Below are 57129 nucleotides of genomic sequence, written 5' to 3' on the forward strand. Positions count from 1 at the left end.
TGTGGTTGCTCATTCGTTGGGCGGTGTGTTAACACGGGCAGCACTCAGCCTGAAAACTGTGGCAGAGCCTCAGCACATTATTATGCTGGGCACCCCCAATCAGCCGCCCCGACTGGCATCCTATGCGTGGCATGTGCCGCCATTTCGTTGGTTTACAGGGCAATGTGGCTGGAATTTAACCTGCGCAGAGTTTTATCGCACTCTACCTGGATTTCAGTCTCCTTATACCATTATTGCCGGAACGGGCGGATTTACAGGGGCATTCAGTCCGTTTGGGGATGACCTGAATGATGGCATTGTGGCACTCAATGAAACACGCCTATCACCCCACGATCGCATTGTCGAATTACCCGTCTGGCATACCTTCATGATGAATTATCCAGAGGTACAACAGTGGGTACTGCGATCGCTACAGCCTTTATAAATCAGGGTTGATGTTTGTGTGGAAAAGCATGTAGCCCATGCTTTTTCACACAGACTCTATTCTTTAACCCGCATTTCTTGGACTAATTCATCCAATGATTGCTGCATGATTTGACATACTTTTTGGTAGCATTCATCAACATAGTCTTGATCTCGAATTGCCGCAGATCCATAGCGGTCAAACGTGATCATCGGACAGACACGAGTATGCATTTGAATCGGGAAAGGAATATTGGGCAATGGTCCGATCGCCAATCCCCAAGGCAATCCCAGATAGATCGGAAAGGTACTCGGGTCAATCCCCAACAACCAGGGCAAACCCTGCTCATGAAGCTGCTTGACCTGGGGATAGAGATCTGCCAGAACAATCAGGGTGTCATGGGCACCATAGGAAATGACGGGAACAATTGGGGCTTCCTGCTTTAATGCCAGCTTGATAAATCCCTTTTGCTCAAAGAAACAAATTTTGTTGCGCAATGCATGGGGTCGAAATACATCCCGCGCCCCCCCTGGATAGATCAACACAGCCACATCTCGACGCAACGCCGCGATCGCCATTCGAGATTGCGCCCGCACCGCCCCTACTTGCGTCGCTAAACGGGCTAACCCCGGAAATGCTTGCCAAATTCTAGGGTCCATCAAGCCATAGGCAACGCGATCGCAACCAAAGTGACGAAACCAGTCATAGGTCATCATCATCGTATCGGGAGCTGCCAATCCGCCATTATGAGAGCCGACCAGCAACACTTTGCCATCGCTGGGGATATGCTCCCAGCCATCGGTTTTTACCCGAAAATAGTAGCGATAAAACCAATCAAAAAAGGGCAATAGTTGCTCAATAACGTCGGGATTGCGATCGTCTAACGACCAACCCGTGAGCGTGTCGGCAGGCGCAGAATTGGCTTTAAGGAATTGCTCGGTAACAACTTTAGATGCCTGAGCTAAATGGTTGAGGGTTTGCAAGGGTTGAATAATACTCATCTTGATCAAGGATACGCTGGGTAGTGGTATTCATGGAATGATTTTTTGTTGCGCAGGCGTCGCTGATTTGAGTTACGCAATTTGATATGGCGATCCTATTTGATTTGTGAACCTGATCAGTTGTGAAAGCGCCCGCCCGAAGGGCGGGCGCTTTCACAACTGATTTAGGATTGCTATAGGAGTCGTTCATGAGTGATAAACACAAGCAATACAGCCCTCAATTCAACGCCAAAATCGTTCTGGAAGTAGTTCATCTGTTAGTATCAAGTGAATTGACTGCTTAGGAAATTGCATGGAAAAGCTGACAACATTACCTAAAGATTTGCCTATTCCAACAGATGATGGTGCTTGCGACCACTTGACAGGGAAGTTTTTACCGTCAATCGCTTTATCTTCAACTCAAGGCGGATATGTAGATTTGTCAGCGATCGCAGGTTATAGTGTTGTCTATTGCTACCCGATGACCAAGCAACCCGATGTTCCTGTACCGGATGGATGGGATGCTATCCCTGGTGCCAGAGGATGTACCCCACAATCGTGCGCGTTCCGAGATCAATATCAAGAACTCAATGATTTGGGAGCGCAAGTCTTTGGACTTAGCACCCAAAAGACTGAATATCAGATAGAAGCTAAGCACCGACTGCATTTGCCATTTGATCTGTTAAGTGATTGTGATTTGCATTTTGCTAATACCTTGAATTTGCCGACCTTTGAAATAGAGGGTAAGCACCTGATTAAACGAGTTACATTGATCGTAGAAAGTGGGAAGATCATCAAGGTCTTTTATCCAATTTTCCCACCTGACAGAAATGCCAACGATGTTCTTGAGTGGCTGAAAGAACACGCCATATAGAGCAGTCGAGGGGTTGATTAATTAAAACCCGGACGTTTTTTTGGAAGCGCGGCTCCGCCGCGCTTCCAAAAAAATCTTCGGTTGTATTCAATCCATGATCCTTAGTCATTGCTTCTTTTCAATAAAGGATTGCGATCGCCCATGATAAAGTCTGTTGCTCTGAGTCTGTTGCTAGGGGGCATGATGGTGCTGGGTAGACAACCCGCCCCAGCCAATGCAGAAGAGAATTACACAACATTTCTAGAGTGGTGTGAGCATCAGTCAGAGATCAGCCCAGAGGCACGCCACACAGTGCAGGCGGTCATGCAGTGGGTCGAGGTCGAAACTTGTCAGGAGGCTCAAGCCGACCTGTTATCGCACACGTCCCTGGAAATCAGCTATGCCGATGTGCACGATCTGAGACCCATTGCGACCTTAACCCACCTGAACATGTTGACCCTGACGGGCAATGCCATTGATGACCTCAGTCCCCTTGCCCATCTGCAACAGTTAGTCACCCTCAGCATTGGAGAGAATGCTATTTCGGATCTGTCTCCGCTGCAAGGCATGACCCACCTGAAATCCCTCAGACTGAGCGGAAACCAGATTCAGGATCTAACGCCGTTGGCTACTTTGACAGGGCTAGAAAGCCTGTTTCTGAGCGAAAACCAGATTCAAACTCTGCAACCTCTAACCGGCTTAACCCAGCTAACCGGGCTCACGATTGATCACAACGCGATCGCCGATTTAACCCCATTAAGGGGCATGACACAGCTTTATACGCTACATGCCGAGGGCAATCAGATTCAAGATTTAACCCCACTGGCTCAACTACCCATATTGGCAGAGCTATCCCTGCGGAACAATCAGATCCAAGATTTGTCGCCCTTGCAAGCCCTTCCACTCACCTATGTGCTGCTGGATGGCAACCAGATTACAGACTTAAGCCCCCTCACAGCGATCGCCAGTTTGTCGTCTATTTCAGCCGATGATAATGCGATCGCCACCTTACCCGACCTATCCGGCTTACCCCAGTTGATCACCTTAAGCCTCCAAGCCAATAGCATTGAAGATCTAACGCCCCTGAAAACCCGACCCGGACTGCGATTTCTCAAGTTAGATGCCAACGCCATTCAAGATATTGCCCCCCTTGCTTTCTTGCCAGAGCTGCATACGCTTTCCCTCAACAACCTGGTGCAGATCGGCTATGGCAATGGCACCGAAACGCGTTCATTTCAAGGCAATAATGCCGTCATAGATCTCAGCCCGCTGCAACAAATCCCCTACTTGGCAGAGCTATCGGTGCAGGGTAATGGCGTGAGTGACCTCACCCCCTTAGCTCAGATGAACACCTTGCAACTCCTCGATCTCTCCCAGAATGAGATAACGGATATTCAGCCGCTCTCCTCTCTCTCAAGCCTGAACACGCTAAACCTGGCAGGTAATCCGATCGACGAATTCAGCCCCCTGGCTGATCTCACCCAACTGTTTAGCCTCGACCTCAGTTTCACCCACTTTTCTGACATCCGTCAGTTGCCAACCTCTGCTCGATTGTACATGTTGAAACTCCGAGGCAATGGCATCACAGATTTAGCCCCCCTCACCCAGTTTCCTGAGTTGGAGGTGCTTGATCTAAACGCGAATCAGATTACCGATCTGACCCCCCTGACGACTCTCCTCAACCTGAATGATTTAGACCTGGGCAGTAACCAAATCCGTGATATTCAGCCGCTGGTCGCTTTAACCAATCTGCAAGCCCTCAGTCTCTTTGACAACCAACTAGAGGACATCAGTCCCCTTGAGACACTGCAAACCCTCAATGAGCTATCTCTGGCATTCAATCAAATCCAGGATCTTCGTCCCCTGAACGGGTTGACCCAGCTCTATCATCTCTCTCTGGTTAAAAATAATGTGCGCGATGCCAGCCCTTTAGCCACATTGGTGAATTTGCAGTCTCTATATCTGGACGAAAACCAGATTACAGACATTCAGGCACTCAGTACCCTCACCCGCCTATTTGAGCTGACGGTAAGAGAAAATCCGGTAGCAGCGACTGACCCGGTGTGTCCCCTCGCCCCCGCCACCATTTGCCAGTTTTGACGCCAGATATAGCAGTCTAGGGGACAAGGGTTGTGTGAGAACCTGCGCGGAGCGCGGGTTCTCACACAACCTGCTGATTTAACCGTCTCGATGGTTGCTATATCAGGAGTGTTAACATCGTCGATTTGCATTTAGCCTTAATAGACGACTGTGATCTGATACGTACAGCCATTTTCAATTGATTAAGCCACAGATTTCTTGTTGTGTGCCGCGCTCTGCGCGGCACACAACAAAAAATCTAAACATATTCAAGCGCGAAGCGCTGTAAACGAATTGTTAGGTATAGCAATTGAGTAGATGGTTAGGACAGTGAGGGGGTGGGGGCTGCGCCCCCAGCCAGGGGTTCCACCCCTGGCCTCACCAGCCCTTCGGTTGCCATGTTTCCTCGTCGGAGTTGTGCTTCATCCGAAAGAGATGTACGCAACACGTCTCCACCAATGTTTGAGAGGGTTGCTAATAAGGCTTCTACTTCAGGCGATCGCACCAAAACAAACAACGCTGAAGAGTTGGGTTGAAGTGATGCTTCAACATCGGTTAAGAAGTGAGGATCGAAGATTCCCTGGTCAATTTCTAATTGGCGATGAAACACCACTGCACTAATAATTCCGCCCCATAGTTCATTCCCTAATTCAGGAACAGGTTCGGTTAAGTCGTGGTAAGCCTTTACTCTAATATTACCTTCACTATTTTTGATGACGACAACAGCATCATTCAACATCAGTAGATGCTGTTGCTCTAGCTTCAACAGTTCTAACAGAGCATGTTCAGCTTGAAATTTGTCGTCAAAACCTACTACAACTAATTCACTCATTACGGTGTTGCCATTGGGGAATCGTACATTCTGCGTGAATGCAGCCTATCATTTCCCTATCTCACCTTTGGTAAAATCTAGGTTAAGGTTGTTGCCAGTGCCAGAGACTTGTGTGAGAAAATTGCGGCATCCTCTAGAAGCATCAAACAGATGCAAGCCAAAGGTTTGAGAAAGATCTTCGCAGACTCTGACACCGCGAACGCTATTACCTCGTTCATCTAATGGGGGTGAAAATACAGCAATGCCAATTTGGTCGGGCACAACGGCGATAATGCCACCACAGACGCCACTTTTGGCGGGTAAACCTACCCGATAGGTCCATTCGCCTGCGAAATTGTACATTCCGCAGGTATACATGACGCTAAGCATATCGCGCACATAACAGGCTTGCACGGCTCGTTCGCCAGTGATCGGATTGATGCCCAAATTTGCCAGGGTAGCTGCCATGATTGCCAGATCGCGACAGTTGACCATGATGGAGCATTGCTGGAAGTAGAGATCTAATGCTTCTTCAACTTCGCCTTGAATCATGCCGAAATGACGCATCAAGTATGCCATTGCCCGATTGCGATCGCCGGTCGTGCGTTCGGATAGAAACGTTGGCATGTCGATAAAAATATCGTGCCCAATGTAACCTTGAAACATTGCCAGCAATCGTTTCAATCGGTCGGTGGGACCGTTGCCTTTGATCAAGCTGGTCGTGGCGATCGCTCCGGCATTGACCATCGGGTTATAGGGACGTTTGGAATGCTCATCTAAAACAATGGAATTAAAAGCATCGCCTGTGGGTTCTACCCCAACCCGTTTGAGGAATGCTTCTCGTCCGTGATCTTCCAGAGCTAAACCCTGGACAAATACTTTAGAAATAGATTGGATGGTAAATAATTGCTCAAAATCACCCACTTCATACACCTGTCCATCTACCGTCACAATACAGATCCCCAACAAGTTGGGATCCATATTGGCTAACTCTGGAATGTAGCTGGCAACTTTTCCAGTTTGAATCGGATGATAGCGATCGTAAAGCTCTTGCAAACAGGCTTGAACCAGGGAACCGACCGTTTGAGACGATCCGGTTTTGGGCAGAGTCGAGTCTTGATTCATGGGGGGGTGCCTTAGTCAATCCGAGGATTGAAAGGAAGCCGAGTATAGATGCCTAGCGGATCATTTAGGGATTTGAGAACGGTTAGATCGTCGCGCAATCGTTGTAATTCTATCGTCACCGGATCGCGGGGAGACATGCTGTAACTAGCCTGACTGCTAAATAGGTTTTCTAGCACTTGCTCTTCTAAGCTACGGCTTTCAGGATATTCATCTAGCTGCCAATCATCCCCCAATTTGGCTTGCTCGGCAGCTGCTTGAATGGCATCGTCTAACCCACCCAGCTCATCTACCAATCCTAGTTTTTGAGCTTCGACACCCGACCAAACGCGCCCCTGAGCAATTTCATTCACTCGTTCTTTAGAGAGCGATCGCGACTCAGATACATTGGTAATAAATTGGTCATAAATGCGATCGACTACCCGTTGCACAATCGCCAGTTCCTGAGGTGTTTTAGGGCGAGTGATGGTGTTGGCATCGGCAAGCTGTCCAGTTTTGACCACATCCCAGGTAATGCCATTATCATTGGCAATTTTCTGGACATTGGGCAATAAACCAAACACCCCAATCGATCCGGTAATGGTCGTAGGCAGGGCAAAAATCGTATCTGCATGGGTCGAAATTTCATACCCACCGGATGCAGCATAGCTGCCCATCGACACGATTACGGGCTTTTCTTGGCTGGTAAGTAGCACTTCTCGAGCAATCCGGTCAGACGCCGTAGCACTCCCTCCCGGACTGTTGACCCGAATTACGACGGCTTTAACGTTTTCATCAAACCGCAGGTCTCGCAGTAAATCGGCAAAGCGATCGCCACCGACCTGCCCGCTATCGCCTTCACCGCTGACAATTTCACCTTCGGCATAGACCAGCGCAATCCGGTTTTTCTGACCCAAATTCGCCTGATTCTCGGCAACCACATCGGCATAAACGGGCAGGCTAATTTGCCGAAACGATTGTTCGTCTTGCTTTTGATCGGTGAGATTTTGCAACTCTGGCAAAATTTCATCAAAATAGGCAACTTTATCAATCAACCCTGCCGCTTTGGCTTCATCGGGTAACAACAACCCCTGGGTATCGGCGATCGCCTGAAGCTTTTGCGGCGTCAAGTCCCGATTTTCAGAGGTGGTGGTCAAGAAATCATTCCACAAATCTGCCAGCAGCTTTTGGGTTTGGGCTTCTTCTTCGGGGCTGCGGTCAGTGCGGGTAAACGGCTCAATCGCAGACTTATAGCGCCCCACGCGGATCGCTTGTATCCCCACCCCATACTTTTCTAAGGCACCGGCAAAAAAGATGCTTTCCGATCGATAGCCGTTGAGTTCGACCAATCCCGTGGGGTTGAGAACTACTGTATTGGCGACCGACGTGAGATAGTAATCTTGCTCTGAAATCCCCAATGCGTAAGCAAAAATGGGCTTGCCTGACTCACGGAACGTTTCTAAGGCTTGATGAATTTCAGAAAGGGCGGCGAACCCGCTGGCACTACTGGGGTTGACACTGCCATAGAGATATAACCCCACAATGCGATCGTCTTCAGCCGCCGCTTCAATGGCACTGACAATATAGCGGAGGGTGATGGGCTGTCCGGCATCGTTGCCCGAAATGGCATCGCCAATCACATCTCCGGGCGCGACCGAGGGTGGAGAATCGGTAATATCAACCGATAAATCAAACGTCAAAATTGATTTATTCTCCACCCGTGGTTCCGTTTCCTTAGAAGCATTAGCCAGCGTAATGATCAATAAAATCAGTCCGCCAAAGCTAACGGTGCAAAAGAGTACTATTCCAAGGAAACTGGCAAAGGTGTACTTAAAAAAGTCGCGCATTGAGGTTGGTTATCCAGCAAGAATCTGAGCGGCTGCGGTGATCCCGGCACCGGGAGTAACGCTATCGTAGCCTAATTGCTGGAACGCTGCCTCTAGTGCTGCGATCGCACTGAGGATATCGCGATCGCAGACAAAGCCCAAATGCCCGATCCGGAAGATCTGTCCTTTCAGGTGATCTTGACCGCCCGCCAGAGCAATGTCAAATTGCTTCTTCATAATCGACCGTACCTCCTCGGAATCTACGCCGATTGGGGCAACAGCGGTAATGGCAGGGCTAGCGGCATGATCCGGCGAAAACAGGGGCATCCCCATCGCTTTCATGGCAGCACGGGTAGCGTTCATGTGGCGCTGATGACGGGCAAAAATGTTTTCCAGCCCTTCTGCCTGCATCATCCGCAAGGCAGCTTGTAGGGCAAAAAAGAGGTTGATCGGCGGGGTGAATGGCGTTGTGTTTTTCGCCGCATCTTTGCGATATTTACCCAAATCGAGGTAAAAGCGGGGAAGTTTTGCTGTTTTATAAGCGTCCCAGGCTTTTTCACTGACCGAAACAAAGGCTAAACCGGGTGGGATCATGTATCCCTTCTGCGACCCCGATGCCACCACATCCAACCCCCACTCATCCACAGGCACATTGGCGGCACCCAGGCTGGTGACAGCATCGACGATGATCAGGGCACCATGCGCTTTGACATAGCGGTTGATCGTTTCCAAATCATTCATCACACCCGTTGAGGTTTCGCTGTGGGTGATGACGACGGCTTTGATCTCTTTGTTGGTGTCTGCATCCAGGATGCTGCGGAACTCTTCGGGATCAAGGGCTTTGCCCCATTCGGCGGTGACTTGCTGCACGTTTAAGCCATAGGTGGTAGCCACTTTTGCCCAGCGATCGCCAAACTTACCGTTATTTCCGACCAGGACGCGATCGCCTGGGCTTAGAAAGTTGATAATTCCGGCTTCCATAGCACCCGTTCCACTGGCAGCCAAAATCAAAATATCGTTTTTAGTCTGGTGAACCCACTTGAGTCCATCGGTCACGTCCGCCATGATTTTGCTAAATTCACCACTGCGGTGCCCCATGGGGTGTTTTGCCATCGCAAGCAAGACTTGCTCAGGGATGGGGGTGGGACCAGGGATCATGAGCATTAATTTATTTTCCATTACCTCTCCTGCCTTTGGCGATCGCTCCTGAAATTTTGCGTAAGATCCAGAATGACATACTTAAGCAAGTTCAGAGATTAGGAATTGGGGCGAAAGGATTATAAAAGTTTTAAGTTTTTCCTGATCCCGACTCTGATATGGGGATAGAGAAACGCAATCCCAAAACTATTCTTTAGATTGAGATTAAAGCCCTTCCTGCGGCAGAGTAGCTTCGACGAGCCAGCGGGTTAGTTTAGGGATGTCAGAACGCGAATCTGCATTGATTAAATTCAATCGATTACTTCTATACCATCAACTTTTTTCTAAAGTTACGGCGTTGATTGTCATCCAACTTCAATGTCACCAGATTACCAGGACGGCATCTCAACACTTCTCGATCTTTTATTTAGAGAAACGTGTTTCAAGCACTCTAATTCAAATCAGGGTGCAGCGTTATCAAGTCAATTATTAGCTGTTGGATTTCGGAGATAAACCCATGCAAAATTATCGTGATCGTGAAGTTTCTGAACTTGAAGTTCAACGTCAGCTCGAACGTGACCGAGAAATCGCCCGCAATACATCCACAACAACCAGTGCGTTGTTGATGGTAGTCTTCTTAGCCGCCGTTGCGGGTCTGGTTGCTGCTTTCTTCTTTATTTCTCAGCGTAGTGAAACCGAGACTCCGGTACTACAACCCGATATTAATGTGCAACCCCCCAGTGTGCAACCGCCCGACATCAATGTGCAACCCCCCAGTGTGCAGCCACCCAACGTCAATATTCAAATTCCTGAGGTTCAACCCCCTGAGGTGACAATACCGGAGACAAACTCCAACGCTAATCCGGCTCCTCAGACGCAAGATTCTCAGCAACCAGCGGCTACTCCTGCGCCTGATGCGACTAACAATCAGCCCCCGCAGTAGTCTTGACAGCACTTTTCAAGGGCACAACGCGGAAGCAGCGTTAGCAATACTGAGCAGACCTCCGAGGTTTTTAGAAACCTCGGAGGTCTTGCCTATGAAGTAGGAGCGATCGCTTACAATGAAATCAAAAAGATAAAAAGACAGGTGAGGAACACAAAAAATGGCTAGTGCAATCCTCTCAAATGAAGGACAAGTAACAATCCCGAAAGAAATTCGAGACTATTTAAAATTGGCAACTGGCAGTAAGGTTGACTTTGTTATTGATAGCACAGGGCAGGTCAAAATTATTCCCCTGCATACTCCAGTTGAAACCCTATCAGGGCTATTGTGTCGTCCTGGTAGAGTTGCTGCCACATTAGAAGAGATGGAATCAGCTATTCAACAGGGAGCATCTCAGTGATTGGGGTAGATACCAATGTGATTGTTCGCTACCTTACGAAAGACGACGAAGCTCAATGGCAACAATCAACTCAGATAATTCAAAGCGGAGAGCAAATTTTTATTTCTAATATTGTCTTGTGCGAAATAGTTTGGGTGCTCAGAGGGTCTCCCTATAAATATAGTAGAACCGAAGTTCTTAGTGCATTAGAAGCAATGCTTCAAACAGCAACGTTTGAGTTTGAAAATCGTTCAGTCGCTTATCAAGCCTTACAACAGACCAAAGAAGGTCGAGCTGATTTCTCTGACTATCTGATTGGGGCGATCGCCCATCAAGTAGGTTGTAGTGAAACCGTGACCTTTGACCGCAAGCTTGAAGGTGAATCAGGTTTCAATTGTTTATGAATTCGCAATCGCCTTTCAGTCCAATAATGCGATCGCGTCTGGGTCAGCAAAGGGCGATCGGAGGGGTTTCAGACCTCGGAGGTTTTAAAAACCTCGGAGGTCTTGGTGTGGCGGAGGGGCGATCGCAGTGAAAGACCAAAATGAGAGATGCTCTTTCCATTGTTTTGGATTGTAAGTGTGAGACCGCTGATTCATGCTTAAATTTAGCCAAAAAATCAGCAACGTCTTCTACGTCGTGAATGATGACAACGCCCTCAAGCTTAGGATCATGGATTAAATAAGATCAAATATTGAATCGTTTGGAGGGGCGAACGGCCGTTCGCCCGTACAACAAATCATCGGAGTTATTTAATTCCCATTCCTTAATATAAATTTGCCTGCGAAACCTTCGGTTTCGCAGGCAAATTTATGTCTGGTTATATAGCAGTGTGCAAGTTCGTTACGTACAGAAATGGTATTGTGGGGCACTCCGTGCTCCACAATACCGTAACAACACCGTATTGAATCAACCCGCACAGCGCCATATACCTTTTTCTACGGCTACGGTATACACGTAGTCGGGTTTAGGGTTGGGGCTGATGAGGGTCTGGTCAAATCTGAGGTGACAGGGGAACTCTTGATTTGTATAAAAACTCGCCGGGAACCCTCAAGGCGTTAAGGTTTTAAATATGTGAGACTGTTGCCTAACCGCACATCAGCTAGGCAGACAACGATTCTCTCAGAAAGAGACGAGCGATGATTTCTGAACACCCGTACACCGTTTTGCTGATTGACGACTCTCCTGAAGACCGGGCGACCTATCGTCGCTATTTGCAGCGAGATCCTCATCACGCCTACACCATTCTAGAAGCCGATGCAGCCACGATCGCCTTAGACCTCTGCCAGCGATCGCTGCCCGATGTAATTTTGTTGGATTATTCTCTGCCCGATATAGATGGGCTGGCTTTCCTGGAATTGCTAATTCAGCAGATTGGAAAATCAGCCGTTCCGATCTTAATGCTGACAGGACAGGGGAATGAGGCGATCGCCACCCAGTCGATGAAAGCAGGTGCCCAAGATTATCTGGTCAAAGGGACGCTGACCGCTGACAGTTTGCCTAAAACAGTTGCCTACGCGATCGAACAGTTTCGGCTTCAGCAACAACTGATGCAGCAACAACAACAACAGCAGATTTTGGCACAGATGACCTTGCGAATTCGGCGATCGCTGGATTTGCAAGAGATTTTACAAACCGCTGTCGATGAAGTGCGGCAATTCCTTCAGGTCGATCGGGTGATTATCTTTCAGTTTAACCAGGACTGGGTAGGCAGCGTCACGGTTGAATCGGTTGGGGATGAAGCACTTACCATCTTACCCTTGAACATCTATGACCCCTGTATTGGCAGCACCTACGTTGAACCGTTTCAACATGGTTTAGTGACCGCGAAAGCAGATATCTACACGGCTGACATTAACCCCTGTCATGTTGAGTTTTTAGAGCAATTCCACGTCAGAGCCAATCTGGTTGTGCCAATCCTTAAAGATGAGCAATTGTGGGGCTTACTGGCGGCGCATCACTGTGTGGCGGCTCGCCCGTGGCAAGAGTCAGAAATTAACCTGCTGCAACAAATTACCGCTCAGGTGAGTGTGGCACTGCAACAAGCCAGTTTGATCGAACAGATGCAGGCAGATCTGGCAGACCGTCAAAAAGCTGAAGCTGTTTTGCAAGAAAGAGAATCTCTACTGCGGTTATTTGTGCAATATGCCCCGGCTGGCATCGCCATGTTCGATCGAGACATGCGCTATGTGATGGCAAGCCAGCGATGGGTCGATGAGTATTGCCTGGAGTCGGTTGAATCATTGATTCAGCGATCGCACTACGACATTTTTCCTGAAATTCCAGACCGATGGCGACAGATTCATCAACGCTGTTTGGCTGGGGCAGTTGAGCAATGTGACGACGATTTATTTGTGCGCGCAGACGGCAAGCGGCAGTGGATATCGTGGGAAATTCGCCCCTGGTATACGGCTACCCATGACATCGGCGGCATTATTATTTTTACAGTCGATGTAACCCAGCGAAACCAGGCTGAAGAGGAGTTACGGCAAAGCGAAGCGCGGCTGCGACTGGCTCAAATTGCCAGCAACTCTGGGGTCTGGGATTGGGATCTGGTGACGAATACACTCACCTGGTCGCCAGAGTACTATCGGCTTTATCGCCTGGATCCGAGTATTGAAGCCACCTATGAAAATTGGATGCATTGTCTTCACCCGGATGATCGAGAACGGGTCAGCCAGACGACGATGCAAGCCCTCGAAGATGCCAATGTTGAGTTAAGAGCTGAGTTTCGCGTCATTCAAGGGGGCGAGATCCGATGGTTTGCAGGCATTGGGCAAGTCTTACGAGATCAGGCAGAACGCCCGATCCGCATGGTCGGCATTACCATCGATATTACCCAGCAAAAGCACGCAGAGATTGCCTTACACGAATTGAATGCGGAATTAGAGCAACGAGTGGCAGACCGCACCACAGAACTGACCTCCTTAAGTCAGCGGCTGTTGGCTGCTTATAAAGATCAGCAGCAGACTCAAAACCTCCTGGAAGAGCAAGCCCAGCTGCTTGACCTTGCCCATGACACCATCATGACGCGAGACTTAAACTCGCTCATTACTTTCTGGAACCAGGGAGCCGAGTTGACCTATGGATGGAGCCAAGCTGAAGTCTTAGGCAAGCAAACCCACAGCTTATTGAACACTCAATTTCCTCAACCCCTGGCAGAGATTGAAGCCACGCTGTTAGAGCAGGGATATTGGGAAGGAGAACTCAAACATCGACGACGAGACCAGCGCTCGATTATCGTCTCCAGCCGTTGGGTGCTGCAACGGGATGAGTCAGGCAATCCGCTTAAGATTTTAGAAATCAACAACGATATTACAGAACACAAACAAGCAGACTTAGCGCTTCAGCAATATGCGCGTGAGGTCGAAGATTTATATAATCATGCGCCCTGTGGATATCACTCCCTCGATGCAGAAGGCACTGTGATTCGGATTAATGATACAGAGCTAAATTGGCTGGGCTATCGACGTGATGAAGTTCTCTATCAGAAGAAATTTACAGATTTAATCACTCCTGCCAGTCGTCAGGTATTTGCCGAGACCTTTCCTCAATTTCTACAACAGGGTTGGGTCAATGACATAGAGTTTCAGATGGTTGCTAAAGACGGCTCCACGCGATGGGTCAGTTTAAATGCGACCGCCCTTAGAGATGAAGCAGGACAGTTTGTCATGAGTCGCTCTACGTTATTTGACATCACCGATCGCAAACAGGCAGAGACTATTCTTCAGCAATATGAACGCATTATTGCCAATACGACAGATGGTATCGCCTTAGTCAACCACAACTATATTTACCAGGTTGTAAATCAAGGCTATTTATCCTGGTGCAACAGGTTAAGGGAAGAGGTGACAGGCAATTCAGTCAGAAATATTTTAGGGGAAGAATTATTTGACAACTTCATTCAGCCTCGCTTAAACCGATGCTTGGCAGGCGAAACGGTTCAATATGAGAAGTGGTTTGATTACCCCAATTTAATTCCCCAGTTTTTGAGTGTGACCTATACTCCATATCGCAACGTCGATGGAGCAATTTTAGGCGTGATTGTCAGTCTTCGCGATTTGACCCGCTTAAAACAAGCAGAACAAATGCTAGAGCTTCAAGCTGTGATCACGCGTAATATGGCAGAGGGCGTCTGTCTGGTAAAAGCCGATGATGCCACGATTGTGTACGTGAATCCCAAATTTGAGCAGATGTTTGGCTATCAGTCGGGTGAACTCAAGGATCAGCATGTGGCAATTTTGAATTATGCCAGCGAGTCGGTAACAGCTGAAGATGTGAATCAGTCCATTCGATCGGCAGTGTTGCAGAACAGCGAAGCATCTTATGAAGTACACAATGTTAAAAAAGATGGCACGCCGTTTTGGTGTAGTGCAACCTGTTCTGTTTTTCTGCATCCGGAGTATGGTGATGTGTTGGTGGCTGTTCATCAAGATATTAGCGATCGCAAGTATGCCGAAACAGTTTTGCAACAGCAGACCCGACAAAAGCAATTACTCTGGATGATGACCCAGACAATTCGGCAGTCGTTAGATCTGAGCATCATCCTCAATTCGGCAGTGACGGAAGCTCGACACCTCCTGGAGGTCGATCGGTCGGCGATTTATCGCTTTCATGCCAACTGGGCAGGAGATTTTATTGCCGAGTCAGTGGCTAAGGGTTGGGTCAAACTCGTCGGCTCAGATGTGCCCAACGTTTGGGAAGATACCTATCTCCAGGACACTCAAGGCGGTCGGTTTCAACATCATGAAACGCTTGTCGTTAGCGATATTTATACAGCCGGGTTACAAGCCTGCCATATTGATTTACTCGAACAGTTTCAAGCTAAAGCCTACGTGATTGCTCCCATTTTCTTTGGAGATAGGTTATGGGGTCTGCTTGCGATTTATCAAAATTCGAATGGGCGTCACTGGCAAGCCTGGGAAGTAGAGTTATTACAGCAGGTTGCCAGTCAGTTGTCGATCGCCATTCAACAATCTGAACTCTATAGCCAGCTTCAAATCGAGCTGCATGAGCGGCAACAAACAGAAGCTGTGTTGCGAGAAGCCGAACGCCGCTGGCGATCGCTGCTCGACAATGTGCAATTGATTGTGGTGGGGTTAGATCTGGAGGGCAATGTAGAATACGTCAATCCGTTTTTCTTGAGCCTGACGGGCTATGAGAGAGACGAGGTGTTAGGGAAATACTGGTTTGACCATTTTCTTAGCTCCAGTCAAAAGTCTGCGACCCAGACCGTGTTTCAAGAAATTTTAGACGCTAACCGGCATTCACATCATCAAAACCCGATTGTGACCCGCACGGGCGAAGAGCGGATGATTGACTGGAGCAATACGGTGTTGCAAGATATTTCAGGCAACGCCATTGGCACGATTGGCATTGGTGAAGATATTACAGAACGTTTTAGAATCGAGCGGATGAAAGCCGAATTTATCTCGATGGTCAGCCATGAGTTGCGCACGCCTTTAACCTCGATGCAGGCTGCCCTCAGTTTGCTCAACGATAAAATCATTGATCCATTATCCAAAGAGGGTGAAGCCACAATTCAGATTGCCACCGAAGGAACCGATCGCCTGGTGCGTTTAGTCAATGACATTTTGGATTTAGAACGGTTGGAATCGGGCAAGGTCTGTTTAGAAAAGCATCTCCATAATATTGATGAATTGGTCACTACAGCCGTTGCCCAAATGCAAGAAATGGCAAATCAAGCCGGGGTTTTGTTAAAAGCCAAGTTTTGTCAGTGTCAAGCACAGGTGGATGGCGATCGCCTGCTGCAAATCCTGATCAATTTACTCAGCAACGCCATTAAATTTTCGCCCAACCCCTCGGTTGTGCAGCTCTCGGTCGAGCAATGCCAGCAGAACCCCCACACAGGCGACGATCAAGCCTGTCTCTTATTTGCCGTGCAAGACACAGGACGCGGGATTCCGGTGGCGAAGCTAGAGAGTATTTTTGAGCGGTTTCACCAGGTTGATGCTTCTGATTCACGGCAAAAAGGTGGCACGGGTCTGGGGCTGGCAATCTGTCGAAGTATTGTAGAACAGCATGGAGGAAAAATTTGGGTCGAAAGTATTTTGGGTCGGGGCAGCACCTTTTATTTCACCATCCCGACCATACAATTGCAGGCATAAATTGCCGGGTGCCGGGGTAGCATCCCTGGCTGGGGACTTCGCCCCCATCCCCCTTGAAAAAGTAATGATTTTTTGTGGCGCGGACGTCGCCCGCGCCACAAAAAATCATTACATGAATACCACTGCCACCATTCGATTGCTATAAAGACAAAATGCGCTGTAACAGGAAGTAGTATGTCAAAACGTGTTCTGATCATTGATGATGAAATGGGTATTCGCCAGATTATCCAAATTGCTCTGACGGCGATCGCAAAATGGCAGGTGTTGATGGCAGCATCCGGTGAAGAAGGGTTGGCGATCGCTGAGGCAGAACAACCGGATGTAATTTTGCTGGATGTGATGATGCCTGAAATGGATGGGGTAATGACGTTTCAGCAATTGCAAGCCAACCCAGAAACGCAAACGATTCCTGTCATTTTGCTAACGGCTAAAGCCCAAGGGTTTGAGCAACAGCGTCTGGCTGCACTGCCTGCACGGGGAATCATTACCAAGCCTTTTAAAGCCCCTGATTTAGTCAAGCAGATGCGTTCTCTATTGAATTGGGATGACGTTTAAGTATCCTGACAAAAATAACTTGCATGACTTTTTTGAGAGAGTGCGGCAGAGCCGCGCTTCCAAAAATAAACGTCCAGGTTTTAATTAATTTGTGATCCTAAGCAACGGGCGTCGCTGCATAGACGGATGAATCTGCCCCCCATACCCCATATTTAACCCAAGTGAGCACCGCTACAAATAACTTTGCAGTGGTGTTCGCGTCATGATTTTTTGTTGCGTAGGCGCTACCTATGCGACAAAAAATCTTTTTTTTGTTTTTGGAGTTATCTATGAATTCATAAATTATTCATATTCTTTTTTTATAGTCGGGCTATTGAACTCATTAAAACGCCTCAGGGTTAAAGCCTGAATTAAATCATGCATAAAATCTTGGTCATTGATGATGACCCAAACATTCGATTTACCACACAAGCTGTACTGGAAGCATTGACGGATTGGGACATTTGGCTGGCAGCATCGGGACACGAAGGATTAATGATTGCCCAACAAACACAACCCGATGTGGTTTTATTGGACGTCATTATGCCTGGGCTAGGGGGAATTACGGTTTTAGAGTATCTGCACGCCAATCCTGCAACCCAACTGATTCCGGTGATCCTATTTACGTCGGTGTCGCAAGACGCGTTTCAGCATCGGTTGGCTAGATTTTCACTGGCTGGAGTAATCTTGAAGCCCTTTGAGCCGGTGAAGTTAGTCCAGCAAATTCGTTCTTTGCTGAAGTGGAACGAATAAAGCCTACTGCGCCCATTTATAAATCACCCGTAGATTTTTCTTGATTTCAGATTCTCAGTTTCAGATAGGTAGACCCCATTTTTTCTTCGATGTCGTGTGAGCCTACATTATGCCGTTAATTACCATGATGTCTATTAATGAAAAAGAGCGATCGATCGCGATCGCCATCAGTTTGCTCAAGCACAAAAACCCTCAAACAGTGCAGATGCTCAAAGATCTGCTGACGTTCATACCCAACCCCAATCACATTAAAGAAGTATTAGCCGTAGCGGTAGCTCGCCTGGTGCATAGCTGCCCAAAATCGACCTTGTGGTTGTTTCGCCATCCAGATGTTTTAGCACCCGAAATTCAAGCCAGAGACATCATCGTTGCTGAAGTAACCTGCAAGATTCTTTCGTGGGGATATTCTTTAGAAGACTTTCATTTCACGGCAGACCATTGTTTAGAAGTAACGGAAAATGTGCAACAGTCTTTGCTGGCTTTTCAACCTCCCCTGACCGATGAGCCAATTTTTGCTTTAATTCGAACCTTCCTGATGCTGAGATCGATCACCGCTGTAGATGAACAAACCGAATGGTTAACGAATCCCGAAAATTCATGATGGGTTGAAAAGCAGCACTTTTCAACCCATCACCGATCCTAAGGATCATGGATTTAATAACCCGCAATTCTTGGGTAAGGGCGCACCGCTGTGCGCCTTTACAGAACACTTGTCCGATGATTTGTTGTACGGGCGAACGGCCGTTCGCCCCTCCAAACGATTCAATATTCGATCTTATTTAATCCACAATCCTAAGGAGGGATTCCACCCTGGCACCTCGTCCTGATTCACCATGCCATTGCTATCGATAACAGTTCTCAATGGCATACCTTAGCCCGCTATCAACCACCAAAGGCATAGGATGCCATGCTGAGAATGCCGTAGGTAAAGCTGGAGTGGAGCTGTTGTCCGGTCAATGGTTCGCCACCTGCACCCAATGCCACAAATAACGGTAGCAAATGTTCTTCGCTCGGATGATTTTGACTGGCGTAAGGCGCTTGCTGGCGATAGTTTAGCAAGGCGTCAATGTTGTGGCTGGCGATCGCATCTGTTAACCAATCATCAAACTGCTTGACCCAATCAGGGGGTGGTGAATCCAGATCATATCCGCCAAAGGCTCTGAGATTATGCGTGGCACCCCCACTACCCAAGATCAGCACACCTTCATCTCGCAACGGGGCGATCGCGCGTCCTAATTGCAGATGGTGGGCAGTACTGAGGTGGGGTTGAAGCGACAATTGCGTGACTGGAATATCGGCATCGGGATACATCATCAGCAACGGTTCCCAGGCACCATGATCTAAGCCTCGATCCGGATGAATGTCAGCGTCAAACCCCGAACGGGTCAAGAGTTCAGCTACTGTTTTGGCTAACTCGGGCGCACCCGGTGCCGGATAGTTCAACTGATAAACGGCGGGTGAAAAGCCCCAAAAGTCGTGAATGGTTTTTGCTTCGACAGCCGTGCTGAGGGTTGGGCGGTGGGTTAACCAATGCGCAGAAACAACCAGAATTGCTTCAGGTTTCCCTAACGTTGTCCCCAATCCCTTAATAAAATCGAGAACAGGGCTGGGGGTCAACGGTAAATCGGGAGAACCGTGGGACACGAAGATGGCAGGAAAAGAAGACATAGGTCAAACCGTGACTATCACGATCAAATCAATTATTTAGAGCGGATGGCAATCGTGCCGACTCCATATTGAATCACCATCAACAAACCGCCCATAATCGCTAAATTTTTCATTGCCATGATCTGCTGTATCGGATCGGCTAAGTCGGTATGAAAAATCAGCGTAGCGATCGCAGTAAACCCTAATAAACTAGCTGCACCAAGCCTGGCGTAATACCCCAACGCGAGAGACAGCCCACCCACTAACTCAATGGCGATCGCCGCTATTAAAAACAGTCCCGTCAGGGGCATTCCATACGCAGCCATATAAGCTTGGGTGCCAGCGGGATCAAGGAGTTTGCTAATACCAGACCAGAGAAACAGAGCCGACAACAAAATCCGAGCAATCAACGGGATGTGGTTCCGGGTCGCGTATAACCCCTTTTGTCCCAAGCTACTAGGCGGAGGAGTCAGGGGAGTCGATTCAAGAATTCGTACTTTCATGCACACTACTCCATATTAAGAATTCAGACTATTTGCCACCAAACCCATGCACAATTCGGCAACTATTTTTTTTGATGCGATCGCAGCCTGCGCCAATCTATCGAGCTTTAGCAAAACCAGAAACTTCAACCCTGGCAGGAGTGGGCAACTCTAACGCAAGTGGCTGAAAATCTGATCCTCGGTGACTGCCATCGCAATAGGGCACATTTTTAGACTGTCCGCAGGTACAAAGCCAGTGGGTTCCGGCATCGAGTTGCAACGTAAACGTTTGCTGAGTCATAGAACATTCCTGGGGAATAACATAAGGAATTACATTTCAAGCAACGACTGTACTAGTTAGAACAATTTGACCAAAAAATGCAATGCTCCAACCAGTACAGTTCTTAGTGCTGATTGCTTACCGAGAGCTTGCGCCACCCGACCCTGTGCAATAGCTACTCGTGTCAGGGCAGGTCGTCGTCCCGGCACCACCAGCCGTAGCCGCAGGGGCGATCGCCGCAGACAACAATACAACCGTCAAACCAGCAAGCATTAGGCGTTTCATGACAAAATCTCCTGAATTATGCAATCGTAAAATGTGGAATCTGGAATCTGGAACGTAACCCTTGGAACAGATTTAGCGAGAACTTGCGCCACCCGACCCTGTGCAATAGCTACCTGTATCAGGACAGGTCGTCGTGTTAGCACCACCAGCCGTAGCCGCAGGGGCGATCGCCGCAGACAACAATACAACCGTCAAACCAGCAAGCATTAGGCGTTTCATGACAAAATCTCCTGAATTATGCAATCGTAAAATGTGGAATCTGGAATCTGGAACGTAACCCTTGGAACGGATTTAGCGAGAACTTGCGCCACCCGACCCTGTGCAATAGCTACCTGTATCAGGACAGGTCGTCGTGCCAGCACCACCAGCCGTAGCCGCAGGGGCGATCGCCGCAGACAATAGCACAACCGTTAAACCAGCAAGCATTAAGCGTTTCATGACAAAGCTCCGTGAGAGTAGACTGCGAAAACTAAATTGTTTGTCTCTGAAAAGTACTTACTCGTACATTTCGTTATTAATAGTTATAGCACAAGATAGTTTGTACACAAACAGTTTTCTCAAAAAATTTTTGCCGGGTTTTATAGCGCTTCCCTTAGGCGTCTGAGCAATACCTTCAACAGCTCTAATTCAGCCGGTTCGAGGCGCTCAAAGCGCTGCTTGAGAAAGGCAATGTGGGCAGGAAAGACCTGACTGAACACCGCTTCGCCTTCTGTAGTCAGGCGCACTATAAAACTTCGCCGATTTCCTTCGGGCACTTCCCGCCGCACCAGGTTCTTGGCTTCCAGGCGATCGATAATGCCCGTCATCGTGCCTTTGGTAGACAGCGTTTTTTCTGCCAGTTCGCTCATATTCATGCCGGGTGTGTTACCCAGGGTGGCGATCACATCAAACTGAGGCACCGTCAGCCCCAAATCGCGCAGGTGGGCAGAATCACACGATATAAATGCCTGATAAGCTCGGACTAACTCTCTCATAGTGGGTAAAAAAGGTTCTCGTGCCGCCGCGATCGCCGCCGTCAAATCAACGGGTGTAGAGACGTCTACATTGTCAGATGCCATATCTCAATCTTTAGGAATTGAATGGTATTGTACCGAACAGTTTCACTATAGACGATTGGCGATGATTTGACTTTGCCTTCTCGATAGGAAAACACTGGTTCGATGCTGCACTAAAAAATTCCCAGTTGAAACTTTTTTATGACCGTACGACCTGAGTCGTAGATGATGCCTCTGTATGCAAACCTCTCTCCGTCGCATTTTAATTGGCTCGGCATTTTTCTTGTTCACCATGATTCTTGCGGTGACAGGTTACACCCTCGCAGGTTGGACGCTGTTAGAAGCAATTTACATGGTGGTCATCACCATTTTTGGGGTGGGCTATGGCGAGGTTCGACCTATCCAGTCGGCTGAACTCAGAGTGTTTACCATTCTGGTCATCATCGCAGGGACATCGTCAGCCGTTTACACGGTGGGCGGGTTTGTCCAGATGATCACGGAAGGCGAAATTAATCGGGCATTAGGCGCAAGGCGAAAGATGAAAGAAATCGAATCCCTCTCCGGTCATGTGATTATTTGCGGCTATGGCAGAATTGGGCGAATTCTGGCTACTAAAATGCTGGAGGCAAAGCAAGCCTTTGTGATTGTGGACAATAGTAGCGATCGCCTGGAAAAAGCTGAAGCGTTGGGGTGTCTTACCATCAATGGCAATGCCACCGATGAAACGATTTTAGAATCCGCCGGTATCGATCGCGCTAGATTTCTGGCAACAGCATTGCCCGACGACGCCTCCAACGTGTTTATTACTCTGACCGCACGCGGACTAAACCCGAACCTGATCATCCTGGCGCGGGGCGAATATCCGACTACCGAAAAAAAGTTGCGTCAAGCCGGTGCCGATCATGTTGTGTTGCCCGCCACCATTGGGGCACTGCGCATGGCACATATGATTACCCATCCTGCCACCCTTGATTTTTTAGATCTCAATGACGGTAGCAGCAACCTCAACGAACTCCTTGCCCACATTGATGTGCAAATTGAAGAGTTGGCGATTCCAGCTGCCTCTCATCTGATTGGCAAAACTATTGGTGACCTGGAAATCCGAGGTCGGGGAACGTTTATCGTGGTAGCCCTGAGACGGGTTGACAACACCACTCTGATCCACCCCGACCACGCTACACCGATTCTGGCAAACGATACGGTTATCGTTATGGGGCATCGGGGAGATATGCCCCAATTTGGTGAACACTACACACTCAAACGGCAAATGCGCTATCGCGGCGCTAAACATCGCTAATTCAATGGTTTGGAACGGCGGATGGTGTCTGCCCTGTGGGCAGACACCATCCGCCGATTTTATTCCAGTTCTCTCATCTCGCTGAGAATTTGCCGATAGCCCTCGCCATTACTGAATTGTAAATACAACTCCCCGGCTCTGTTGAGATCTTGCATGGCACCCGCGCGATCGCCCATTTGGGCACGAATCTGACCCCGATGATGAAACGCTTTAGCATCGTCTGGGTTCAGCCGAATCGCCTGACTGTAGTCTTCGGCAGCGTCTTGCATCGCGCCTTGAGCATAAAACAGGTCGGCACGACGGCTAAGGGCTTCAGCATCTTCAGGATTGAGGTAGATTGCCTGGGTATAATCTTGCATCGCACCCTGACTGTTGCCCACCGACAAATTGGCATTGCCGCGAGCCGTATACGCTTCGGCGTAGTTAGATTGGATGTTGATAGCCTGAGAGTAATCGTCGATCGCCGTTTGCGTCTCGCCCAGTTGAATGTAAATGTCACCTCGCCGTTTATACGCTTCTGCCGAATTTGGGTCAATTGCGATCGCCTGATTCAAGTCAGCGATCGCCCCCTGCCCATCGCCAAACGAAACGCGGACAATCCCTCGACTAAAATATGCCTGAGCATAATCGGGTTTGAGATTAATGGCTTCGTCTAAATCCGCCAACGCCCCATCACTATTACCCGTAGCAAACCGAACATAACCGCGATTGAAATAGGCAGACGCCAGATCACGATTTAACCGAATCGCTTGATCAAAATCAGCTAACGCGGCATCGGTATTCCCTAACGCATAATAGCTGGTACCCCGATTGAGATAGGCTTCGGCATAATCAGAATTGAGTTCGATCGCCCGATTAAAATCAGCCAGAGCTTGACTTTGATTGTCTAACGCCGCATAGGTTGCACCCCGATGAACGTATGCCGTTGCATTATCGGGTTGTAGCTGAATCGCCTGATCAAAATTTTGCAAGGCTCCGGCGCGATCGCCCAAGGCCGTTTGACTCAACCCCCGATACAGATAGGCAGGCGCATAGTCTCGTTGCAGTGCGATCGTCCGATTAAAGTCTGTCAGCGCATCCTGCACATTGCCCATGGTGTAATACACCACCCCCCGATTAAAGTAAGCTTCGGCATAATCGGGTTGCAGTTGAATCGCCTGGTTAAAATCGGCGATCGCGGCTTCATTGTCACCCAATGCGGCACGGGCATAGCCACGATACACATAGGCAGGGGCATAACTAGGATCATTCAGAATCGCTTGATCAAATTCTGCGATCGCTTGCTCATAATCTTCATCCTCGACATCTTCAACACCCCGATTGTAAAAATCTGTTGCAGGGGTTGTTTCAGTAGTATCTGGCTCTGGAGACTGTGCCCAAGCCCCATGGGGTACTCCAGTCAAAATAAAGACATTCAGTAATGCAGCAGCGACTCCGGCAAATTTATTCATATGTTTTAGACCCTAAATTCTACTCAGCGTAGACGCAATGTCTGGTTGACAGGCATTGCTAATGTTGCAGCTATGGTTCAACGAGAAATCGCCGATTTCTGGTTCAACCCTATCCCGTCATTCAACCATGCCCGTTGAGAACTTACCCCAATGTCAGCTAGATTTTAGCTCAGCACGGTAAATTCGCCTCTATATCCCAGGGCAGATGCGATTTCAGGCTGGAACCGGGTCTAGATTACCACCCCCCCGCAGATCGCCCGATTTCTCAAAGTCCTCCAAAATAGCAGCGTCTTATGCCGATTTAATGTGGCGGCGTCTGATTCAACCCCCCGGCTGTCGCCGTCTCCCTTGCCAAGGGAGACTACAGGGAGTTCCAGGTTGGCGCAACTTCATACACTTTGGAAGCGCGGCTCTGCCGCGCTTCCAAAGATAAACGTCCAGGTTTTAATTAATTTGTGATCCTACTAAGACGAAAGGGTCACGGGAGCCATGCTCCAATCGGGTCTGAGGCTTTTTGCTTGCCGCAGGTAAGGATGATGGATTTGCGGTGCCGCTACTGGCGTATGCACATGAATCAAAAACCGAATACATCGCTCCAAGCTGCCTTCCACATGCATTTGCTGCACATCTAGCAGCGGCACATTGTCCCAATTCGGTCGTTGACGTGCGATCGCTGCCGGAAAAATAGCATCCAAATCCCGAGTTACTGAAAACGTGGCACTGATGATATCAGTCGGGTCGAGGTTATTGCGCCTTTCCAGCTCATCTAACAACTCGGTCACTGCCTCTCGAATTGCCTCAACCGAATTGGCTGAAACCGTTGTTGCCCCTCGAATTGCCCGCACTCGCCAGTCCACTTATCAAACCCTCCTGAGATATGGTTATTGGTTTGGATTACTAGATTTAAAAATCCTGCAAACATTAAATTTTGAAGGGGGGTGGAGGGGTAAACCCCTTCTGAATGGCAGACCCCTTTACCAATCAACGAACGAGTCTGAGGAATGAGAACTAAATAACGTCGATGATTTGTTATATGGGCGAACAGCCGTTTGCCCCTTCAAACGATTCAATAGTCGATCTTATTTAACTCACGATCCTAAGTGTTGTGTTGTTGTCTGTCACTTCCTATGTCTGAGATGTGGCGGTATCCCTGGTGTAAGGCATTCCCGTTACATCCCCATTTGGAGGGTTTCCGTGAAGCACAATCGGTGCAGCGCCAGAAAATCCCTCAAAGAACGACAATTCATCTCTTTACTAACTCAAAACTGGCTCAAATCAAACGTCTGATGCTCATTCCTCACATAAACCTCATCACTTTTAGTAGGGTCGATAAAGCCATAACGGCACACCACTGGTCGATAGTTCAAACTCTAACCAACTTGCCCCCGCCGATAAACCCGTTTGCAAGCGATCGCCCCCAGGGAAAAATCGACTCACCAAACTTTTCTTTTCTTCTAACGAAAAACAGGGCGTTTTTTCTGGATCTAGCCCGACCAATTCTGCTGCCCAACGACGGGCATCTTCCTCTGTGCCCAGCCGATCGACAATACCCAAGCCCACCGCCTGCTGTCCGGTAAAAATCCGCCCATCGGCAAAGCTTTTGACAGCTTCCACTGAGAGATTGCGGGCGTCTGCCACAGTTTCAACAAATTGTTGATAGCTGACATCGATCAATTCTTGCAGAATCGTTTGCTCTGGCTCGGTCAACTGTCGGTCAAACGCCAAAATATCTTTATACGGACCCGACTTAATCACCTTAAAGGAAACGCCGACTTTATCGAGCAAGCGTTCTAGATTGTTGCCCCGCAAAATCACTCCGATGCTGCCAGTAATCGTGCCGGGATTTGCCATAATATGCTCTGCCCCCATGCCGATATACACGCCCCCAGAGGCAGAAATATTGCCATAGCTGGCAACAATTTTTACTTTTTCTCGCAGGCGTTTGAGCGCACTGTAAATTTCTTGCGAGTCTCCGACCGTCCCTCCAGGGCTATCGATCCGCAGCAATAGAGCTGGAAACTTTTTCTCTTCAACGGTCTTTAATGCCGCCAAAATGCGCTTGCGAGCCGCAGCCGCAATCACTCCTGTCACTTCAATCCGCGCAATTTGTTTGCGAAACGGCGTCTTAAATAACCAAACCATGATCCGTGTTGCACTGAATAATTTGAACGATTCGCTTTGTTACAGCAATCTTGATGGGAATTGTGCTGGCTGGGTTGAGCAGCGCTCAGAACATACCACAAACCATTTCACAAATCGGTTGAGATTGCGATGAGTAGGCTGAATTCTAGTGTGCCTTATCTTTTAGCTAAAACTCAAAAATTGAAGTACTGGATGCTACACCTGCGCCCTCTAAATTCGGCTAAAGGGGTGGGATACACGGCAGATTTCGCGTGTTCTATCCCGTATCCTCTGGTTTCAGGAACCAGTGATATCCTCTCATAAATCGCTTAACATAAATACATATAAATACACAATGTGGGTACAATTGGGAAAGTGACCCCCAGGAGTATTGATGCATCTCAAGCTGACAGAATCCAAAATCCCGTTTATGCCGGTGTTACTCATTGCCCCATTTTTCCTTTGGGGAACGGCAATGGTTGCGATGAAAGGAGTCATCCCGCAAACAACGCCTTTCTTTATGGCAGGCGTACGCCTTTTTCCGGCGGGCTTTTTAATTTTGGCGGTAGCAGCGATCGCCAAAAAGCCCCAGCCCAAAGGATGGCTTGCCTGGTTATGGATTGCCCTGTTTGGCTTGGTCGATGGCACCCTGTTCCAGGGGTTTTTAGCCGAAGGTTTGGTGAGAACGGGGGCTGGGCTGGGGTCGGTGATGATTGACTCCCAACCTCTAGCCGTAGCGTTGATGGCACGATTTTTGTTTGCGGAGCAGGTCGGCTTGTGGGGTTGGCTGGGGTTAGGAATTGGAATTTTGGGGATCAGTTTGATCGGCTTGCCCGATGACTGGATTTTGAGCCTACTTCATGGAGATGTCTCAGGGTTGAGTACCCAGATTGGCGCAGACGTGCTGCAAAAGCTATTTCAAAGCGGTGAGTGGCTGATGTTATTGGCAGCGCTCTCAATGGCAGTGGGGACGGTCTTGGTGCGCTATGTCTGTCGGTATGCTGACCCCGTTACGGCAACCGGGTGGCATATGGTTTTGGGCGGCATTCCTCTATTTGCCCTCTCTGGTCTGTTTGAATCGCAGCAATGGCTCCATCTCAGCGCATCAGACTGGATGGCAATGTCCTATTCAACGGTGTTTGGCAGTGCGATCGCCTATGGACTCTTCTTTTACTTTGCATCTAGTGGAAATTTAACCAGTCTCAGTTCACTGACGTTTTTGACGCCTGTTTTTGCGTTGCTGTTTGGCAATCTTTTGCTATCAGAGGTGCTCAGTCCCGTGCAGTGGGGTGGGGTGAGCCTGACCTTGATCAGCATTTACTTGATTAACCAGCGAGATGTGCTGTTACAAAAATTAGCGTTTCCCAGAGACTCCAATTCTGCGATCGAACGACCTCAAGACCTCTCACTCTTACAATGCTCAGACGATACGGCTTTGGCAACTCAAGCCGCTGGTATCTCATCGCTGCCATTAAAATCGGTTGGGGAGCCGGATACAGAGCAATTGCCCTAGATTTGGGCTAATTCTGATGGATGTTAAGCCGGAACCATCAGATCCTGAAACGCGTAATTTTTGCTAAAACGTCTCTGCGATCGCTCGATAGTCAAATCATCCAGAAACTCATATCCTAAAAGCCGCTGGGCTACCTTCGCAAACTCAGACTGCACTTTTCCTCTATTCAGATCCATAAAAATAGCCATACCAATCTAGCCTGCGTCGGTTAATGTGAAGGTATATTTCAAAGCGGTTTTGCGCATATCATGGGGCATCTTACGTAATCAGCGACTAGGATAGAGCTAGTTTTAAACTAATTAGAATTAGGGGTAGTCCTAAAAAAGTAATGATTTTTTGTGGCGCGGGCGTCGCCCGCGCCACAAAAAATCATCACAAGAATTACCACGACCAAATTAGTTAGCTGTGGTTCACTGACTGGTTTTTCGAAGCTGCAATTGAGTTGCCATGTCCCATCGATTAAAACTATTACTGACTGGCTATGCTGTTTGCTGTGGCGCTAATGCTTGGTTTGTTCCATCGCCTGCATTAGGGGCTGCCCTCCGTGAGCAGGATACTGGGTCTGTTGCGCAGGTGAGTGGTTCATCCTCTGAATCGTTTGAGTTGAGCGATCGCCTCGTAGCCCAAACTCCCCACTCTGATCAACCTGCCAAGAGTGTCACCGAACCGTTCCTGCTCAAACCTGGGAGCCGGGGGGAAGACGTTTTGCGAATGCAAACGATCCTTCAGAAAATGGGATATCGTCTGACCCCAGACGGGATTTTTGGAGAAGACACTAAGCAGGCTGTAGCCGAATTTCAAAAACAGTTTGGCTTATCGGTGGACAGTCGAGTTGGCACAGAAACATGGCAACAACTGCAAACCATTGAAGCGCAGTTGGCTTCTCGTACCTTTCAAGCCAATACATTTTTGCAAGCTCAAGCCACAACCACCGACGACTCGACCGCACCGGGTGCTGCCCCCGACGAAGCATCTGGCGCTGAAACCGAAGACGCACCCCCCCCATCTGATCAATTGGGCTGGCTCAGATGGTTGCTGGGGTTAATGTCTGGCGGCGCGCTGCTATGGGTAATCTACTATGTCATCAGACGCCCAGGTACGAACAGAATCAAGTCTTCCTATCGGCAAAAATGGGCTCCTGAACACCCTGAAAAAGAAAAACCCGCCGAGTTTCGAGAAAGTGAGATCGCTGAACCATCGATTTCTCAAACGTCGTCCTATGCCTCTTTAATGGAAGAGAGCGAGCCAGAACCCAGCTCCTCTTCGCAAATGGTTCCCCAAAAACCATCGTTTCAAGAAAGCGCCGCTCCATCCTCACTCTCGTTTCAGCTAGACAAAGAAACGGAGATGACGCGCCTCAGTAAAGTCAACATTGTCGAAGAATTAATCACAGACTTGCATAGCCTTGACCCTGTAAAACGGCGCAAAGCCGTGTGGGATTTGGGGCAACGGGGAGACTCGCGCGCAGTTCAACCGTTAGTCGATTTGATGGTAGATGCAGATTCCCATCAGCGCAGTTTGATCCTGGCGGCTATCTCAGAAATTGGTATTCGCACCTTAAAACCGATGAATCGCGCACTCATTGTCTCTCTTCAAGATGAAAGTGCCGATGTGCGAAAAAATGCGATTCGTGATGTCACCCGGATTTACGATTTGATGTCTCAAATCAGCCAGGTTTTAAGGCATGCGTCTGAAGATCCCGACACAGAAGTAAGAGAAACAGCTCGTTGGGCAATTAGCCAGCTCAATCGGGTGCGGGGCATGGCAGAATTCGACGACCAACCCAGTTTTACAGGCAGTAGCGCTACACCTGACTCATTGCCCAGCGATACTTCGTCCCATTCAGATGGCAACGAATCAACATACAAACCCTTATTTTGATGTTCCACCTACGTAAATCACAGGCATAAATTATGTAGAGTGAACCGCAAGATTTAGGTAGTTTGGGGGATGATGAAAGAAGCGATCGCAGGGAGTCAGGGGCATGATTGAGGTGATTGGCGCAGTTTTGGTAATATCCATTCTCGCGTTTATCGTGGGCACCGTCGTTAAGGGTGCGCTTCGGTTTGTCGGGTTTTTAGTCTTAGCTGCCTTAGCGGTTATGGCGGTCGGTCAACCGCTGACCAGTCGGTTGCCCGTAGTATCCAATTGGCTCAAACAGCTATCCGCAGAAGTCCAATCTGAAACCCAAACTCAATCCAATGCGGGCGAAAACGGTGAGACCGGAGGGTCTGGTGGGTTTCGCTCTGCTCCATTTACCAATGCTGAAACCAATCAGCCCATTACCCAAGCCTCACCTAGCCAGCTTGCGCCCAATGGCAGTACGCCGAGCAACACGACCAACGGCAATACGACCAACGGCACTACCACAGGTAGTAGCCCTTCCAGTACAACGGCTCCAAACCAGGCGGCTCCTAATACAACGACGGGGAGTAGCACGCCCAGCAACACTAGCACCCCCAGTGGCACTGTTTCATCCCAAGAGACTCCGTTTCCTCGCCCCCGCTCAGATAGCCCTCAGGGGTCTGGTTCGGGTGGCAGCCAAAGACCTGTAACTGCCTGGTGGTAAGCATTTTAGGTGAATATTGCCAGGGCTTGCCCTGGCAATATTCATTCTGTTCTACCGATAGTCCGTTAGGATCAGTAGTGCCGGAGCGCGCTTGAAATAAATTTTGCATGAGTACGGACACGGACATTTTGGTTATCGGGGGTGGCGTCATTGGTTTGGCGATCGCTCTAGAGTTACAACTGCGGGGTGCAACGGTTACGGTCCTGAGCCGCGACAGACAGGCTGCTGCCACCCAAGCCGCTGCCGGAATGCTGGCACCTCACGCTGAAAATATTGCGCCCAGTCCGATGTTGGATCTGTGTTTGCGTAGTCGAACACTCTATTCTGACTGGGTTAGCAAAATTGCAGATATCAGTGGTTTACCCACGGGCTATTGGGCGTGCGGCATTCTGTCACCTATTTATGACGCGAAACAGGGTCAGCCAATCCCACCACTGCCCAGCACTTCAACGGCACGAATCTGGCTCGACCAGGCAGCCATTCACCATGCTCAACCGGGGTTAAGCGATCGCGTCATCGGGGGATGGTGGTTACCGGAAGACGGGCAAGTCGATAACCGGGCATTGGCAAAAGCGCTCTGGGTCGCCGCAGAAGCCCGAGGCGTCAAGCTGCATCCGGGAATCCAGGTCACGGCTATTGAGCAACGTCAGGGAACGGTAACGGGGATTAAAACGACAGAGGGGGATTGGTCTGCCCAGCATTATGTGTTAGCCACAGGAGCCTGGACACCCGATCTGCTGCCTGTTCCCATCCATCCCAAAAAAGGGCAAATGCTTGCCGTGGCTGCACCCAGCGATGATCGAGGGCTGCCATTGCAACGCGTTTTGTACGGCGAAGAAATTTATATCGTGCCCCGGCGAGATGGTCGAATTTTATTGGGTGCAACCGTTGAATCTGTTGGCTTTGCTCCCTGCAATACCCCGGCAGGATTGCGATCGCTGCTAGATGCTGCCATTTGCCTATATCCCCGGCTGAGTGACTTTCCCATTCAAGAGAGTTGGTGGGGGTTTCGTCCTGCCACAGCGGATGGTCTACCCATTTTAGGCGCAAGCCAATGCGATAATTTGACGTTGGCGGTGGGGCATTATCGCAATGGCATTTTGCTGGCACCTGTTACTGCCTTGCTCATTGCCAATTGGATTGGACAACAGACGACCGATCCGATCAATGATCTGATGCCGCATTTTGCCTGGGAACGGTTTCTTCGACCCAGTGCGCTAGTCACCGGCGTTTCCCAAGCCAGTTTTACCCAGGCTAGTATTGCCCAGGCTAGTATTGCCCAGGCTAGTATTGCCCAGACTGGTATTGCTCAGGCTAGTATTGCCCAGGCGAGTACCCGCACTCACCCGCCTCAACCAGGCTCTAGCACGGCTCTAACCCCCTCTCCTGTATCTCTCGAAATCGTAGACCCTTGCAAACATTCCTTTAACGACACCGTGAAAACTTTAGATACGCCCACACTCGATTCCCCGATGGCGATCGCCGATCAGCCATTTATCATTGCCGGACGCACCTTTCAATCTCGTTTGATGACCGGAACCGGAAAATATCGCAACTTCGATGACATGCGTCGTAGTATTGCCGCCAGTGGTAGCCAAATTGTGACCGTTGCCGTTCGTCGAGTTCAAACTAATGCCCCCGGACATGAAGGCTTAGCCGATGCGTTGGACTGGTCAACCCTTTGGATGTTGCCCAATACCGCAGGCTGTCAGACCGCTGAAGACGCCATACGCGTTGCCCGACTGGGGCGAGAAATGGCAAAGCTATTGGGTCAGGAGGACAACAACTTCGTCAAATTAGAAGTGATCCCGGATGCCAAATATCTCTTACCCGACCCCATTAGCACCCTCCAGGCAGCAGAGCAGTTGGTTAAAGAAGGATTTGCGGTATTGCCGTATATCAATGCCGATCCCTTGCTGGCAAAACGGCTGGAAGACGTGGGCTGTGCCACAGTCATGCCATTGGGTTCACCGATTGGTTCAGGGCAAGGCATTCGCAATGCTGCCAACATCCAAATCATTATCGAAAATGCCAGGGTTCCCGTCGTCGTTGATGCCGGGATCGGTACCCCCAGCGAGGCTGCTCAGGCAATGGAAATGGGAGCGGATGCATTGTTAATTAATACGGCGATCGCCCAAGCCCAAAACCCGATCCTGATGGGGCAGGCAATGGGAATTGCCGCCCAGGCAGGCCGTTTAGCATATCTAGCGGGTCGGATTCCAGTTAAATCCTATGCCAGTGCCAGCTCTCCTGTAACCGGAACCATTACCCCATAGGATTACAGTTTTTGAGACAGCCGTACTCCGCGCGGCTCTCTCTCAAAATGTACGTTACGAAATTGAGAATTGCTACAGGATCGTGGATTTAATCAGACCGATTCTGTTTGAGAGAGCGGCGGCTTCGCCGCCGCTCTCTCAAACACAAATTGCAGGTGAATTAAGCTGCGATCTTAAGGTTTTTTCATGCCCATCAATGGCACTCATTTGACTTGACTCAGATGTTGCTTGCAGTCAGGAAATACCAAATTTTGTCAAGAGTGATAGTAACGGTCTTCTATCCAAATGCGAACTTCAGATTCAGTATTAAAACTTCTAGATTCGCCGGTCATAGGATTGAAAACTCGCCAATGAGTTGCCCCATTTCGATCTGAAAATTCTTGGACTCGCAGTTCTGAACTATCGGACATGAAGCCAACAAACCCTTGCCAAGCTTTCTTTACCTGCTGCATCAACCCAGAGAGCCAATCACTCATGCTATGGGAAGCAGAGGCGCTTGAAAAATGGTATGCACCAAATGATGTTTTCATATGCTTTAGACTCTATTCGATCTATCCCTATCTCTACTCTGACGGATCAATTTCAGAACTGAGAAGGTACAGATTGATTAACTTTAACTAGTACAGTTTTAGAAATACAGAACTGTTCTGCTAAGATGACGGTAAAACTGTACCAGGCAAAACTACGGAGACGTTTCTGGTGAAAATTCTGGTTGATCGGCGATCGCCTAAGCCGGTCTATCTACAAATTCGCGATCGCATGACCCGGTTGATTCAATCAGGGGCATTACAACCTGGCGATCGCCTGCCCTCTATTCGCTCTCTGGCAGAACAAGCCCAGGTGAATAAATTAACCGTGATCGAGGCGTATGGAGTTTTAGAAGCCGACGGTCTGATTCATTCGCGACCCGGCTCTGGATATTTTGTCAATGCCGCTGTTATAGACACGCGATCGCCAGAATCAACCTTTGCACCCAATCAAGATGTCGTCATCCCCGACAAAGGCGAGATGTCCTACTTCGACATCTACATGGCATCGACCCTTGCCCACAATCAGGGCAATATGATTACGTTTAGCTCTGGTTTTCCCCGCCCAGTTCATCTCGAAGACCTGCAACGGCTGTCTCGGCGCGCTGTCAAAACCATTGCCGATAGCTTGTTTTGCTACCATTTGCCCCAGGGACAAGCCAACCTGAGAAAGCAAATTGCCCATCTGTTAATGCAACAAGGGCTGGACATTTCTCCCGACCATCTGATTGTCACCAACGGGTCGATGCAGGGGCTTTCCCTGGCAATGCACTATTACATTCAACCGGGCGATTGGGTGATTGTTGAATCGCCAACCTATCATGGCGCACTGGCAATTTTGCAAGACTTAGGGGCTAGAGTCATTGGCATACCCATGACCAAAGATGGTATGAACCTGACGCTACTGGCACAATATCTGCACAGCCATCGCCCCAAACTGATCTACACCATCAGCACGCTACATAACCCAACGGGCATCACAACGTCACCCCATCATCGTCAGCAATTGCTTGCCCTAGCCGCAGCCTATCACTGTCCCATTTTAGAAGACAACGCTTACGAAGGCTTAAGTTTTGGTGCCGTGCCGCCGCCAATCAAAGCATTTGACACAGCAGATTGGGTCACGTACATTGGTACGTTTTCAAAAACGCTGATGCCAGGATTACGGGTTGGGTATATGGTCGCGACAGGTGCTTGTTATCAACCCCTGTTAGAACGAAAGCTACTCCAGGATTTGAGTACCTCTACCATTTCACAGGCGATCGTCAGTGAGTATTTGGCATCGGGTCACTATCGCCGACATTTGCATGATTTATGCCGCAGTAACTTACTCAGTCGCAATGCCATGCTACAAAAGCTAGACCAGCATTTTCCGGCTGATGCAACCTGGACAGTGCCCGATGGCGGATTATTTCTCTGGGTGAGTTTGCCCGAGGGTGCGCCCGTTGCAGCGATTTGCAATGAGGCATCGCTTCATAAAGTCGTGGTTACATCGGGGGCAAGTTTTTTCCCAAATCAGCAGGGATATCCGGCAATGCGGCTTAACTTTTCCCAAACGTTAGAGGATATTGAGCAGGGGATTTCTCTATTAGGAACTATTATCAAACAGCATCTGCCGTAGACCCGTTCTCATGCCTCTAATGCATGGTCAAGACCGCTGTCAGAGAGTGATTTAGCGATCGCCATTCTTCAAAGCTAAGATTGCCTGCCTCATAGGCATCCCGCAAAAAAACTGACATCGAGTGACATGCCAGATGTTGGTTGATCAACCGTTTCGCTGCAACGAGAGCACAAATATCGGACGGATAGCTTTTATAGTCCGTCAGCCGTTGTCTAGAAGGCGAGTAGCATACGCTCTTAAACCCTTCTTTTTCTGCTAACACTTCAATAATCCAGCCGTGGTAAAAATCTGCCAAACAAGGATCTTTCATCGCCTTTTCTTTAACGGTGGGCTTTACGCTGTCTGGCTGTTCCGGCATTCTTGATCAAAACCATTAACCAGACAAAATAAAATAGTGTAGTCGTGCTTTAGGATCGCGGATTTTATCGAACCTGATTCTTTTCAAGAGAGCGATAGCAGAGCCATCACTCTCTTAAAAAGAATGGCAGGTGAATGGATCTGTGACCCTGAGAGAGAATGATTATTAGAGTGAGGATGCACACCCCCAATTGTTTAACCACGAGTGAATGAATTGACTAAAATAAGACACTATCGCCGGTTAAGAATTGGTTAGTTTCTTTGAGAAATATACGTACGGATTTTACAAAATACACACAGAAGTCTGTGGGGTTAGAGGGGAATTCGTCAAGGTTTAATCAACCTTCTCGATATCTTTAAACTTACTGAACTGACGAGAAGGCGAGTAGCGCAAGATGGCTTAATTGTGTCCGCCATTGAAGCAGTTCATCTCTATACATTACATGCCGTAGAAAAGTGAAATGATACTTCACACCTATTGCGAAATAGATTCGATAAGCTGAACAGTAGAACACAAGAAATGAGGGCAGCTCATGGCTACGATTTCTGGTTCTGAACTCAAAATTGCAAAATGGCACACGATCGCTCTTTCTGCCCTAGCTTTTTGGTTCAGCAGCAGCTTAATTTTAGATTTTCTGATTATGCCGGGGCTTTATGCGGCAGGGGTAATGTCAGATGCAGATTTTGCCACCGCAGGATATTCGATTTTCTGGATTTTTAATCGGATTGAACTGTTGTGTGCCGCTCTAGCGCTAACGGGCGTTCTGGTTTTACAACAAACACCCGGATTTATTGCTCATCGGACTCAAGCGATCGCTCTGGCAATCTTTTTATTAATTGTGCCGCTCATGTATACCTATGTGCTCACGCCTGAGATGAGCGCACTCGGACTCCATCTTGATCTCTTCAACCTGTCGGTATCTACACCATCGGGCATGAATCAAATGCATGGGTTGTATGGCATCGCAGAACTGTCTAAGCTAATTGCCAGCGGCATCATGCTGAGTTTGTTCTATCGCAACAGAGAAACCAGTGCCTGGTAAACCCAGTCCGGATACTCAACGCCAAAAGACAAAAAGAGCTGTGCCCGATAGGTACAGCTCTTTTGTTTAATAGCAGTCACATTTGATAGCGGTCATACGTCTCAGCGTCAGCTCATTGCGATCGCCAATCTTAATATTGCCAATTCTCTGCGATTAGCTCTTATCCATGACGCTGATGATTCGCACCCTGATGGCACGAATCACCAACTCATCGAATTCCTTTTTAGATCGGTTCTTAGAAATAGGCTTGTGCAGCGGGTAAAGCCAGCGTAGAGACGATACGGGTAACAAACTGAAGAACAAACTGAAGCAAAAAGATGGCGATAATGGGCGAAAAGTCGATGCCTCCCAATGGTGGGATGACCGATCGAAAAATATTGAGGTAAGGGTCAGTTAGCTGGCTAATCCAGGAGAAGGGTGGATCCATCCAATTGACGTTGGGAAACCAACTTAGAAGAACCCGGACGATGATAATCGCAAAATAGATATTTAAGAAGTAGACAACCGACATTGCAACCAGAGAAACGGGACTACTCATAGCAAACAGAACTTCCTACGTCAAAGTTTTTATGATCCTAACTTAATCTTGCATAAGATTCTGGATTTGTACGAATTCCGGTAATGTTTCAAATGTGTTGTTGATTTTTTGAAAAGCTCGCGGAGCGAGCTTTTCAAAAAATCAACAACACATTTGAAACATCGCCAATAAGCGGGGTGTGAGAACCGTACCCTTCAACGTCATCCCCAACACGAGCAACACCATTTTTTGTAGCGCGGGCGATGCCCGCGCTACAAAAAATTACGACATGATTACCACTATCCATCGTCGAAGGAATAAATGATATGGCTCTCGGTCAACTCGTAGACGGACAATGGCATAAAGACTGGACAGAGCGCGATGAAACCGGACGGTTTCGACGGATGCCAACCCAATTTCATCAGCACGTTACTGCTGATGGTTCCAGTGGCTTTCGAGCCGAAGCCGGACGCTATCATCTCTATATTTCGTTGGGGTGTCCCTGGGCACACCGAACTGCCCTACTTTACAAATTAAAAGGGCTGGAACACGTCATTGGGCTATCGATTGTGGACCCCGTGCTCAGCGAGTATGGCTGGAAATTTTCTGACTATCCAGGCTGTATTCCCGATGCAGTTAATGGTGCCGACTACCTCTGGCAACTTTACGTCAAAGCCAACCCGACCTATACCGGACGTGTTACCGTCCCGGTGTTGTGGGACAAGCAAACTCAGACCATTGTTAATAACGAATCGCGCCAGATTATCCAAATGTTGAACTCGGAGTTCAATTCCGTTGCGGCTCATCCCGATCGCGAGTTTTACCCCGACACTTTGCAACCCATTATTGAACAAACGATTGATGCGATTTATCAACCGATCAATAACGGCGTCTATCGCTCAGGCTTTGCATCCAGTCAAACCGCTTACGAAGAAGCTGTAACCGAACTATTCCAGGCGTTAGATCATTGGGAAATGATCCTCAACCATCAACGTTATCTCTGTGGCGATCGCATTACCTTAGCCGATTGGTGTTTGTTTACTACCCTATTTCGCTTTGACCTGGCATATCATGGCATCTTCAAATGCAACCTGCGGCGATTGATCGACTATCCTAACCTGTGGAACTATTTCCGCGACCTTTACCAACAACCTGGCGTCAAAGACGTGTGTAGTGTTGACCACGTTAAACGCATCTATTATGTCGGGCTGAAAGAAATTAATCCCAATGGCATCGCCCCTAAGGGTCCCGATATTGACTTTGATCTGCCCCACGATCGCGATCGCCGTTTTCCTGTCACCGAAGAGCGATCGCTCATTCCTCACTAAAAAGCAATCCAAACATAAGCCCCACAACACAAACTTACAGGTTATGAAATCCATAAATTCTCAGTTTAGGACGGGGTGCAGGGGCATAGCGCTACGCATTGGGGTTAGAACGGGGTGCAGGGGTGGAACCTTTGCGTGGGTCACTACCCACACCCCAAGGTGTAACAGGAATCCGTAAATCTATATAAATTTCTGGTGTGGTACTGATGTGATGATTTTTTGTGGCGCGGGCGACGCCCGCGCCACAAAAAATCATTACTTTTTTAGAACTATCAATTTCTTAAGCTATGGATTGAAAAGAGTTGAGTAACCACAGCGGATATTTTACAGGTCAGCAAATATCATATCTACCGGCCCACCTGCTGACGTCAGCGGCGTTTGAGCAATAAAGCTACCATTTCCTTGACCTGCCAGTACCGAAATATTGTTAGACATAAAGTTGGCAGACAAAATATCAAGGTGACCATCTCCGGTCGTATCTTTCAGCACGATATCATAAGGCTGAGTTCCTACTGCAAACGTCGTTTGAGTCGCAAATGTGCCATTGCCATTATTGCGAAACACTGAAACAGTATTGGCTTGCGTATTCCCGACCACAATATCCAGAGCACCATCTTCATTTAAGTCGCCAAGTGCTACTGGGCTAGCTGCCCGACCCGCTGCATAGTTAGTCAGAACATCGAAGGTACCATTACCTAATCCCATGCGAACGGAAACGTTGTTACCCCCTGCATTGCCGGTAACGACATCCAGATTGCCGTCGTTATTGAGATCACCCATGGCGATTGATTCGGGACGGTTACCGACGGTGTAATTGGTTGGTGTCGAAAACCCGCCCAGACCATCGTTTAATAAAACAGAAACATTTGCACTACCAGAATTCGCGGATAACATATCTTGATCGCCATCGTGGTCAATATCTTCAACCGCGATTTCCCAGGGCTGTGTACCGGCAGTGTAATTTATTCGGGTATTTAAGCCACCCGATCCATTTCCGGTGAGGAGAGAAATATTGGCAGACCCGCTATTAGCAACTACAGCATCAAGTACATTATCTCCATTCACATCTTTAGTAATAATGTGGACGGGCTGAGAGCCAACGGCATAGTTGACAGGAGAGCTAAACCCGCCAACACCATTATTTGACAATACAGAAATGCTGCCGAGACCCCGATTAACAGTGAAAATATCAGTCAGACTGTCTCCATTAAGGTCGCCAGCCGCAACCGAGAAAGGAGTTGATCGGCTAACCAGGGGAATGTAGACGGGTGCGGTGAATCCGCCATTACCATCGCTTTGGAACAGCGACATGTTGGCACCATTTCGGTTCACGGCTACGAGGGTCATCGTCATAATTTATACCTCTTCTGGGGTCACCCACTAACTTATCAACACCAGAATAAGGAGATCTACGAGTATCATAAGACTTGGTCAAAAATACGTATTCGATTCGGCTTTTATAAAGTTCATGCAAAGTTTTTGAATGCGTTCAACCCTGTGAAATCTCTTAGATGTAGCGATCGCTTTGACCGTTTCAACCTGTTCATCCAACGAGACGCAATCAGCGAGATTCCGTAAGCATACTGAAGTGTAGGAGTCGCAAAACAACAGGGAAAAAAGCCTTCAGGGGAGATTAAACTCTGCGTACTTCCAGGTTTAGAGAGTAGTGGTATTTATAGTGGTACGCATTAGGGTTAGGACGGGGTGCAGGGGTGAAACCCCTGCGTGGGGCAACCGCCCCCTGATGTCCCAACTGGATTGCATGGAGCCATAGGTCATGATTTTTTGTGGCGCGGGCGTCGCCCGCGCCACAAAAAATCATGACCGTTTCTGGAACCTCACCAACATCAACGGTCTGGAGCGGTTTTGCGGAATGAAATAGGGTTGTCAGCTTTATCACTGAGATCTTGTTGATATATAAAGTTTTTTCTCAATTTAACCGGGGGGAATTATGAGAGCATTAGGGTGTATCTTATAAAAAGTTAATAAATTAGTTTTTGAGTCCCTCATGAGCATATTAGTTGTTGGTGCTACTGGAACTTTAGGAAGGCAAATCACTCGTCGCGCACTAGATGAGGGTTACGAAGTGCGGTGTTTGGTTCGAAGTTTCAAACGGGCAGCCTTTCTCAAAGAGTGGGGTGCCGAATTGGTTGGGGGTGACTTGTGCGATCCAGAAACCCTGCCCCCTGCGTTAGAAGGTGTGACAGGCGTGATCGATGCCGCAACAACGCGACCAACCGACTCACGCAGCATCCGTCAGGTCGATTGGGACGGCAAAGTCAATCTGATTAAGGCAGCAAAAGCGGCTGGGATAGAACGATACGTGTTTTTCTCAATTTTGGATGCTGAAAAGTATCCGAATGTGCCGTTGATGGAAATTAAGCGCTGTACAGAGCAATATCTGGCAGAGTCGGGCTTAAATTATACCGTTTTGCGGACGGCTGGCTTTTTGCAAGGGTTGATCAGTCAATATGCCATTCCCATTTTAGAGAAACAATCGGTTTGGGTCATGGGAAATACATCGGCGATCGCCTATATGGACACCCAAGATATTGCTAAGTTTGCCGTGCGATCGCTTAAGGTGCCTGAAACTGCCAATCGCACCTTTCCAGTCGTTGGGTCGCGTGCCTGGGAAGCTTACGAAATCATCCGACTTTGCGAACGCCTCTCCGGTCGAGATGCCAAAGTCACCAAAATGCCCATCGGTCTCTTGCGTTCGATCCGTCGGATTGCCCGCTTCTTCCAGTGGACGTTGAATATTGCCGATCGCCTGTCGTTTACAGAAGTGATCGCCTCTGGTAAGCCCCTGACGGCTTCAATGGATGAAACCTATGCCGTGTTTGGGTTAGATCCAAAAGACATGACAACGCTGGAAGCTTATATGCAAGACTACTTCGGGCGAATCATGAAGAAGCTAAAAGAAATTGAATACGAGCGCGAAAAAGAGAAAGAAAGAGAGCGTGCCAAGAAATTGAAGCGCAGTCCCTTTAAAACACCTAAATAAACTTCTAACCCCTCAGCTATGACTCTGTAAACCTATATATCCAGCCAGTTTGTGGCGGTGAGATGGGCTGCGCTCATCTCACCGCCACAAACTGATGACAGCCTTGCTATGTTTTCATCTATTCAAGAATAAAACTTGGTGGTTCAGTTCCGTAATCGGAGATAGTTTTGTAGAGCGGATTAGCCCTGGTATAAAACTATTTTTATTCCATCTATGGCATTACTGATTGAGCTTTTTTAGTTAACTGAAATAGGTGAGGGGATAAGGCTGAAAATTATTTATTTACTTTCAGCGACAAAGCTTAACCAAAATCAATTAGCAAACGTCTGGCTATAGTTAAGTCAGTGAATTTACGGAATATTTCTAAGTAAAATTGCGAATGCTCTTGCGATCGCCCGATTGTTTTGTGAAGTAACGATTAAGCAAAAAAATAATTTACAACATTCTTAATATTTCCAGAAAATTATATTGAACTGTAAGTCGATCAGTCATCTTAACTTAGCGCCTGACCGGGGATGAAACAGTTATCAGGGATCAAAAATTTGATGTTTTTAATGGTTTTTTCAAATTAGTCAACTTGCTTGTTCCTCAGTCCTTCGTTTGCTCAAACTTTCTTTGTATCTCATGCGTTTACTCCCGAATGCTCAACGAGTTCGGGGTGTTCAGACGATGGTTTGGTGAGTAGTAACGCGGGCTAAACGGTTTTATCAATCGATATTAGAAGCGATCGCACCTTGAATTTTAATTTTTTCAGGGCAAATAAATTTAATCGAAACGCTTTGCAGAAATCAATGCAAAATTCCCTGTGAATTGTTGATGGGCATCCTGTAGGATCACCCGCAATTTTGCCGCTCAGCAACGCATCGCTTGACGTTCATGGTGATAGAACGATTGTGAATCAACGCATTTTGAATCAAGCTGATTTGAGCGTGTGCGACGTTATCTCCCCAGCAAAGTTTCGGCTGAGGATCACAGAATAGCGTGCTGAACTTTCCAATTGGGTCTTGAAATTTGAGGTTAGGATAAATTATTTTCTATGATAGGAGACGAAATCCCAAAGAAATGTCTAAAATTGGAATATCGTTCGGTAATAGTTAATCTATCTCCGACTGAAGTAGATAGCAATTCTGGAGACCTATCATATTTCCCTGACAAAAGATTTCTTCCTTAAGATGGGGTTGTAAGTCTTCGACAGAGGTTAAGCTTGGTAGATAGACCAGACTAACTACTCTCTACTCTCTATCGTTCCCACGAGTTGCAATCCACTGTGTCTATCCGAATCTATTAGAGATGTAGCCTATTTCACATTCTTGTAGCGAAAATTCTACAAGGGTTATGTTTCTCAGTTTGTTTACAAAACTGAATGGACTCAACGGACACATCAGGTGCAAAGGGATTTGGCGACGAGCTTCTTCCTGCAAGCGACCGGGAACATTGCCAGTAAAACCTGATTGATGAATCGTTTGGCTGACACTCCTATGACAACACTCGACGATATTTACCAGTTCTTTCGCAATCCTCCTCCGTTCTATCTCAATAAAGAACTGGCTGTTTGCTACGTTCTGGACGTTCTATTGCGTAAAGATTCCTACGGAACAGAATTGATCCAGCTCCTGGAAAATGAATATCCGACCTATCGGCTATCCGATACCGTTTTGTACAGCGCGCTGAAGTTTTTAGAGGACGCTGCTGCAATAACAGGCTATTGGAAGAAGGTAGAAGGACGAGGACGGCCTCGCAGGATGTATCAAGTAACGCCTGGTTGGAACCAAAAAGCGCAAGATCTTGCCCAACTTTGGAACGGATACATTAACAATGGCAAAACGCCGGTATCCCCAGGTATATAGCCCATCTTTATGACTCAAACTCTATGTGGGGAGTTGTCTTCATCTCCTCGTGTAGCAATTGCCCCAACCAACTAAATAAGACAGGGTTGAGGGAGTGATGCTCCCTCAACCCTGTCTTATTTTAATGAATCCCTTTCCCCTGGCTATAGCCACAATCATCCCGGCGCGATCGCTAACGATCACAGATGCATTAACCTGTATAGCGGTATGCATCAGGGTGCGGACGGGGTGCAGGAGTTTCACCCCTGCGTGAGGGCACCTCTCCTACCTCCCCGAGGTCTTACCATAATTGTGTTAGAGAGAGCGATGGCTGCGCCATCGCCCTCTAACAGCATGGGGTTTAGGACTTAGGTTTCACAGTTGTGATATGCAGTTCTTTCAGTTGCTTGCTGTCAACCTCTGATGGGGCATTGGTCAGCAGACAACGAGCTTGCTGCGTTTTGGGGAACGCGATCGCATCTCGAATAGACTCTTCACCCGCCAGCAACATCACCCAGCGATCGATGCCGTAGGCAATGCCACCATGCGGTGGCGCACCATATTCAAACGCTTCTAGAAAGAAGCCAAACTTGTCATGGGCTTCTTCGTCTGATAACCCAATCAGTTCAAACACCTGTGCTTGTAACTGGGGTTGGTGGATCCGCACACTGCCACCCGCCGCTTCATAGCCGTTATAGACCAGGTCATAGGCTTGAGAACGGGCAGTTTTTAAATCTGCCATATCTTCAGCATGGGGCGCAGAAAAAGGATTGTGCATTGCATCCAGTCGCTTTTCGTCTGCGTTCCATTCGAACATGGGAAAATCAAGTACCCAGAGCAAATTGATTTGCTTGGGATCAATCAGACCCAATTCTTTACCCAAACACTGACGCAAGCGATCGAGGGTTTTATTCACAGTTGCTGTATCTCCTGCACCAAACAGGAGGAGATGCCCCGGTTTTGCCCCTGTACGAGTGAGAATTTCTTGTTTTTGTTCAGCAGAGAGGTTGTCTTTAATGGCACCGATGGTGTCGATCTCGCCATCTTCTCGCACCCGAATATAGGCTAACCCTTTGGCTCCAGCATCCGCAGCCTCTTTGAATAGATCTCCACCGGGTTTGATGCGAACGTTAGAAATTGCCTCGTTGCCACCAGGAATGGGGAGAATTTTGACAATGCCACCCTTGGCGATCGCATCCGCAAATACTTTGAATCCAGATCCTTTAAGCACATCCGATACATCCACCAGTTCTAACCCAAAGCGGGTATCCGGTTTATCGCACCCATAGCGATCCATGGCTTCGAAATAACTCAGACGTGGGAATGGGCGCGGAATTTCGATGCCTTTCAAGGTTTTGAATAAATGGCAGACCAACCCCTCATTTAGATCAATGATTTCGTCCCGGCTCATGAAGCTCATCTCCATGTCCAGTTGGGTAAATTCGGGTTGGCGATCGGCACGCAGATCTTCGTCTCGGAAACAGCGGGCAATCTGATAATAGCGATCGCACCCGGCAATCATCAAAATCTGCTTAAACAGTTGCGGCGATTGCGGTAAGGCATAGAATTCCGTGGGATTGACTCGACTGGGCACCAGATAGTCGCGCGCACCTTCGGGTGTAGACCGGGTTAAGACCGGAGTTTCTACTTCCATAAAGCCCTGAGCATCTTCGAGATAGCGCCGGATGGCTTTAATCAACTCGTGCCGCAGGGTCAGATTTCGTGCCATGCGTTCTCGGCGCAGATCGAGATAGCGATATTTCAGCCGTAATTCTTCACGAACTGATGTATCGGCTTCAGCCGTAGACACCTGAAATGGCAATTGTTTGCGAACGGCATTGAGTAGCTCAATTTCATCGGCATAGACTTCGATTTCCCCGGTTGGCAGTTTGGGGTTGAGCGACTCTTCAGGACGATGACTCACTCGACCTGTAATTTTTACAACATACTCATTTCGCAGATCACCGGCTGCTGTGTAAGAATGCGGCGTACGTTCTGGGTCGCTAACAATTTGGGCAATTCCAGTGCGATCGCGTAGGTCTAAGAAAATCACCCCCCCATGATCGCGGCGACGATCGACCCAACCAAATAGGGTAACCGTCTCTCCAATATGTTCGGGTCGGAGTTGACCGCAATAGTGGGTTCGCATAGGTGTGAGCGGATTAGAATTTCAATGAAAACCCTTTCATTATCCTGTATCCATGGTGATTCTGATCAGGAAAATCAATCTTGAGCCGTTGACATAGTGATAGTCGTTCAAAACCAACCGAGTAATGTGCGGCAACGAGACGAAAGGCGCGGCGATGCTGCGCCTTTCGTTTGGAAATTATCGCTGCCCCATGACGCGGGTAAATTCTAATGGCAGCCCATCGGCATCGGCAATAAAGGCGACTTCGTAGATGCGATCGCCAATCATTTGTTGCATGGGTTGGAGTAAAACTTTGAGGGGTTTGAGCTGCTCCGCGTTGACCTCAGCGTTGGCAATAGCCTGATCAAAGGTTGCCTGGAGTGCCGCTAGCCACGTGGGCAGATCGTCGGTGGTATCCGTCAGGTCAAACGACAAATGGTAGTACCCGGTGTAGTGTTCATCAGCAAATGCATCGGCAGCCGCACGAGGTTGGGGAACCTGGATTAACTCAATTCGTCCGTTTAATCCTTCCATCCAGCAGGCAAGGGTAATGCCAGCGGTAAACCGTTCGCAAACCGTAAACCCCAGCAATTCATAAAAAGCGATCGCCCGATGAATGTTAGCCGTGCGAATAGATGCGTGATGCATAGGTATTCAAACTTATGATCTGCTGTTTAATAAAATCCTAGTTTTGTTGTGGCGCGGCGAAGCCGCGCCACAACAAAACTAGTACCTTAAAAGTTTTAGAGGGGGTGGAGGGGGTAAAACCCCCTCTTGGGGGCGTAGCCCCCAAACCCCCATGTTGCAAAATTTCGTGTTTGCAACACTAGGATTTATTTGATTAAGAGTGCTTAAAACTATTCAAACAAGCGGAAATAGGGATATCGAACGGGTGCGCCAGGTTCCTTATCCAGATCAAAGTTGATCACATTCCAGCACGGTTCATCTTCTGGATCGGGGCTAAACTCCACGGGCAACCCATACAAACGGGGACGAGAAGAATCTGACTGCCCTCGCCACGGTGTGCTGCGTTCTAAATAGGTGCTGATCAAATCTCGATAGCGCTGGGCGATCACAACTTTCGTTGCCCGATAGCCTTGGGTGTAGAGCCGATCGAGGGCTTCATGAATTTCAAAGCGAATGCCGTCAGGGTGCGTATGCTGACGATACCATTCGTTATTCCACTGTCGCCAATGACGCCCCGATTGGAGGTGAATTAGCTCCTGAGTATCAGGATTGGCTTCAAATGCGCCATGTCGTTGACACAGATAGGTATCTGTCAGTGTCAGCGCCGGAATCGTTTGGCGACAGTGTGGACACTGAATCTCAGGTCCGAAAATAGGATATTGCAGGGCTGGATTCATCATGAAATTATTGCCAGCATAGTCTCCGTATGCCATCGCCAATGGCTCTATTATAACCAGGGGTACTTCACGCTTAAGCTCATTTCAGGTCGTGCCCTGCGGTAATTCATTGGAAATGCCGAGTGCAGTTTCTAGAGACAAAGCTGTTACTTAACAATGCCCATTCTACGAGCATTCTACTAAATCTGACAGGAGTAAAGGTGACTAATTTTCAATCGTCTTTATCGCAACCACCGTCATTTTGGCTGCCTCCAGATTTATCTCAGGCAGCATTTGTTGCATGTAATGCCACCGTGATTGGGCACGTTGAGGTGGCGGTAGGGGTCAGCATTTGGTACAACGCGGTACTTCGGGGAGACATAGACCGCATTGTCATCGGTGCGTATAGCAATATTCAAGAGGGTGCAATCTTGCATTGCGACCCAAATTTGCCAGTGGTTTTAGAAGACCATGTTACGGTTGGACATCGAGCGGTGATTCATAGTGCCCATATTGAACGCGGTAGTTTAATCGGCATTGGTGCCATTGTGTTGAATGGGGTGCGGGTTGGGGCGGGTAGCATGATTGGAGCTGGTTCTGTGGTGACGAAGGATGTCCCAGCGCGATCGCTTGTGGTGGGGGTTCCGGCTAAAGTCATGCGAGAGATTTCAGACCCAGAAGCCGCTGAGTTGATCGACCATGCGCGGAAGTACGAAAAACTGGGGCTGGTTCATGCCGGAAAGGGAACGGATTTGGGGTTTGCTTAGCCAACCGATCTGGGGAACGGGTCATAACAAAATGTAAATAAATGTAAAGACAGGTCTAGAAAAATCGGGAACTTCAGCGCAAAATAGATACCAAGATGAGAGTTATTTATAAATCTTTAAAGGGAGGCTCGTGAGGTTATGGATTGGCGTCTTTTACTAGTGGTTTTGCCCCTCGGTTTAGCGCTGTTCTGGGTGTTCAAGAACATCGGACAAGATGCGCTCAAGCAAGGTCAAGACTTTTTGAACAAGTAAGTTAAACCTTGCCTTAAAGCAAGGTATTTGTACGATTCCAGGCGATCGCTCTTTCTCTACAGGGCGATCGCCCTTGTTTTACAGGGTTGCCTGACACGATAGACGTCTGAGTCCTGAATTCTCAGATTTCTAGCAAAACTTAAAATTTCTCCTGTGAATACTCGATTGAGTGCTCGATATTCGATCCGTCTCCACCACTCATGAATAGACCTCTTGCAAATTAAGGTTCTGAGATTAGTTTGGGCGGGGGCGAAGCCCCCGCCCAAACTAATCTGCAAGAGATCTAATGGGTTGCAGAGACGCGATGCGTCGCGTCTCTACTGGAACTCTTGACCCAGGATATTGACTCTTTACCGATCGGCTGGTTACGGTTCCTCCTGAAAATTGCCCAAGTTAAACAAAAAGGGGATGCCACCCGATTCTTTACCCAAGACTAAAACTTTGGGCATCTGAGCCCCACCCTCTCTCCAGGCTTCGATCGCTTCTTTTTGCAAGACAAGCTGACCCCCTGCGGCTTTCAACGTTTCAGCCAGCAGCCGCTGAGCTTCTGCTTTACCCTGTGCCCGGTTAATGTCGGCTTGGGCTTCCTGTTCGGCTTCCTGGGCGATATATACGGCTCTCTGGGCGCGTTGTTCGGCAATTTGCTTATCTTCAACGGCTTTGGAAAACTCTTTCGAGAAGTTCAGATCGACCACGCTCGTGTCCAATACTAAAATGCCGTATTTCACAAGCCGTTCGCTGAGGGCATCGTCAAAGTCTTGTTTGAGTTCGGGACGCTTAGTAATCGATTCTTCGGCAGTTCTGCGGGCAGCCGCAATTTTGAAGGATTCTTGGGTTTGCGGGGCAACAATTTTGGCAACGATATTTTGCAAGCTGCCTTGTTTGCGGCGAATATCTACCACTCGTTCGGGATCCAGGCGAAAGTTAATTGCAAAGCTGGCAGACAATTCTTGCAAATCTTTGGTAGAGCTTTGCCCCGGCACTTCAAATTTTTGTACGGTGACGTCATAGACATCGACGCGGGAGATTAAAGGGGGTTTTAAATGAATGCCTTCTAGTAAAGGACCATCCATCGCTTTGCCTAAAATACTCAGGACTCCTGCTTCGCCAGGGTTGATGATGACAAACGAACTCAAGCCAATGAATAGCGCGATCGCAACAATCGTTCCTAAGACCAGGGACGACAAATTCTGCATGGATGCATTCTTCAAATCCCTTTTCTCCATTCCAATGAGCTACAGGTTATAGGGTACAGGAAATAAAATAAAAACCGAGTTTTGTTGCGGTGCGGCTCCGCCGTACCGCAACAAAACTCGGTTTCATATCGCTACAGGTTCAGAACCAGGAATTTGATGGGTGGAACAGCGTCGCTCCGCGACGCTGTTCCACCCATCAAATTCCTAACTCAATGGCGTATGGAACCCCGATGCTTAAAAATCGGCATTGCTTAATCCAACAATGAAATTTGGTGTGAGTGCGGCGCTCCGCGCCGCACTCACACCAAATTTCATTGCCCAAATCAGCAGCACCTAAAAATCCTCTGGTTCGTCAGTGAGGGTTTCAATTAACAAATCAACTTGATGGCGTTGATGGGTCAAAAATTCTTCGCACTGATGCAACTGTTTAACGGCGATCGCAAATTGTTGAAACACTTCTGCTAACTCTAGTTCACCCGTTTCAATCCGGTTAATAATTGCCTCAACCTCAGCAACCGTCAGTTCATAACTCCAGCCTTGGTCTGAGGCCGAAAGAAAAGAAGCCATGCTGTTAGCCGTGCGATCGCCATTATCGAGCAGACGCTGTTCGCCAGGTGAGTCGTTCATAGGTCGTCGTGAGTAGATTGCTCGGTTTGCAGATCAGGAAACTTGAGAATTTCAGAAACCGTGACTTTAATATGACCTTGAGCCAATTGGAGGTTGAGCGATTGCCCCGGAGTCACCTCTGCGGCGGATCGCACAATCGCACCATCAGCTTGGCTTGCCAGAGCATAGCCACGCCGTAACACGGCAGCAGGGTCGAGGGTACCCAACTTTTGCTTGAGCAATTGGCAGTGTGCCTTCGCCTCCTGAAGTTGTTGGGAGGTACTACGAATTAAGCGCTGTTGCATCCAGGCGATTGTCTGGTTTTCGCGTTGCAACTGGCGATCGAGTCGCAACCGTTGTAAGCGTTCTTGCAACCGTCTGGTTTGAGCATGAGCATTGTCTAAATAGGCATGAATCGCCTGATCGAGTTCCGCAATCCGTTCTTGATGTTCTGCATAGACTTCAGATAGACGCGGAACAGCTTGTTCTGCCGCCGCTGTTGGCGTGTGAGCGCAGACATCGGCAACCAGATCTGCCAGCGATTCATCTCGTTGATGACCGATCCCAGCCACTACGGGAATGGGACACGTGGCGATCGCTCGCACCACTCGTTCATCGTTAAAACACGCCATATCTTCAACCGCACCTCCCCCACGGGAAAGGATCAACACCTCGGCGCGTCCATCTCGCTGCACCCGTTCGATTGCCTGCACAATTGAACCTGGTGCCTGATCTCCCTGGACTAACGCCGGAGAGAACAAGACGTGCAGCCCCGGATAACGGCGCTTGAGCGTCCGCTGAATATCTCCCCAGGCGGCAGCTTGAGGAGACGTAACCACGGCAATGGTTTTAGGATGGGTGGGCAACAGTCGCTTGCGGTCTAGCTCAAACAGCCCTTCGGCTTCTAGTCGCTTCCGCAATTGGCGATAGCGCAATGCTCGTAACCCTTCCCCGGCAGGCAACGCTTGCCAGACAATCAACTGGTAGCTGCCCCGTTGGGGATGAACATGGATTCTGCCTAAAATAATCAGCTGTTCACCATGGGCGGGCTGGGCAACCAGTTTATTCAGATGGCTATTCCAGACAATGCAGTTGACCGCTGCCTGGGCATCTGGATCTTGTAAGGTAAAAAACAGCCCACTCCGATAACGACTAGAACTAGAGACTTCTCCAGTGACCCACACTTGGCGCAACTGATGATCGTTCTCTAGCAAGGCTTGAATATACGCATTTAGCCCTGCAACCGACAATGTCGTGTCTGGGATGAGCAGGCTAGGGAAGTTAGAAGTCATAATTCCCCAAGGTTCTGGTTTTCTAGACGCAGTTTTCAGGTTGAACCGTAAAGATCTAGAGCAAAAGATCTAAGACGAACTGATATAGTACACTTGTATCTAATTGACTGTAATTTAGCCTAGAATGGATCAGAACTATTTTTAGACGGTCTTTATTAAAGACTGTCTATAGATTAACGAGTCTAAGTTGAATTAGACAGTAAGCTTTATTGCACTTCAAGGGGTTTCTTCTACTGAGGACAAAAACTAGAACGGGTTTTCATTCATCGGTTTCAGAAATGGCTAGGGGTTAGGCGTTGCCTTCGTACCCTGTGTCTTCCAGAGTTTACTGAACGAAACACTAGAGGGTGTGAAAGACGTGCAATTGTTTCATTTAAGATACAGTGCAGACTGGGGTTGTAATCACTAAATTTTGCAACATAGGGTCAGTTTTTTGCCCTCAGAGGAGACGAAACTTCCTCTGCCCTCTGCCTCCCTGTTGATCGGGTCTATGTCAGATCGTGGATTGAATTAAATCGACAACTTTAGCCTTCTACGGGTGCGACATTCGGCAAATGACGCCGATCGCGACCGTTTTTTAAGCCCTGAGGCAACCTACCCCATTTGGTCTATCCCTATCTCCAGAAGTATTGCTATAGAATTCAGGAAATTTGGCACGGCAATATTTTAACGCCTGAATTCTAAAGATTTCTAAAATTTTGTTTTGAGGCACTAATGGCTAAGACGACGAGCAGCGAAAGTTCAGAAAAAGAAAAGGCACTCAATTTGGTGCTCAACCAAATCGATCGCACCTTTGGCAAAGGCACCATTATGCGCTTGGGTGATGCCACCCGCATGAAGGTTGAAACCATTTCTACCGGCGCATTGACCCTGGATCTGGCATTGGGTGGAGGGTTGCCCAAAGGGCGAGTCATCGAAATCTATGGGCCTGAAAGTTCGGGTAAAACCACCTTAGCCCTGCATGCGATCGCTGAAGTCCAGAAGGCAGGAGGCGTCGCCGCATTTGTCGATGCTGAACATGCCCTTGATCCGGCGTATTCGGCAGCATTGGGTGTAGATATTGCCAACCTGCTGGTTTCTCAACCCGATACAGGCGAAGCCGCGCTGGAAATTGTCGATCAACTGGTGCGATCGAATGCGATCGATATCGTCGTGATTGACTCTGTCGCCGCTCTCGTCCCGAGAGCTGAGATCGAAGGAGAAATGGGCGATGCCCACGTAGGGTTGCAAGCTCGATTGATGAGCCAAGCCCTGCGAAAAATTACCGGAAGTATTGGTAAAACTGGCTGTAGCGTGGTCTTTTTGAACCAGTTACGGCAAAAGATTGGGATTTCTTACGGCAATCCTGAAACCACAACGGGGGGTAATGCCCTCAAATTCTATGCTTCTGTGCGGTTGGATATTCGCCGTATCCAAACCCTGAAAAAAGGTACTGAGGAGTATGGTATTCGCGCCAAAGTCAAAGTGGCAAAAAACAAAGTTGCCCCTCCCTTCCGCATCGCAGAGTTTGATGTGATTTTTGGTAAAGGAATTTCGACTCTGGGCTGCTTGATGGATATGGCAGAAGAAACCGGGATTGTAGTGCGCAAAGGTGCCTGGTATAGCTATAACGGCGAAAATATTAGCCAGGGACGAGATAACGCCATTAAATATCTAGAAGAAAAGCCTGATGTTGCTAAGGAAGTCGAACAAAAAGTCCGGCAGAAGTTAGAAACAGGCGCAGTGGTTTCCGCTAATTCGGTCGCAGCCGTTTCGCTGAGTGAAGACGAGGATGAAGATGGGGATGAGGATGAAAACTTTGTAGAAGAAGAATAACTGCTGTCCAGCCGTGATCTAAATTCACGCTCTAAAGGACTGATGGTCTGTCCATTAAAAATTGATGGTTAAAACGGGTGATGTGCTGCGCGAAGCGCAGCACATCACCCGTCAGAAAATACTTGACAAAGCACTGGTGTTGCAAACACGAAATTTTGCAACATGGGGGTTTGGGGGCTGCGCCCCCAAGAGGGGTTTTTACCCCCTCCACCCCCTCTAAAACTTTTAAGTTGGTGTACTAGTGTAGTTCTGTGAGGTCTTGGAGTTGTCACAATGCGGCGGAGTTGTGCCTTACCAAAACCGGGACTTTTCTAAACAGCAGATCCCTAAATAGACGGTGAAAGTACCTGTCCTATGGACGGGTACTTTCACAATCCCGACTCTCTAGCGCCACAATAGAGGGAGTGAACTTTTAAACTGCCGTATGTCATCTGACCAGCCAGAGGGATTTTCTGATAATTGGGCTTATCTAAAAACAGAATTGAACTGGTTGGAACGGGTCTTAATGTTGGCGATCGCCCGTCAGCGGAAAGAAACGAAAGACGTAGATCGGATTGCCCATAGCCGGGTCGATAAAGTCACCAGTCATTGGTGGAAGGGTGTCGTTTCCCTGGAAGGGGGCAATTCTTATGACGAGCATCGCAAACCATCGACTACTCCTAACAAAAGCTATCAACAACAACTGGAAGCCCAGATTCAGCTGAGTCAAAAGCGCGGGGTGGTGTTGGCTTTGCCCCTACTGTGCGATCGCCTGCACCTGAGCCATTTTGAGAAAAATCTGATCCTCATGAGTCTGGCACCGGAAGTTAATCGTCGCTATGCTCGTCTCTATCGGTATCTGCAAGGAGACGATACGTTGTTCCAGACGGATCTGCCTACGGTGGATCTGGTGTTGCGCTTGTTCTGTCGGAATGATGCAGAATGGCGAGATGCCCGACTTCGGCTAGCCGATTCACCGCTGCAAGCATTTCAATTATGTAACGTATTACCGGGGGTAGCCCAGACCTTCTTAAATCAGCCGATCAAGCTGTCTGAGTCGTGTATCACCTATCTCCTGTCAACCCAACCGACCCTGGAAACGTTAGAACAATTGCTGACCCCCGCGATCGCACGACCTCAAACACAGCCAATTTTGCTGACACGTCCCCCCAGCATCGGGACAGATTTGGTTTTGCCCTCGCCCCTTCTCGATCAACTACAGGCGATTGGTCACGCTGCTCAGCAAATTCAGAAGCAGACGGAAGGATTGACCCACCATCCGCTTGATCAACTGGGACGGGTGATTTTATTCGCAGGAGCAAGCGGAACGGGTAAAAAAAGTGCCGCAGAGGCGATCGCCCAGGCGATGGACGCAGCATTGGCTCAAGTCGATCTAGCCCTGGTAAAACCGGAAGAGTACCGACAAGTTTTTCAGGAAATCGCGGATCAAGCCCCGACTGTAGTGCTGATTCAGTCCGCCCACCATTGGTTAAAACGCTCTGCCCCGATCTCACCGATTGACTTGAATCAATTTCTGGCTCAGCGCCAAAGTCTAGCAGGCATCACGATTTTAACCGTAGAAAAACTAGAGTCGGTGAGCATCCGTTGGCAAAAGCAACTGGATCACATCCTCCATTTCCCCATGCCCAGTTCAGGCGATCGCCTCAAACTCTGGCAGCAATCGTTCCCACCCCATATCAATTTTTCCTCAGATATCGATTGGCAATGGTTGGCTCAAAAACTAACGCTGAGTGGTGGCGACATTCGGGCGATCGCTCAGACCGCTAGCCTACATCTGGCAAATTCTGCTGCCGAAAACCTCAGCTGGCAAATACTAGTCCAGGCACTTCAGCAACACGGTAAAACGCTGAAACAGCCACCCGCGCCAGTCACCCAACCGGCAACAGTTCCCACGCAACCCAGGCGCACTCGCAAGAAAACCTCCCAGTAAATCGGTCGTGTTTCAAACTGGTTGTGAGTTGTTGAGCAAGGCGCGCGGAGCGCGCCTTGCTCAACAACTCATAATGGATCTCTGACTCATACCCGGCAAAAAGAAGTTGCTAAAAGTGTAACCATTGCATTGTTTTGAGCGGAGAGTGCCAAAGTAAGAACATGCTACTTAAACCAATTGTGAGGAGATCAAACTCTCTATGAAATCTGCTCTATCGATCCACTCTACGAATTCGCTTAAAAAAATTGCGACTATCTTGCCGTTAGCCTTGGGGTTATTGAGTTTAACGATGGTAAAACCCGCTTTTGCAGAAGAACAGCTATTGAGAACCATTACGGTTTCAGGTCAAGGGGAAGAAAGCATTGCCACAACTCTGACGCAAGTTAATTTGGGGGTTGAGGCTCAGGGTGAAACAGCTGAAGAAGTGCAACAAGAAGTGGCTCGTCGCACCAATGCCGTGGTTGATTTGTTGCGATCGCGCAATGTCAGTAAGCTGCAAACCACTGGAATTTCGCTCAGCCCCATGTACGATTATTCCGATAATCGCCAGCGGTTGATTGGTTATACTGCCACCAACATCGTCAGTTTTGAAATTGCCACAGAACGCGCCGGAAGTATTTTGGATGATGCTGTGAATGCAGGTGCAACCCGGATTGATGGCGTTAGTTTTATAGCGACCGACGAGGCGATCGCCCAGGCACAGCGGGTTGCTCTGCGCGAAGCGACCGAAGATGCATTAGAACAAGCTGATGCTGTCTTAGCCACCTTAGGCTTGACCCGTCAGGAAGTGGTCAACATCCAGGTCAACAACGCCAGCCCCCCGCCTCCCATCTATTTCCAAGATCGTGCCATGCGGATGTCAGAAGCGGCGGCTGCCCCAACTCCCGTCATTGGTGGCGAACAAGACGTTCAAGCCTCTGTTACCCTACAAATCCAGTATTGAGACCCCGGCTCTCACACTACACTCATAATCTATGGCGCTGTGCGGGTTGATGCAGTACGGTGTTGTGGGGCGCGGAGCGCCCCACAACACCGTTTCTACACTGAACGAACTTGCACACCGCTACATAACAGGGACGAAGCCTTATAAAAACAGTAATGGATGCGCGGCATTGCCACGCATCCATTACTTGTTTCATGGGATCAGAGAATTCAACATCCACTGTTTGATCAGGGCATTCACCTGATCCGGTACTTCATCATGGGGACAATGCCCCGCCTGGAGATAGTGTTCTTTTAAGCGGGAATAATATTGCCGAAACTTTTCACCCCGCGCTCTCGCATTCATCCAGGGATCACCTTCACCCCAAAGCAGCAACAGCGGACACTCCATTTGACTCAGTAACGTATCCACCAATTCACCACTGGGTGTTTTAAACACAGAAGCAAAAACCTGTGCTGCACCGACATCACACGATGGGCGATAAATATCTTCCACCAGTTGATCGGTAATGGTGCTGGGGTCGAGATAGACCTTTTCTAATGTTCTTCGGATAATAGCGGGTTGGCGCACATATTGAAACAAGAGCCAACTGGGTAGCGGTTGCAACAATACCGATCGCACTACCTGACTGATCACCTGTTGCATGGGATTGGGCTGAAGCTTGGCGTTTGCGTCGGAAAAAGGACCGGCACTGTTGAGCAAAATAACGCCCCTGGCAGACTGCGATCGCTGAGCTGCAACACACAATGAAATATATCCGCCTAACGAATTACCTGCCAACACAACGGGTTGACCGATGACGGCTTGGATAAAGTCAGCCAGTTGGTCGCGCCAGAGATCGCTGCTATATTGCCAATTGGGTTTAGCCGATCGCCCAAACCCCATCAGGTCGATCGCCCAGACTTCAAAATCTTTGCTCAGTTCAGCCAGATTCTTACGCCAGTGGTCGGTCGATGCGCCAAAGCCATGAACCAGCAATAAAGGCGGATGACCGCTGTCGGCATTGCCAGCCCGAACATAATAAATAGGCTGCCCCCGCCATTCCCAGTAAGCGCCGATATGAGTTGCGGCTGCTGTCTGCATAAATGTTGCTCCTGTACCCCATGGCATACGGTTCGGGATCATGAATTGTATAGACCAGACGTTTGGACAAGTGAGATTCAATCTGTGATCCTGAGGCGCATGGGGCAATTGATTAATGTAAAGAAATGTTAATCATCATTTTATCGCGATCGCCACGCTATTGCTTAGCCTCTCGCTTCAAGAATTTTCTGATTACTAAAATCTCTGGTTGCTAAAGATCCTGATAAAAATAACTTGAATAACTTTTTTGGGAGAGTAAGGCAGAGCCGCACTCTCCCAAAAAGTTGTGGGTTTTAATTTTGTAAATATCCTTGAAGGAGATTTCTGATACCAATTTGATTAGCGATCGCACCAGATACTGTAGGGGCGCATTGCGATGCGCCCCTACATTAGATCGATGTGCTGTGAAGTCTGTTTAAATCGGTATGAAAAAGATGGTACCCCTGTAAGGGCAAAGCATTCGTTAGATAGTCTTTGGTAAATGGCAAACACCATAGTTCGAATGCTTTGCCCCTACATTTTGCTGATGACCTTTTCTAGAAATCGCCTAAAATCTTTGCGTCGTCAGTGACGCGACAGAGACATACCCTCAGCAAAATGGGGATTTGATGCCATAGCAGCCAAAGAGCTGGTCAGGACAACAGGGTGAAGCCCCTGCTTTCTGTCCTAAATTAACCATTTCATTGCTATATTTCTAGTCCTTAAGTG

Annotated in this window: 52 protein-coding genes (1 of these 52 cut by a window edge); 25 read left to right on the top strand and 27 right to left on the bottom strand. The window is 48.4% G+C overall.

The window, feature by feature from the left end; all coding sequences use genetic code 11:
- Positions 1-424, top strand: partial view of an alpha/beta hydrolase gene (locus ACR6Z4_RS01985; RefSeq protein WP_479715531.1) — the 3' portion only. Its footprint begins 188 nt before the window's first position; 424 of the gene's 612 nt are visible here — the last part of the coding sequence; its start codon lies beyond the left edge, outside the window; its stop codon occupies positions 422-424.
- Between the two features lie 56 nt (positions 425-480).
- Here ACR6Z4_RS01985 and ACR6Z4_RS01990 read toward each other — a convergent pair whose 3' ends face one another.
- Positions 481-1404, bottom strand: coding sequence for a lysophospholipid acyltransferase family protein (locus ACR6Z4_RS01990; RefSeq protein WP_479715532.1), 924 nt, complete (start codon positions 1402-1404; stop codon positions 481-483).
- A gap of 292 nt (positions 1405-1696) precedes the next feature.
- On the opposite strand from ACR6Z4_RS01990, the gene ACR6Z4_RS01995 reads away from it, so the two are divergent.
- Positions 1697-2257, top strand: coding sequence for a peroxiredoxin (locus ACR6Z4_RS01995; protein ID WP_479715533.1), 561 nt, complete (start codon positions 1697-1699; stop codon positions 2255-2257).
- A gap of 141 nt (positions 2258-2398) precedes the next feature.
- Positions 2399-4336 (top strand): leucine-rich repeat domain-containing protein, encoded by a 1938-nt coding sequence (locus tag ACR6Z4_RS02000; RefSeq protein ID WP_479715534.1) that lies wholly within the window; start codon positions 2399-2401, stop codon positions 4334-4336.
- A gap of 301 nt (positions 4337-4637) precedes the next feature.
- On the opposite strand, the gene ACR6Z4_RS02005 is transcribed toward ACR6Z4_RS02000, so the two are convergent.
- Genes ACR6Z4_RS02005 through ACR6Z4_RS02020 form a run of 4 tightly spaced genes read right to left on the bottom strand, consistent with a single transcriptional unit; the run spans position 4638 to position 9232 of the window.
- Complete coding sequence (locus tag ACR6Z4_RS02005) at positions 4638-5147, bottom strand: DUF1269 domain-containing protein (RefSeq protein WP_479715535.1); 510 nt, start codon at positions 5145-5147, stop codon at positions 4638-4640.
- Between the two features lie 48 nt (positions 5148-5195).
- Positions 5196-6251, bottom strand: coding sequence for a glutaminase A (glsA, locus tag ACR6Z4_RS02010; RefSeq protein WP_479715536.1), 1056 nt, complete (start codon positions 6249-6251; stop codon positions 5196-5198).
- Between the two features lie 11 nt (positions 6252-6262).
- Positions 6263-8074 (bottom strand): signal peptide peptidase SppA, encoded by a 1812-nt coding sequence (gene sppA, locus ACR6Z4_RS02015; protein ID WP_479715537.1) that lies wholly within the window; start codon positions 8072-8074, stop codon positions 6263-6265.
- 9 nt (positions 8075-8083) lie between these two features.
- A complete protein-coding gene (locus ACR6Z4_RS02020; protein WP_479715538.1) occupies positions 8084-9232 on the bottom strand; it encodes a pyridoxal-phosphate-dependent aminotransferase family protein in 1149 nt (382 codons plus the stop codon).
- A gap of 475 nt (positions 9233-9707) precedes the next feature.
- Here ACR6Z4_RS02020 and ACR6Z4_RS02025 point away from each other — a divergent pair, with 475 nt between their 5' ends.
- From ACR6Z4_RS02025 to ACR6Z4_RS02055, 7 genes are all read left to right on the top strand, one after another.
- Positions 9708-10133 (top strand): hypothetical protein, encoded by a 426-nt coding sequence (locus ACR6Z4_RS02025; RefSeq protein WP_479715539.1) that lies wholly within the window; start codon positions 9708-9710, stop codon positions 10131-10133.
- Between the two features lie 160 nt (positions 10134-10293).
- Entirely contained in the window at positions 10294-10533 is a 240-nt protein-coding gene (locus ACR6Z4_RS02030; protein WP_479715540.1) for an AbrB/MazE/SpoVT family DNA-binding domain-containing protein, read from the top strand.
- Entirely contained in the window at positions 10530-10916 is a 387-nt protein-coding gene (locus tag ACR6Z4_RS02035; protein WP_479715541.1) for a PIN domain-containing protein, read from the top strand. The genes ACR6Z4_RS02030 and ACR6Z4_RS02035 overlap by 4 nt, the downstream gene beginning before the upstream one ends.
- A 735-nt stretch (positions 10917-11651) precedes the next feature.
- Positions 11652-16640, top strand: coding sequence for a PAS domain S-box protein (locus tag ACR6Z4_RS02040; protein ID WP_479715542.1), 4989 nt, complete (start codon positions 11652-11654; stop codon positions 16638-16640).
- Between the two features lie 174 nt (positions 16641-16814).
- On the top strand, positions 16815-17195 hold the full coding sequence (locus ACR6Z4_RS02045; protein WP_479715543.1) for a response regulator: 381 nt from the start codon (positions 16815-16817) through the stop codon (positions 17193-17195).
- A 357-nt stretch (positions 17196-17552) separates the two neighbouring features.
- Positions 17553-17927: a response regulator gene (locus tag ACR6Z4_RS02050; protein WP_479715544.1), complete on the top strand. Its 375-nt coding sequence runs from the start codon at positions 17553-17555 to the stop codon at positions 17925-17927.
- Positions 17928-18051: 124 nt separating this feature from the next.
- Positions 18052-18528, top strand: a complete 477-nt coding sequence (locus ACR6Z4_RS02055) for a hypothetical protein (protein WP_479715545.1) — start codon at positions 18052-18054, stop codon at positions 18526-18528.
- A gap of 281 nt (positions 18529-18809) precedes the next feature.
- Here the strand turns inward: ACR6Z4_RS02055 and ACR6Z4_RS02060 are convergent, their stop codons facing one another.
- The 7 genes from ACR6Z4_RS02060 to ACR6Z4_RS02090 all read right to left on the bottom strand — a co-directional run bounded on the left by ACR6Z4_RS02060 (position 18810) and on the right by ACR6Z4_RS02090 (position 21679).
- Positions 18810-19595, bottom strand: coding sequence for a DODA-type extradiol aromatic ring-opening family dioxygenase (locus tag ACR6Z4_RS02060; RefSeq protein ID WP_479715546.1), 786 nt, complete (start codon positions 19593-19595; stop codon positions 18810-18812).
- Between the two features lie 32 nt (positions 19596-19627).
- Complete coding sequence (locus ACR6Z4_RS02065; RefSeq protein ID WP_479715547.1) at positions 19628-20077, bottom strand: DoxX family protein; 450 nt, start codon at positions 20075-20077, stop codon at positions 19628-19630.
- A 97-nt stretch (positions 20078-20174) separates the two neighbouring features.
- Positions 20175-20357, bottom strand: coding sequence for a CDGSH iron-sulfur domain-containing protein (locus ACR6Z4_RS02070; protein WP_479715548.1), 183 nt, complete (start codon positions 20355-20357; stop codon positions 20175-20177).
- Between the two features lie 117 nt (positions 20358-20474).
- Positions 20475-20621, bottom strand: coding sequence for a hypothetical protein (locus tag ACR6Z4_RS02075; RefSeq protein WP_479715549.1), 147 nt, complete (start codon positions 20619-20621; stop codon positions 20475-20477).
- A gap of 72 nt (positions 20622-20693) precedes the next feature.
- A complete protein-coding gene (locus tag ACR6Z4_RS02080) occupies positions 20694-20840 on the bottom strand; it encodes a hypothetical protein (RefSeq protein ID WP_479715550.1) in 147 nt (48 codons plus the stop codon).
- Positions 20841-20912: 72 nt separating this feature from the next.
- Positions 20913-21059, bottom strand: a complete 147-nt coding sequence (locus ACR6Z4_RS02085; protein ID WP_479715551.1) for a hypothetical protein — start codon at positions 21057-21059, stop codon at positions 20913-20915.
- Positions 21060-21199: 140 nt separating this feature from the next.
- Entirely contained in the window at positions 21200-21679 is a 480-nt protein-coding gene (locus tag ACR6Z4_RS02090) for a MarR family winged helix-turn-helix transcriptional regulator (RefSeq protein ID WP_479715552.1), read from the bottom strand.
- Positions 21680-21854: 175 nt separating this feature from the next.
- Here ACR6Z4_RS02090 and ACR6Z4_RS02095 point away from each other — a divergent pair, with 175 nt between their 5' ends.
- A complete protein-coding gene (locus ACR6Z4_RS02095) occupies positions 21855-22913 on the top strand; it encodes a potassium channel family protein (protein ID WP_479715553.1) in 1059 nt (352 codons plus the stop codon).
- 59 nt (positions 22914-22972) lie between these two features.
- Here the strand turns inward: ACR6Z4_RS02095 and ACR6Z4_RS02100 are convergent, their stop codons facing one another.
- The 3 genes from ACR6Z4_RS02100 to sppA (ACR6Z4_RS02110) form a co-directional block, all read right to left on the bottom strand.
- Positions 22973-24364 (bottom strand): tetratricopeptide repeat protein, encoded by a 1392-nt coding sequence (locus ACR6Z4_RS02100; RefSeq protein ID WP_479715554.1) that lies wholly within the window; start codon positions 24362-24364, stop codon positions 22973-22975.
- 464 nt (positions 24365-24828) lie between these two features.
- Positions 24829-25221, bottom strand: a complete 393-nt coding sequence (gene aroH, locus ACR6Z4_RS02105) for a chorismate mutase (protein WP_479715555.1) — start codon at positions 25219-25221, stop codon at positions 24829-24831.
- Positions 25222-25681: 460 nt separating this feature from the next.
- Complete coding sequence (sppA, locus tag ACR6Z4_RS02110) at positions 25682-26506, bottom strand: signal peptide peptidase SppA (protein WP_479715556.1); 825 nt, start codon at positions 26504-26506, stop codon at positions 25682-25684.
- Positions 26507-26879: 373 nt separating this feature from the next.
- Between sppA (ACR6Z4_RS02110) and ACR6Z4_RS02115 the strand changes: the two genes are divergently transcribed.
- Positions 26880-27998 (top strand): DMT family transporter, encoded by a 1119-nt coding sequence (locus tag ACR6Z4_RS02115; protein ID WP_479715557.1) that lies wholly within the window; start codon positions 26880-26882, stop codon positions 27996-27998.
- 23 nt (positions 27999-28021) lie between these two features.
- Here the strand turns inward: ACR6Z4_RS02115 and ACR6Z4_RS02120 are convergent, their stop codons facing one another.
- Complete coding sequence (locus ACR6Z4_RS02120; RefSeq protein ID WP_479715558.1) at positions 28022-28186, bottom strand: hypothetical protein; 165 nt, start codon at positions 28184-28186, stop codon at positions 28022-28024.
- Between the two features lie 259 nt (positions 28187-28445).
- Between ACR6Z4_RS02120 and ACR6Z4_RS02125 the strand changes: the two genes are divergently transcribed.
- The 3 genes from ACR6Z4_RS02125 to thiO all read left to right on the top strand — a co-directional run bounded on the left by ACR6Z4_RS02125 (position 28446) and on the right by thiO (position 32843).
- Positions 28446-29879: a peptidoglycan-binding protein gene (locus ACR6Z4_RS02125; RefSeq protein ID WP_479715559.1), complete on the top strand. Its 1434-nt coding sequence runs from the start codon at positions 28446-28448 to the stop codon at positions 29877-29879.
- 103 nt (positions 29880-29982) lie between these two features.
- The gene (locus tag ACR6Z4_RS02130; protein ID WP_479715560.1) at positions 29983-30567 is read left to right on the top strand and encodes a hypothetical protein; all 585 of its coding nucleotides are present in this window, start codon (positions 29983-29985) and stop codon (positions 30565-30567) included.
- A 107-nt stretch (positions 30568-30674) separates the two neighbouring features.
- Positions 30675-32843 carry a glycine oxidase ThiO gene (thiO, locus tag ACR6Z4_RS02135; protein WP_479715561.1) on the top strand — a complete coding sequence of 723 codons (2169 nt, stop codon included), beginning with the start codon at positions 30675-30677 and terminating at the stop codon, positions 32841-32843.
- Positions 32844-33097: 254 nt separating this feature from the next.
- Here thiO and ACR6Z4_RS02140 read toward each other — a convergent pair whose 3' ends face one another.
- The gene (locus ACR6Z4_RS02140) at positions 33098-33373 is read right to left on the bottom strand and encodes a hypothetical protein (RefSeq protein ID WP_479715562.1); all 276 of its coding nucleotides are present in this window, start codon (positions 33371-33373) and stop codon (positions 33098-33100) included.
- Between the two features lie 169 nt (positions 33374-33542).
- Here ACR6Z4_RS02140 and ACR6Z4_RS02145 point away from each other — a divergent pair, with 169 nt between their 5' ends.
- Positions 33543-34991: an aminotransferase-like domain-containing protein gene (locus ACR6Z4_RS02145; protein WP_479715563.1), complete on the top strand. Its 1449-nt coding sequence runs from the start codon at positions 33543-33545 to the stop codon at positions 34989-34991.
- Positions 34992-35007: 16 nt separating this feature from the next.
- Here the strand turns inward: ACR6Z4_RS02145 and ACR6Z4_RS02150 are convergent, their stop codons facing one another.
- The gene (locus ACR6Z4_RS02150) at positions 35008-35349 is read right to left on the bottom strand and encodes a hypothetical protein (RefSeq protein ID WP_479715564.1); all 342 of its coding nucleotides are present in this window, start codon (positions 35347-35349) and stop codon (positions 35008-35010) included.
- 532 nt (positions 35350-35881) lie between these two features.
- Here ACR6Z4_RS02150 and ACR6Z4_RS02155 point away from each other — a divergent pair.
- On the top strand, positions 35882-36391 hold the full coding sequence (locus ACR6Z4_RS02155; protein ID WP_479715565.1) for a DUF4149 domain-containing protein: 510 nt from the start codon (positions 35882-35884) through the stop codon (positions 36389-36391).
- A gap of 235 nt (positions 36392-36626) precedes the next feature.
- Here the strand turns inward: ACR6Z4_RS02155 and ACR6Z4_RS02160 are convergent, their stop codons facing one another.
- A complete protein-coding gene (locus ACR6Z4_RS02160; protein ID WP_479715566.1) occupies positions 36627-36929 on the bottom strand; it encodes a YggT family protein in 303 nt (100 codons plus the stop codon).
- A gap of 305 nt (positions 36930-37234) precedes the next feature.
- Here ACR6Z4_RS02160 and ACR6Z4_RS02165 point away from each other — a divergent pair, with 305 nt between their 5' ends.
- Positions 37235-38236 (top strand): glutathione S-transferase family protein, encoded by a 1002-nt coding sequence (locus ACR6Z4_RS02165; protein WP_479715567.1) that lies wholly within the window; start codon positions 37235-37237, stop codon positions 38234-38236.
- A gap of 324 nt (positions 38237-38560) precedes the next feature.
- Here ACR6Z4_RS02165 and ACR6Z4_RS02170 read toward each other — a convergent pair whose 3' ends face one another.
- Positions 38561-39589: an FG-GAP repeat domain-containing protein gene (locus ACR6Z4_RS02170; RefSeq protein ID WP_479715568.1), complete on the bottom strand. Its 1029-nt coding sequence runs from the start codon at positions 39587-39589 to the stop codon at positions 38561-38563.
- Between the two features lie 655 nt (positions 39590-40244).
- Between ACR6Z4_RS02170 and ACR6Z4_RS02175 the strand changes: the two genes are divergently transcribed.
- Together ACR6Z4_RS02175 and ACR6Z4_RS02180 are read left to right on the top strand one after the other, a co-directional pair.
- Complete coding sequence (locus ACR6Z4_RS02175) at positions 40245-41240, top strand: SDR family oxidoreductase (RefSeq protein WP_479715569.1); 996 nt, start codon at positions 40245-40247, stop codon at positions 41238-41240.
- 1478 nt (positions 41241-42718) lie between these two features.
- Positions 42719-43087 carry a PadR family transcriptional regulator gene (locus ACR6Z4_RS02180; protein WP_479715570.1) on the top strand — a complete coding sequence of 123 codons (369 nt, stop codon included), beginning with the start codon at positions 42719-42721 and terminating at the stop codon, positions 43085-43087.
- 340 nt (positions 43088-43427) lie between these two features.
- Here the strand turns inward: ACR6Z4_RS02180 and aspS are convergent, their stop codons facing one another.
- The 3 genes from aspS to ACR6Z4_RS02195 all read right to left on the bottom strand — a co-directional run bounded on the left by aspS (position 43428) and on the right by ACR6Z4_RS02195 (position 46561).
- A complete protein-coding gene (gene aspS / locus ACR6Z4_RS02185; RefSeq protein WP_479715571.1) occupies positions 43428-45215 on the bottom strand; it encodes an aspartate--tRNA ligase in 1788 nt (595 codons plus the stop codon).
- 177 nt (positions 45216-45392) lie between these two features.
- A complete protein-coding gene (locus tag ACR6Z4_RS02190; RefSeq protein WP_479715572.1) occupies positions 45393-45842 on the bottom strand; it encodes a VOC family protein in 450 nt (149 codons plus the stop codon).
- Positions 45843-46051: 209 nt separating this feature from the next.
- Complete coding sequence (locus ACR6Z4_RS02195; protein WP_479715722.1) at positions 46052-46561, bottom strand: TIGR02652 family protein; 510 nt, start codon at positions 46559-46561, stop codon at positions 46052-46054.
- A gap of 197 nt (positions 46562-46758) precedes the next feature.
- On the opposite strand from ACR6Z4_RS02195, the gene ACR6Z4_RS02200 reads away from it, so the two are divergent.
- Entirely contained in the window at positions 46759-47304 is a 546-nt protein-coding gene (locus ACR6Z4_RS02200; RefSeq protein WP_479715573.1) for a gamma carbonic anhydrase family protein, read from the top strand.
- A gap of 138 nt (positions 47305-47442) precedes the next feature.
- A complete protein-coding gene (locus tag ACR6Z4_RS02205; protein WP_479715574.1) occupies positions 47443-47556 on the top strand; it encodes a photosystem II protein Y in 114 nt (37 codons plus the stop codon).
- A 365-nt stretch (positions 47557-47921) separates the two neighbouring features.
- Here the strand turns inward: ACR6Z4_RS02205 and ACR6Z4_RS02210 are convergent, their stop codons facing one another.
- The 3 genes from ACR6Z4_RS02210 to xseA form a co-directional block, all read right to left on the bottom strand.
- Positions 47922-48752: a prohibitin family protein gene (locus ACR6Z4_RS02210; RefSeq protein WP_479715575.1), complete on the bottom strand. Its 831-nt coding sequence runs from the start codon at positions 48750-48752 to the stop codon at positions 47922-47924.
- Between the two features lie 333 nt (positions 48753-49085).
- The gene (gene xseB, locus ACR6Z4_RS02215; RefSeq protein WP_479715723.1) at positions 49086-49319 is read right to left on the bottom strand and encodes an exodeoxyribonuclease VII small subunit; all 234 of its coding nucleotides are present in this window, start codon (positions 49317-49319) and stop codon (positions 49086-49088) included.
- A gap of 56 nt (positions 49320-49375) precedes the next feature.
- Positions 49376-50650 carry an exodeoxyribonuclease VII large subunit gene (gene xseA / locus ACR6Z4_RS02220; RefSeq protein WP_479715576.1) on the bottom strand — a complete coding sequence of 425 codons (1275 nt, stop codon included), beginning with the start codon at positions 50648-50650 and terminating at the stop codon, positions 49376-49378.
- Between the two features lie 714 nt (positions 50651-51364).
- Here xseA and recA point away from each other — a divergent pair.
- From recA to ACR6Z4_RS02235, 3 genes are all read left to right on the top strand, one after another.
- Complete coding sequence (gene recA / locus ACR6Z4_RS02225; RefSeq protein ID WP_479715577.1) at positions 51365-52465, top strand: recombinase RecA; 1101 nt, start codon at positions 51365-51367, stop codon at positions 52463-52465.
- 424 nt (positions 52466-52889) lie between these two features.
- Positions 52890-54395 (top strand): AAA family ATPase, encoded by a 1506-nt coding sequence (locus ACR6Z4_RS02230; protein WP_479715578.1) that lies wholly within the window; start codon positions 52890-52892, stop codon positions 54393-54395.
- A 199-nt stretch (positions 54396-54594) separates the two neighbouring features.
- A complete protein-coding gene (locus tag ACR6Z4_RS02235; RefSeq protein WP_479715579.1) occupies positions 54595-55338 on the top strand; it encodes an SIMPL domain-containing protein in 744 nt (247 codons plus the stop codon).
- Between the two features lie 192 nt (positions 55339-55530).
- Here the strand turns inward: ACR6Z4_RS02235 and ACR6Z4_RS02240 are convergent, their stop codons facing one another.
- A complete protein-coding gene (locus tag ACR6Z4_RS02240) occupies positions 55531-56421 on the bottom strand; it encodes an alpha/beta fold hydrolase (protein ID WP_479715580.1) in 891 nt (296 codons plus the stop codon).
- Between the last annotated feature and the right edge of the window lie 708 nt (positions 56422-57129).

The sequence above is a fragment of the Calyptranema fuscum S582 genome (genome assembly GCF_055793305.1).

What these genes read in the sequence shown, in the direction of transcription:
- ACR6Z4_RS01990 (WP_479715532.1), bottom strand. Translation starts at nt 1,404, where the DNA reads ATGAGTATTATTCAACCCTTGCAAACCCTCAACCATTTAGCTCAGGCA.
- ACR6Z4_RS01995 (WP_479715533.1), top strand. Translation starts at nt 1,697, where the DNA reads ATGGAAAAGCTGACAACATTACCTAAAGATTTGCCTATTCCAACAGAT.
- ACR6Z4_RS02000 (WP_479715534.1), top strand. Translation starts at nt 2,399, where the DNA reads ATGATAAAGTCTGTTGCTCTGAGTCTGTTGCTAGGGGGCATGATGGTG.
- ACR6Z4_RS02005 (WP_479715535.1), bottom strand. Translation starts at nt 5,147, where the DNA reads ATGAGTGAATTAGTTGTAGTAGGTTTTGACGACAAATTTCAAGCTGAA.
- glsA (WP_479715536.1), bottom strand. Translation starts at nt 6,251, where the DNA reads ATGAATCAAGACTCGACTCTGCCCAAAACCGGATCGTCTCAAACGGTC.
- sppA (WP_479715537.1), bottom strand. Translation starts at nt 8,074, where the DNA reads ATGCGCGACTTTTTTAAGTACACCTTTGCCAGTTTCCTTGGAATAGTA.
- ACR6Z4_RS02020 (WP_479715538.1), bottom strand. Translation starts at nt 9,232, where the DNA reads ATGGAAAATAAATTAATGCTCATGATCCCTGGTCCCACCCCCATCCCT.
- ACR6Z4_RS02025 (WP_479715539.1), top strand. Translation starts at nt 9,708, where the DNA reads ATGCAAAATTATCGTGATCGTGAAGTTTCTGAACTTGAAGTTCAACGT.
- ACR6Z4_RS02030 (WP_479715540.1), top strand. Translation starts at nt 10,294, where the DNA reads ATGGCTAGTGCAATCCTCTCAAATGAAGGACAAGTAACAATCCCGAAA.
- ACR6Z4_RS02040 (WP_479715542.1), top strand. Translation starts at nt 11,652, where the DNA reads ATGATTTCTGAACACCCGTACACCGTTTTGCTGATTGACGACTCTCCT.
- ACR6Z4_RS02045 (WP_479715543.1), top strand. Translation starts at nt 16,815, where the DNA reads ATGTCAAAACGTGTTCTGATCATTGATGATGAAATGGGTATTCGCCAG.
- ACR6Z4_RS02050 (WP_479715544.1), top strand. Translation starts at nt 17,553, where the DNA reads ATGCATAAAATCTTGGTCATTGATGATGACCCAAACATTCGATTTACC.
- ACR6Z4_RS02055 (WP_479715545.1), top strand. Translation starts at nt 18,052, where the DNA reads ATGATGTCTATTAATGAAAAAGAGCGATCGATCGCGATCGCCATCAGT.
- ACR6Z4_RS02060 (WP_479715546.1), bottom strand. Translation starts at nt 19,595, where the DNA reads ATGTCTTCTTTTCCTGCCATCTTCGTGTCCCACGGTTCTCCCGATTTA.
- ACR6Z4_RS02065 (WP_479715547.1), bottom strand. Translation starts at nt 20,077, where the DNA reads ATGAAAGTACGAATTCTTGAATCGACTCCCCTGACTCCTCCGCCTAGT.
- ACR6Z4_RS02070 (WP_479715548.1), bottom strand. Translation starts at nt 20,357, where the DNA reads ATGACTCAGCAAACGTTTACGTTGCAACTCGATGCCGGAACCCACTGG.
- ACR6Z4_RS02075 (WP_479715549.1), bottom strand. Translation starts at nt 20,621, where the DNA reads ATGAAACGCCTAATGCTTGCTGGTTTGACGGTTGTATTGTTGTCTGCG.
- ACR6Z4_RS02080 (WP_479715550.1), bottom strand. Translation starts at nt 20,840, where the DNA reads ATGAAACGCCTAATGCTTGCTGGTTTGACGGTTGTATTGTTGTCTGCG.
- ACR6Z4_RS02085 (WP_479715551.1), bottom strand. Translation starts at nt 21,059, where the DNA reads ATGAAACGCTTAATGCTTGCTGGTTTAACGGTTGTGCTATTGTCTGCG.
- ACR6Z4_RS02090 (WP_479715552.1), bottom strand. Translation starts at nt 21,679, where the DNA reads ATGGCATCTGACAATGTAGACGTCTCTACACCCGTTGATTTGACGGCG.
- ACR6Z4_RS02095 (WP_479715553.1), top strand. Translation starts at nt 21,855, where the DNA reads ATGCAAACCTCTCTCCGTCGCATTTTAATTGGCTCGGCATTTTTCTTG.
- ACR6Z4_RS02100 (WP_479715554.1), bottom strand. Translation starts at nt 24,364, where the DNA reads ATGAATAAATTTGCCGGAGTCGCTGCTGCATTACTGAATGTCTTTATT.
- sppA (WP_479715556.1), bottom strand. Translation starts at nt 26,506, where the DNA reads ATGGTTTGGTTATTTAAGACGCCGTTTCGCAAACAAATTGCGCGGATT.
- ACR6Z4_RS02115 (WP_479715557.1), top strand. Translation starts at nt 26,880, where the DNA reads ATGCATCTCAAGCTGACAGAATCCAAAATCCCGTTTATGCCGGTGTTA.
- ACR6Z4_RS02120 (WP_479715558.1), bottom strand. Translation starts at nt 28,186, where the DNA reads ATGGCTATTTTTATGGATCTGAATAGAGGAAAAGTGCAGTCTGAGTTT.
- ACR6Z4_RS02125 (WP_479715559.1), top strand. Translation starts at nt 28,446, where the DNA reads ATGTCCCATCGATTAAAACTATTACTGACTGGCTATGCTGTTTGCTGT.
- ACR6Z4_RS02130 (WP_479715560.1), top strand. Translation starts at nt 29,983, where the DNA reads ATGATTGAGGTGATTGGCGCAGTTTTGGTAATATCCATTCTCGCGTTT.
- thiO (WP_479715561.1), top strand. Translation starts at nt 30,675, where the DNA reads ATGAGTACGGACACGGACATTTTGGTTATCGGGGGTGGCGTCATTGGT.
- ACR6Z4_RS02140 (WP_479715562.1), bottom strand. Translation starts at nt 33,373, where the DNA reads ATGAAAACATCATTTGGTGCATACCATTTTTCAAGCGCCTCTGCTTCC.
- ACR6Z4_RS02150 (WP_479715564.1), bottom strand. Translation starts at nt 35,349, where the DNA reads ATGCCGGAACAGCCAGACAGCGTAAAGCCCACCGTTAAAGAAAAGGCG.
- ACR6Z4_RS02155 (WP_479715565.1), top strand. Translation starts at nt 35,882, where the DNA reads ATGGCTACGATTTCTGGTTCTGAACTCAAAATTGCAAAATGGCACACG.
- ACR6Z4_RS02160 (WP_479715566.1), bottom strand. Translation starts at nt 36,929, where the DNA reads ATGAGTAGTCCCGTTTCTCTGGTTGCAATGTCGGTTGTCTACTTCTTA.
- ACR6Z4_RS02165 (WP_479715567.1), top strand. Translation starts at nt 37,235, where the DNA reads ATGGCTCTCGGTCAACTCGTAGACGGACAATGGCATAAAGACTGGACA.
- ACR6Z4_RS02170 (WP_479715568.1), bottom strand. Translation starts at nt 39,589, where the DNA reads ATGACGATGACCCTCGTAGCCGTGAACCGAAATGGTGCCAACATGTCG.
- ACR6Z4_RS02175 (WP_479715569.1), top strand. Translation starts at nt 40,245, where the DNA reads ATGAGCATATTAGTTGTTGGTGCTACTGGAACTTTAGGAAGGCAAATC.
- ACR6Z4_RS02180 (WP_479715570.1), top strand. Translation starts at nt 42,719, where the DNA reads ATGACAACACTCGACGATATTTACCAGTTCTTTCGCAATCCTCCTCCG.
- aspS (WP_479715571.1), bottom strand. Translation starts at nt 45,215, where the DNA reads ATGCGAACCCACTATTGCGGTCAACTCCGACCCGAACATATTGGAGAG.
- ACR6Z4_RS02190 (WP_479715572.1), bottom strand. Translation starts at nt 45,842, where the DNA reads ATGCATCACGCATCTATTCGCACGGCTAACATTCATCGGGCGATCGCT.
- ACR6Z4_RS02195 (WP_479715722.1), bottom strand. Translation starts at nt 46,561, where the DNA reads ATGATGAATCCAGCCCTGCAATATCCTATTTTCGGACCTGAGATTCAG.
- ACR6Z4_RS02205 (WP_479715574.1), top strand. Translation starts at nt 47,443, where the DNA reads ATGGATTGGCGTCTTTTACTAGTGGTTTTGCCCCTCGGTTTAGCGCTG.
- ACR6Z4_RS02210 (WP_479715575.1), bottom strand. Translation starts at nt 48,752, where the DNA reads ATGCAGAATTTGTCGTCCCTGGTCTTAGGAACGATTGTTGCGATCGCG.
- xseB (WP_479715723.1), bottom strand. Translation starts at nt 49,319, where the DNA reads ATGGCTTCTTTTCTTTCGGCCTCAGACCAAGGCTGGAGTTATGAACTG.
- xseA (WP_479715576.1), bottom strand. Translation starts at nt 50,650, where the DNA reads ATGACTTCTAACTTCCCTAGCCTGCTCATCCCAGACACGACATTGTCG.
- recA (WP_479715577.1), top strand. Translation starts at nt 51,365, where the DNA reads ATGGCTAAGACGACGAGCAGCGAAAGTTCAGAAAAAGAAAAGGCACTC.
- ACR6Z4_RS02230 (WP_479715578.1), top strand. Translation starts at nt 52,890, where the DNA reads ATGTCATCTGACCAGCCAGAGGGATTTTCTGATAATTGGGCTTATCTA.
- ACR6Z4_RS02235 (WP_479715579.1), top strand. Translation starts at nt 54,595, where the DNA reads ATGAAATCTGCTCTATCGATCCACTCTACGAATTCGCTTAAAAAAATT.
- ACR6Z4_RS02240 (WP_479715580.1), bottom strand. Translation starts at nt 56,421, where the DNA reads ATGCAGACAGCAGCCGCAACTCATATCGGCGCTTACTGGGAATGGCGG.